General features: G+C 68.8%; 35 protein-coding genes and 1 riboswitch. Of the genes, 12 read left to right on the plus strand and 23 right to left on the minus strand.

What is annotated here, in order from left to right; genetic code table 11:
• The coding region (locus BMW54_RS15640) for an amidohydrolase family protein (RefSeq protein ID WP_090057880.1) at window positions 1-350 on the plus strand (350 nt) is incomplete at its 5' end.
• Window positions 351-547: 197 nt separating this feature from the next.
• Here BMW54_RS15640 and BMW54_RS15645 read toward each other — a convergent pair.
• The gene (locus BMW54_RS15645; protein ID WP_090057882.1) at window positions 548-3550 is read right to left on the minus strand and encodes a TonB-dependent receptor; all 3003 of its coding nucleotides are present in this window, start codon (window positions 3548-3550) and stop codon (window positions 548-550) included.
• A gap of 346 nt (window positions 3551-3896) precedes the next feature.
• A riboswitch (cobalamin riboswitch) is annotated at window positions 3897-4137 on the plus strand.
• A gap of 148 nt (window positions 4138-4285) precedes the next feature.
• On the opposite strand from BMW54_RS15645, the gene BMW54_RS15650 reads away from it, so the two are divergent.
• Both BMW54_RS15650 and BMW54_RS15655 read left to right on the plus strand, forming a co-directional pair.
• The gene (locus BMW54_RS15650; RefSeq protein WP_090057884.1) at window positions 4286-6166 is read left to right on the plus strand and encodes a TonB-dependent receptor domain-containing protein; all 1881 of its coding nucleotides are present in this window, start codon (window positions 4286-4288) and stop codon (window positions 6164-6166) included.
• 127 nt (window positions 6167-6293) lie between these two features.
• Window positions 6294-9479 carry an efflux RND transporter permease subunit gene (locus BMW54_RS15655; protein ID WP_090057886.1) on the plus strand — a complete coding sequence of 1062 codons (3186 nt, stop codon included), beginning with the start codon at window positions 6294-6296 and terminating at the stop codon, window positions 9477-9479.
• A 221-nt stretch (window positions 9480-9700) separates the two neighbouring features.
• Here the strand turns inward: BMW54_RS15655 and BMW54_RS15660 are convergent, their stop codons facing one another.
• The 3 genes from BMW54_RS15660 to BMW54_RS15670 form a co-directional block, all read right to left on the minus strand.
• On the minus strand, window positions 9701-10258 hold the full coding sequence (locus BMW54_RS15660) for a DUF2239 family protein (protein WP_090057888.1): 558 nt from the start codon (window positions 10256-10258) through the stop codon (window positions 9701-9703).
• Window positions 10259-10320: 62 nt separating this feature from the next.
• A complete protein-coding gene (locus tag BMW54_RS15665; protein WP_090057891.1) occupies window positions 10321-11097 on the minus strand; it encodes a dioxygenase family protein in 777 nt (258 codons plus the stop codon).
• Window positions 11098-11218: 121 nt separating this feature from the next.
• Window positions 11219-14179, minus strand: a complete 2961-nt coding sequence (locus BMW54_RS15670) for a bifunctional diguanylate cyclase/phosphodiesterase (protein WP_090057893.1) — start codon at window positions 14177-14179, stop codon at window positions 11219-11221.
• A 234-nt stretch (window positions 14180-14413) separates the two neighbouring features.
• Here BMW54_RS15670 and BMW54_RS15675 point away from each other — a divergent pair, with 234 nt between their 5' ends.
• On the plus strand, window positions 14414-14947 hold the full coding sequence (locus tag BMW54_RS15675; RefSeq protein ID WP_090057896.1) for an acyloxyacyl hydrolase: 534 nt from the start codon (window positions 14414-14416) through the stop codon (window positions 14945-14947).
• Window positions 14948-15169: 222 nt separating this feature from the next.
• On the opposite strand, the gene BMW54_RS15680 is transcribed toward BMW54_RS15675, so the two are convergent.
• The 7 genes from BMW54_RS15680 to BMW54_RS15710 all read right to left on the minus strand — a co-directional run bounded on the left by BMW54_RS15680 (window position 15170) and on the right by BMW54_RS15710 (window position 24184).
• A complete protein-coding gene (locus tag BMW54_RS15680; protein ID WP_090057899.1) occupies window positions 15170-16504 on the minus strand; it encodes a hypothetical protein in 1335 nt (444 codons plus the stop codon).
• Entirely contained in the window at window positions 16501-18888 is a 2388-nt protein-coding gene (locus BMW54_RS15685) for a hypothetical protein (protein WP_139206126.1), read from the minus strand. The genes BMW54_RS15680 and BMW54_RS15685 overlap by 4 nt, the downstream gene beginning before the upstream one ends.
• A 191-nt stretch (window positions 18889-19079) precedes the next feature.
• Window positions 19080-20612 (minus strand): DHA2 family efflux MFS transporter permease subunit, encoded by a 1533-nt coding sequence (locus BMW54_RS15690; protein WP_090057904.1) that lies wholly within the window; start codon window positions 20610-20612, stop codon window positions 19080-19082.
• A 73-nt stretch (window positions 20613-20685) separates the two neighbouring features.
• A complete protein-coding gene (locus tag BMW54_RS15695) occupies window positions 20686-21897 on the minus strand; it encodes an HlyD/EmrA/EmrK family protein (protein WP_090057906.1) in 1212 nt (403 codons plus the stop codon).
• A 22-nt stretch (window positions 21898-21919) separates the two neighbouring features.
• Window positions 21920-23380, minus strand: coding sequence for an efflux transporter outer membrane subunit (locus BMW54_RS15700; RefSeq protein ID WP_090057909.1), 1461 nt, complete (start codon window positions 23378-23380; stop codon window positions 21920-21922).
• Between the two features lie 23 nt (window positions 23381-23403).
• A complete protein-coding gene (locus BMW54_RS15705) occupies window positions 23404-23865 on the minus strand; it encodes a MarR family winged helix-turn-helix transcriptional regulator (protein ID WP_090057911.1) in 462 nt (153 codons plus the stop codon).
• Window positions 23866-23926: 61 nt separating this feature from the next.
• A complete protein-coding gene (locus tag BMW54_RS15710; protein ID WP_090057914.1) occupies window positions 23927-24184 on the minus strand; it encodes a hypothetical protein in 258 nt (85 codons plus the stop codon).
• 141 nt (window positions 24185-24325) lie between these two features.
• Here BMW54_RS15710 and BMW54_RS15715 point away from each other — a divergent pair, with 141 nt between their 5' ends.
• Entirely contained in the window at window positions 24326-25114 is a 789-nt protein-coding gene (locus BMW54_RS15715) for an AraC family transcriptional regulator (RefSeq protein WP_090057915.1), read from the plus strand.
• Window positions 25115-25259: 145 nt separating this feature from the next.
• Here BMW54_RS15715 and BMW54_RS15720 read toward each other — a convergent pair whose 3' ends face one another.
• The 10 genes from BMW54_RS15720 to BMW54_RS15765 form a co-directional block, all read right to left on the minus strand.
• Window positions 25260-25598 (minus strand): hypothetical protein, encoded by a 339-nt coding sequence (locus BMW54_RS15720; RefSeq protein WP_090057918.1) that lies wholly within the window; start codon window positions 25596-25598, stop codon window positions 25260-25262.
• A 148-nt stretch (window positions 25599-25746) separates the two neighbouring features.
• Window positions 25747-26445, minus strand: coding sequence for a response regulator (locus tag BMW54_RS15725; RefSeq protein ID WP_090057920.1), 699 nt, complete (start codon window positions 26443-26445; stop codon window positions 25747-25749).
• Window positions 26442-29102 carry a sensor histidine kinase gene (locus BMW54_RS15730; RefSeq protein ID WP_090057922.1) on the minus strand — a complete coding sequence of 887 codons (2661 nt, stop codon included), beginning with the start codon at window positions 29100-29102 and terminating at the stop codon, window positions 26442-26444. Before BMW54_RS15730 ends, BMW54_RS15725 begins: the two co-directional genes overlap by 4 nt.
• Window positions 29103-29180: 78 nt before the next feature.
• Entirely contained in the window at window positions 29181-29756 is a 576-nt protein-coding gene (kdpC, locus tag BMW54_RS15735) for a potassium-transporting ATPase subunit KdpC (RefSeq protein WP_090057925.1), read from the minus strand.
• A 14-nt stretch (window positions 29757-29770) separates the two neighbouring features.
• On the minus strand, window positions 29771-31189 hold the full coding sequence (locus BMW54_RS15740) for an outer membrane beta-barrel protein (protein WP_090057927.1): 1419 nt from the start codon (window positions 31187-31189) through the stop codon (window positions 29771-29773).
• A 52-nt stretch (window positions 31190-31241) separates the two neighbouring features.
• Window positions 31242-31436, minus strand: a complete 195-nt coding sequence (locus tag BMW54_RS15745; RefSeq protein ID WP_090057931.1) for a hypothetical protein — start codon at window positions 31434-31436, stop codon at window positions 31242-31244.
• 14 nt (window positions 31437-31450) lie between these two features.
• Window positions 31451-33523 (minus strand): potassium-transporting ATPase subunit KdpB, encoded by a 2073-nt coding sequence (gene kdpB / locus BMW54_RS15750; protein ID WP_090057933.1) that lies wholly within the window; start codon window positions 33521-33523, stop codon window positions 31451-31453.
• A 3-nt stretch (window positions 33524-33526) separates the two neighbouring features.
• Complete coding sequence (gene kdpA / locus BMW54_RS15755) at window positions 33527-35248, minus strand: potassium-transporting ATPase subunit KdpA (protein ID WP_090057936.1); 1722 nt, start codon at window positions 35246-35248, stop codon at window positions 33527-33529.
• Window positions 35245-35337: a K(+)-transporting ATPase subunit F gene (gene kdpF, locus BMW54_RS15760; protein ID WP_090057938.1), complete on the minus strand. Its 93-nt coding sequence runs from the start codon at window positions 35335-35337 to the stop codon at window positions 35245-35247. The genes kdpA and kdpF overlap by 4 nt, the downstream gene beginning before the upstream one ends.
• 263 nt (window positions 35338-35600) lie before the next feature.
• On the minus strand, window positions 35601-38015 hold the full coding sequence (locus tag BMW54_RS15765; protein ID WP_090057941.1) for a S9 family peptidase: 2415 nt from the start codon (window positions 38013-38015) through the stop codon (window positions 35601-35603).
• A 146-nt stretch (window positions 38016-38161) separates the two neighbouring features.
• On the opposite strand from BMW54_RS15765, the gene BMW54_RS15770 reads away from it, so the two are divergent.
• The 5 genes from BMW54_RS15770 (at window position 38162) to hemC (ending at window position 43885) form a co-directional block, all read left to right on the plus strand.
• Window positions 38162-40264, plus strand: a complete 2103-nt coding sequence (locus BMW54_RS15770; protein ID WP_090057944.1) for a prolyl oligopeptidase family serine peptidase — start codon at window positions 38162-38164, stop codon at window positions 40262-40264.
• A gap of 127 nt (window positions 40265-40391) precedes the next feature.
• Complete coding sequence (locus tag BMW54_RS15775; protein ID WP_090057946.1) at window positions 40392-41060, plus strand: alpha/beta hydrolase; 669 nt, start codon at window positions 40392-40394, stop codon at window positions 41058-41060.
• 44 nt (window positions 41061-41104) lie between these two features.
• On the plus strand, window positions 41105-42166 hold the full coding sequence (locus tag BMW54_RS15780; protein WP_090058467.1) for a sensor histidine kinase: 1062 nt from the start codon (window positions 41105-41107) through the stop codon (window positions 42164-42166).
• Window positions 42144-42857: a LytR/AlgR family response regulator transcription factor gene (locus BMW54_RS15785; RefSeq protein ID WP_090058471.1), complete on the plus strand. Its 714-nt coding sequence runs from the start codon at window positions 42144-42146 to the stop codon at window positions 42855-42857. Before BMW54_RS15780 ends, BMW54_RS15785 begins: the two co-directional genes overlap by 23 nt.
• 107 nt (window positions 42858-42964) lie before the next feature.
• Window positions 42965-43885 carry a hydroxymethylbilane synthase gene (hemC, locus tag BMW54_RS15790; protein WP_090057949.1) on the plus strand — a complete coding sequence of 307 codons (921 nt, stop codon included), beginning with the start codon at window positions 42965-42967 and terminating at the stop codon, window positions 43883-43885.
• Between the two features lie 39 nt (window positions 43886-43924).
• Here the strand turns inward: hemC and BMW54_RS15795 are convergent, their stop codons facing one another.
• A complete protein-coding gene (locus BMW54_RS15795; RefSeq protein ID WP_090057953.1) occupies window positions 43925-44782 on the minus strand; it encodes a DUF481 domain-containing protein in 858 nt (285 codons plus the stop codon).
• 73 nt (window positions 44783-44855) lie between these two features.
• Window positions 44856-45791 carry a hypothetical protein gene (locus BMW54_RS15800; protein WP_090057955.1) on the minus strand — a complete coding sequence of 312 codons (936 nt, stop codon included), beginning with the start codon at window positions 45789-45791 and terminating at the stop codon, window positions 44856-44858.
• A 217-nt stretch (window positions 45792-46008) separates the two neighbouring features.
• Between BMW54_RS15800 and BMW54_RS15805 the strand changes: the two genes are divergently transcribed.
• Window positions 46009-46998, plus strand: a complete 990-nt coding sequence (locus tag BMW54_RS15805) for a helix-turn-helix transcriptional regulator (RefSeq protein ID WP_090057958.1) — start codon at window positions 46009-46011, stop codon at window positions 46996-46998.
• 10 nt (window positions 46999-47008) lie between these two features.
• On the plus strand, window positions 47009-47950 hold the full coding sequence (locus BMW54_RS15810; RefSeq protein WP_090057962.1) for a patatin-like phospholipase family protein: 942 nt from the start codon (window positions 47009-47011) through the stop codon (window positions 47948-47950).
• The last annotated feature ends 218 nt before the right edge of the window (window positions 47951-48168 follow it).

Genomic DNA, 48168 nt, shown 5'->3' on the forward strand with positions numbered 1-48168 from the left:
AGATGATGCTGGTGACGGACGCGATGCCGCCGGTCGGTTCGGACAACCCGAGCTTCGTGCTCAAGGGCGAGACGATCACGGTACGCGACGGCGTCTGCCAGACGGCCGACGGCACGCTCGCGGGCTCCGCGCTCGACATGGCCACTGCCGTGCGCAACACGGTGAACATGGTCGGCGTGCCGTACGACGAAGCCGCCCGCATGGCCTCGACCTATCCCGCCGCCTTCCTGGGTCTCGGCGCCACGCACGGCCACATCGCCGCCGGCTTCCGCGCCGACTTCGTCGTGCTCGACGAAACGCAGCACGTGGCGGAAACCTGGATCGGCGGCGTACGCGTCCATACCGCCTGACGCCAGCACCCATCGCCGATACGATCGGTTCCCACTCCTCCGGTCGTCGGCCGACCGAAGGGTGGGAGCCGATCGTATCGGCGATGCTTTCGTCGGCCCATAAAAAAGCCGGCGCTCCGCGCCGGCCAATCTGGGGAATCATCCTTCGTAAACGCGCCCGAATACGTCGTCCGGGCGCGCGTTGGCACGTCGTTTGATCAGAAGTCGTAACGGACGCCCACGCGAACGTAGCGCGGGTTCTGGAACGCGATCGGACGCTCGTAGTTGATGCTCTGCACCGGCACGCCGTTGCGGATCGCACCCGTCTCGCCGACGTCCACCTGCGCCACCGGACGCTGGCTGCCGACCACGTTGAAGACGGTCGCCGTGAAGGCCAGCGGCTGCTTCTCGCCGGCCCACATCGGACGGTATTCGGCGTTGAGGTCGAGGTTCCAGGTGTACGGCAGGCGGCCCTTCGAACCGCGCGGCGACGGCTGGAGCCCGCACTCGAAGTACGAGGCGCCGTAGTCGATCGCGTCGACCGGATCGACACCGATGCAGTTCTTCGGACGACCCGTCGCGACCGCGAGGTTCGCACCGAGCAGCCATTCCGGCGTCGCCTGCCAGTAACCGTACGCCTTCAGCTGGTGCGTGCGATCGTTGGGCAGCGGGCCGTTCGTGTACTGCATGATCTCCGGCGCGTCCCAGTCCTGCGTGACGGACGGATCGAGCTGGCCGATATCCGACTTCAGCTGGCCTTCCGAGTTACCGTAGCTACGGGAGAACGTGTAATCGACGCGGCCGTACCAGTCGTTGGCGAAGTGGTGCTCGAGGTAGAGGTCCAGCGAGTAGTAGCTACGCTTGAGATCCGGGAACTTCACGCCAGCCGGCGAGGTGAAGTCGTCCTTGCGCAGATCGAACGGCACGTAGTTGCCACCGCCGACATCGACGAGGAACGTGTTCGACTTGCCCGGATTGAACAGGTAGCAGCCCGGCAGCGACGCGTTGCTGATGTCGATACCGTTGCGCGCGGCATACGCTTCGAACGGACGCGAGTCGCAGAAGTCGTCGATCGAGCTCTTCAGCTTGCGATACGTGGCCTTGGCGCCGAAGCTCCAGTCCTCGTTGATCGCCTTGTCGAAGCCGAGGATGTACTCGTCCTGGTAGTACGCGTCGATGTCCTTGGCCGCGACCGTCTTCGGGTCGAGCGGCGTGCCGTCCTCGCCGTTGAGGTAGCGGCGGCCACCGAGCTGCGTGGTGCCGGTCGGCTCGCCGTTCGCGGCGACGCCCGTGTACGAGTAGTACTCGCTGTAATAGGTGGACGCCGAGGCGCCGCGGATCGCCACGTTCGACGGGATGGCGAGGTGGTAACGACCGGCGTTCGCGTACACCTTGAAGGTCGAGTCGCCGAACACGTCCCAGGTCGCGCCGATGCGCGGTGCGAGCTGGTGGCGCTGCTTGACGTACGTCGCGCCTTCGCCGTTGATGTTCTTGAACTGTTCGTTACGCAGACCGAGGTACAGCATGAAGCGATCGGTCATCTGCCAGTGGTCTTCGATGTACTGCGCTTCCTGCTCGGTCTTCACGCCCGCGCCGGTCTGGAACAGGCGCTTCTCGACGAAGTAGTCGTCGCCGGGCGGCGGCACGATGTCCGGACGGTTCGGCACTTCGCCGGCGTCCTGGTAGACCCAGCGATAGCCGCCTTCGTAGATGTTGCCGGCGTACGATTCGAGGGTCTGGTTGTCGACACCGACGCGGACGTCGTGGTCGCCGATCCGGTACTCGACGTCGAGGCGGTAGCCGTGCGTCTTGTCCTCGGCGCCTTCGCCGAGCACGGTGCCGTTCACCAGGCCGCAGCCGACGATGGGCACGTTCACCGAGCGGCTGTCGGTGATCCACGGGCAGTTCGCATTCGCAGCGTAGCCGAGGTTGCGCTCGTGGCGGGTCTTCGTGTGACCGTACAGCGCCGTGACCGTCAGGTCGTCGGTGAGGTAGCCGGTGTACTTGCCGATGTAGACGTCGCCGCCGGGCGCGGAACCCGGGCCGGCGTCGAAGTTCTTGAGGTTGTCGGTACCGAGGTACGCCGCGCGGTGGCCCGTCGCGTAGTCGTACTTGTAGATGCTGCGCTCGGTGTTCGTCTTGTCGCCGAGACCCGTCACCTCGAGGAGGTGGTTGTCGGTGATGTTCCAGTCGATCTTGGCCATCCACTTCGTGGCCTTGTTCTCCTGGTAGGTCTTCTGCGGCGCGGTGATGACGCTGGTCGACTTGCTGTTCGAACGGGTGAAGTCACCCGCCGCGAACAGGAACAGCTTGTCCTTGATGAGCGGACCGCTGATGTAGCCGGTGTACTGCGTATCGGTGCTCTTGTTGCCGGAACGCGTCTGGTAGAGCGTGCCGTTCTTGCGATAGATGTTGCGCGGGCTCTGGCGCAGGCCGGCCGGCTGGAAATACATGCCGACGCCGCCCTTCCATTCGTTGCCGCCGCGCTTCGTCACGATGTTGATCACGCCGCCGGTCGAACGGCCGTATTCGGCGCCGTAACCACCCGTGAAGATCTGCTGCTGGTCGATCGCGTCGTACGGCAGGCTGGTGAAGCCGAGGCCCGTCAGCGCGTTCGTGACCGCGTAGCCGTTGATGTAGTACTGGTTCTCGGATGCCGACGAACCACCGAACGAAGCGACGTTGCCGTAGCGGCTGTCGCCGGAGATCACGCCGGGCGCGAGCAGCGCCGCGGCGGTCACGTCGCGGGCGAGCGGCAGCTTCTGCAGCTGCTCGGACGTCAGCACCGTGCGCGAGTCGACCTGCGAGACGTCGATGGCGGGCAGTGCGTTGCCGGTGACCTGGACGCCTTCGAGCGTCTGGGCTTCGCCACTGCTGGCGACCGCGCCACCGAACGATACGTCGACGCCGCCCAAGCTCACCTGCACGTTGTCGCGCGTCTCGGCGGTCTGGCCATTGCGTTCGACGGACACGCGGTAGCGGCCGACCGGAAGCGAGCTGGCGCGATAGCGACCGTCGGCGTCGACGCCGACGTCGCGCGTGAGGCCGGTATCGAGGTTCTGCAGGTGCACGACGGCACCTTCCGGCTGCGCGACGCGACCGAAGACATTACCCGACGCATTGGACTGGGCCAGGACGGCACCGCTCGCGAAGCAGAGCGCGAGGGCTGAACAGAGGGCGGAGCGGCGGATCGCTACGGCGCGATAGTCGGAACGTTGCATGTTTGTCTCCCCAGGAAACCGCAAGAAAAGCCGGTCACAAAGCGCGGACCGGACGTTGTTCTCGATTGCCGTAAACCACGTCTCGCCAGCCTGTTCCCCTCCCGGGAAATCCAGCCGCCGGGACGCGTTCTCCCCGTGGCGTAATAAATCGCCCCCTTACGGCAATCTGTTACGGTTGTAATCGAATCATTTTGCGATGGTCAAGTGCATGTTAAGCCTCATTACAACAAATTGCGCTTTTTCAAGGGTTTGCTTGTTATCTGCCATCGTGCGGTAAACGTTTACGTGAATCGCGGCCAGGTCCGCTCCTACCGATCGGCGCAGTGACTTTCGGGGCCCTGCGCGGTAGCATCCGCGCCGTTCGGGTGTCCCGCTGGCGTCGGCCAGGGGATGAAACGGGAAGCCGGTGCGCCACGTCGTTCGTGGCAAGGCCGGCACTGCCCCCGCAACGGTAAGCGTCGACGGATGGCCCCGGTCAGGGGCCCCGTGGAACCGGTCACGCGCCACTGCGAAAGCGGGAAGGCACCGGTTCCGGCCAGTCCTGGCACGCGCGAGTCCGGAGACCGGCCCGATGAAGCGACCCGCCCCTTGCCTGGCGGGCGCTCCTGTTTCGGTCGATTCGCGGAGGGCGGATCCGGACAGCCGCCGGGTCTCGCTTCCCGTTCGCCGTTCGTGCCCGTCCTCCTCGCGCGACCTTTCGTATGGCCGCGTCACGCGGCGGAGGAAGACGGTTCCATGAAGAAGACCCTGCTCGCGACGGCCTTGCTGTCGTCCATCGCCATGGCGCACGCCGCGGACACCCCCGATCAGCTCGATGCCGTGGTGGTGACCGCCAACCGCGCGCCGACGCCGGTGGACGACGTGCTCGCACCGGTCACCGTGATCACGCGCGAGGACATCGAGCGCCTGCAGCCGGTCGAGCTGCGCGATCTGCTCACGGGCCTGCCGGGGGTCAACGTGGCCAACACCGGCGGCATCGGCCAGCAGACCTCGTTGTTCATGCGCGGCACGAACTCCGCGCACACGCTGGTGCTCGTCGACGGCGTCCGCGTCGGTACCGTGGGTGCGGGCCTGCCCGCCTACGAGCAGCTGCCCGTCGACCAGATCGACCGCATCGAGGTCGTCCGCGGGCCGCGTTCGTCGCTCTATGGCTCCGACGCCATCGGCGGCGTCATCCAGATATTCACCCGTCACGGGCAGGCCGGCGAGGCGCCGACACCGTCGCTCTCCGTCACCGGCGGCAGCCACGGTTACACGGCAGGACAGATCGGGATCTCCGGCGGCACGCGACACGCCTGGTACAACGCCAGCCTCGGCGGCCAGTACACCTCGGGCATCAATGCCTGCCGCATCGGCGCGGGCACGGCGTTCCAGGGCTGCTTCACCGACGAGCCCGATCACGACGCGTACCGCACGTACAACGGCGCGCTCTCGGGCGGCTACCGCTGGGACGACGGCACCGAGTTGACGGGCAGCTGGCTGCGCAGCAAGGGCGACATCGAATACGACGGCGACTTCCAGAACTTCACCCGCCGCTCGCAGCAGGTGGCCGGCGCGAAGCTCGCCTTCGATGCGATGGCCGACTGGCGCATGTCGCTGAGCCTCGGCCAGAACCAGGATCGCGCGGACAATTACCTCGACGGCGCGGACAAGACGCTCGACTTCGTCGATTACGGTGTCGACAAGGCGCGCGTGGGTTATCTGTATTCGAAGCGCAACCAGGCCACCTGGCAGAACGACTTCACGCTGGCGAAGGACCAGACGCTCTCGGTCGGCGTCGACTACCAGCAGGAAAAGCTCAAGAGCGATACGGATTACCTCAAGGACACCCGTAACAACACCGGCGTGTTCGCCCTCTACCAGGGCGTGTTCGGGCCTCACGAGATCCAGCTCTCGGCGCGCCACGACCACAACACGCAGTTCGGCAATCACACCACCGGCTCGGCGGCTTACGGCTTCCGCTTCGACAACGGCATGAAGATCACGGCCTCGTACGGCACGGCCTTCCATGCGCCGACCTTCAACGACGAGTTCTACCCGTACGGCGCGCCGGTCGACCTGAAGCCGGAGAAGTCGCGGACCGCGGAGATCGGCCTGTCCGCCCGTCCCGGCGTGTGGAACTGGGCGGTCAACGCGTACCAGACCACGGTGGACGACCTGATCGGCTTCGACGCGAACTTCCTCCCGATCAACGTGAGCAAGGCGCGCATCCGCGGCCTCGAGGGCCAGGTCGGCGCCGATGTCGACGGCTGGCACGTGCGCGGCTACCTGACGTTCCAGCAGCCGGAGAACCGCGACGACGGCGTCCAGAAGGACAACCTGCTCGCCCGCCGCCCGCGCCGCATCGCGCGCGCCGACCTCGACAAGGACCTCGGTCCCGTCACCGTCGGCGGTTCGGTGTACTCGGCCGGCTACAGCTACGACGACGCGGCCAACACCCGCCGTCTCGGCGGCTACGCGACGGCCGACCTGCGCGCGACCTGGCACCTGGACACGGCGTGGAGCGTGCAGGGTCGGGTCGCCAACGTGGCCGACAAGCGCTATGAGACCGCGTCGTACTACAACCAGCTCGGGCGGACGTATTACCTGACGGTCCGCTATTCGCCGGTGCGCTGAGACCGATCCGGAACGGGGCACCCCTGCCTTCCGGCAGGGGCCCCACTAAAGGCACACGCGACGAAACGCGCATGAAGTCATAAAGTTCGCGGGCGCGGGGTGTCTTCCCGCGATCACAGGAAGTGTCGTGAACTTTTTCGCACCATTCATCCGCCGGCCCATCGGCACCTCGCTGCTCGCGGCGGGCCTGACGCTGGCCGGCGCCATCGCATACATGCTCCTCGGCGTGGCGGCCCTGCCGTCGATCGAGGTGCCGGCGGTGTTCGTCAGCGTCCAGATGCCGGGCGCCAACGCGCAGACGATGGCCTCGACGGTCATCGCGCCCCTCGAGCGCCATCTGGGGCAGATCCCCGGCGTCGACCAGATGTACTCGAACAGCTCGGAGAACGCCGGGTTCGTGCGGGTGCGCTTCAACCTCGATCGCTCGACGGATGCCGCGGCCCGCGACGTCCAGGCCGCGATCAACGCCGCCGCGGCCGACCTGCCGGCGGGCATGCCGACGCCGCCGCAGTACTTCAAGTTCGACACCGGCCAGATCCCTGTGCTGCTCGTGGCGATGACGTCGAAGACGATGCCGCCCGACAAGCTCTACGATGTCGTCGATACGCTGATCGCGCCGTCCGTGGCGCAGATCGAGGGCGTTTCGCGCGTGCAGGTGTTCGGCGGCACGCCGCATGCGGTGCGCATCGAGCTGGACACGAACGCGCTGTCGGCGAAGGGGCTGACGACCAACGACGTGTCCAACGCGCTGCACGCCGCGAACGTCACCTCGCCCCAGGGCGTGCTCTCCGACGGCAACAGCCAGATGACCGTCGTGGCGAACGACGGCCTGCGCAACCCGTCGGACTTCGGCAACATCCTGATCTCCGTGCGCAACGGCATCCCCGTGCGCCTGTCCGACATCGCGAAGGTCTACAGCGGGCAGCAGGACCAGTACCAGAAGGCCTGGTTCCAGGGCGAGCGCTCCGTGACCATGCAGATCAGCAAGCGGCCGGAAGCCAATTCCATCGCCACGGCCGAGGCCATCCGCGCGGCGCTGCCGCGTTTCCGCTCGCTGCTGCCCGCCGATGCGCAGGTCACGCCGATCTTCGACCTGACGCAGACGACGCAGTCGGCGTTGCACGAGGTCAAGGTGGCCCTGCTGATCAGCATCGTGATGGTGGTGCTTGTGATGATGGTGTTCCTGCGTCGCGTGGGACCGACGCTGATCGCGACGCTGAGCGTGCCGCTCTCGCTCGCCGGTGCCTTCGTCATCATGTGGTCGCTGGGCTATACGCTGAACACGATGTCGCTGATGGCGCTGGTGCTCTGCATCGGCTTCGTGGTCGACGACGCCATCGTGGTCATCGAGAACATCGTCCGCCACATGGAGAACGGGGCGAAGCCGATGGATGCCGCGCTCGAAGGCGTGCGCGAGATCGGTTTCACCGTGGTGTCGATCACGCTGTCCCTCGTGGCGGTGTTCGCGCCGCTGCTGTTCGGCAACAACATGATCACCAAGCTGCTGCGCGAGTTCTCCGTGACGCTCGCCGCGGCGGTGCTGATCTCGGCCGTGGTGTCGCTGACGCTGACGCCCGCGCTCTGCGCGCATTACCTCAAGCACGACCGACCCGACCGCCAGCCCGGGCGCTGGGAACTCGCGCTGGAGCGCTTCGATCGCGGATTCCTCGCGTTCTATCAGCGCGGACTCGACTGGGCGATGCGCCATCGGCGCCTGATGCGCTGGCAGCCGTTGTTCCTGCTCATCGCCACCGTCCTGCTCGCCATCGCGGTGGTGAAGACCGCCGGCGGCAACTTCATGCCCGAGGAAGACACGGGCATGTTGCAGGCGGAGATCAACGCGGATGCGAACATTTCGCCGGACGAGATGGCGCGGCGCCTCAAGCGCGTCGGCGACATGATGCAAGCCGATGCCACCGTCGCGGACGTCACCACCATCCTCGGCGGCGACAACGGCGGCGCGGTCGGCAGCAACGGCATGATGTTCGTCGACCTGAAGCCCAAGGGCAGCGGGCCGGGCGAACGGCGCGAATCGATGAAGGAGATCATCGAGCGGATGGGCAAGGAGTACGCGAAGATCTCCGATGTGCAGGTCTTCATGAATCCGGTGCAGTTCCTCGGCGGCGGCGGAGGCAACAGCAATCGCGGCCAGTACTCGTTCCAGCTGATCAGCACCAGCGGCGAGAACCTGCAGCCGTGGGCGCTGAAGCTCGTGCGGCAGATGCGCACGATGAAGGAGTTCCGCGACGTCGGCAGCGATTTCGACACCGTCGGCAAGCAGCAGATGGTGAAGGTCGATCGCGACGCGGCCTCGCGCCTGCTCGTCGGCATGGGCGACATCGATTCGGCGCTGTTCAACGCGTTCGGTCAGCGCCAGGTGTCCATCATCTATTCGGACATCAACCAGTACTGGGTGGTGCTCACGGCCGCCGCCGCGCAGACGATCAGCCCCGAGGCGCTGCTCAACACCTACGTGAAGAACCAGGCGGGCAAGATGATCCCGCTGTCCGCCGTGGCGAAGATCGCCCCGGTGGCGGTGCCGAACTCCGTGACGCACCAGAACCAGCTGGAATCGGCGGACATCACGTACAACCTCGCGCCCAAGGTCACGCCGGATCGCGGCAACGCGCTGGTGGAGCAGGCGGTGCACATGATCCAGCTGCCCCCGGGCATCCGCATGGACTTCACGGGCGCCAACCAGCGTATTCGCGACGCGCAATCGAACGGCATGGTGCTGCTGATCGGCGCGATCGTCGCCGTGTACATCGTGCTGGGCATCCTCTACGAGAGCCTCGGACATCCCCTGACGATCATTTCCACGCTGCCGGCGGCGGGCGCCGGCGCGTTCCTCGCGATGCTGGTGACGCAGACGCAGCTGACGCTGATGGCGATCATCTCCGTGCTCCTCCTGATCGGCATCGTGAAGAAGAACGCGATCCTGATGGTCGACTTCGCGCTCGTCGCGCAACGCGAGCAGGGCATGTCGCCGGTGGAGGCCATCCGCCAGGCGGCGCTGGTGCGCTTCCGCCCGATCACGATGACCACGCTGGTCGCGATGGGCGCGGCGTTGCCGCTGGCCATCGGCTTCGGCGTGGGCTCCGAGATGCGCCGGCCGCTGGGCATCGCGATCGTCGGCGGCCTGCTGGTCTCGCAGCTGCTCACGCTGCTGAGCACCCCGGCGATCTACCTCTGGAACCACGACCGGAAGGAGCGCAAGTACCGTCGCATGCTGAAGCGTCGGTACAAGCGGTGGCAGAAGATCCGCAAGGCGCGCGACAAGGGCATCGGAAAGCTGGTGCCGAGCGAGGCCTGATCGCGGCGTTCTCGCGGACCCATCGCCGATACGATCGGCTCCCACCCTCCGGTAGCAGGCTAGAAGGGTGGGAGCGGATCGCATCGGCGATCCCGCGACAGCGGGCCGACGGCGGGTCCGGGACCAGGCCGGAGAGTCTCCCTACCGAAGGGTGGGAGCCGATCGCATCGGCGATTCCGCGACAGCGGGCCGACGGCGAGTGACGCCGAACCGCCGACTTCCTACGCCGCCACCCGGGCCGCCATGCTCCGCACGTAATCCCGCACGTCGACCGGCCACGCCTCCGTCAGTTCGTCGAAGCGGCCGACCTCGCCACGATGGAACGCGCGCGACGCCTCCTCGTATCCCGGCAGGTCGCCGGCGAGCGCGAGCATCACACGGTCCACCGCCTCGCTCGCCTGACGGACCTCGTCCGCGGCGCCGGTCTCGCGACGCGCGGCCTCGACGAGCTTGCGCAGCGCCACCGAGGCGCCGCCGGGCTGCGTCGCGAGCCAGTCCCAGTGCCTCGGCAGCAGGGTGACCTCGCGCGCCACGACGCCCAGCTTCGGCCGTCCCGGTCCGCGTCTGGCTGCCGCCGGCTCGGCGGTCGCCAGGCGCGCCAGCACGTCATGGGTGCTGCCGCGGTAATCGATGTCGACGGGTCGACCGGTGGCGTCGTCGTAGACGATGGGCATCCCGTTCGGATCGGCGTCGAGGAACGCCTTGCAGCGCTCGGCGACGGCGATCAGGGAGCCCGCGGCGATGCGGGTGTGGTGATGAAAAGCGGTGTAAGTAGCCATGCCTCACATATTACCCGGGTTAAATATCGGACGCAATAAGTTCCGGGTAAATTTATGACGAGCTACGAGACGCCCCACGCATACGAATCCATCGACAGGACGCCGTACGTGATGCCGCCATCGATCGCCATGGGGGTGTCGTCGCCCGCCGCGCCGCGGGCGACCAGCAGCGGCAGGTAGTGTTCCTCGGTGGGATGGGCGCGGATCGCGCTCGGCGCCACGCTGCGGTAATCGCGCAGCGCATCGACGTCGTCTTCCAGCACCGCCTTGCGGCTCCACGCGGCGAAGGCGCGCGCGTAATCGGCGACGTCGCCGTCGCGGCGCACTTCATGCAGGTTGTGCGTGAGGCTGCCCGAGCCCACGATCGCCACGCCGCGATCGCGCAAGGGCGCCAGCGTCCGGCCCAGGCGCAACGCGGTGGCCGCGTCGAGGTTGTGCGGCATGGACACCTGGATGACCGGCGTGTCCGCGTCGGGCCGCAGGTAGCGCAGGGGCACCCAGGCGCCATGGTCGTAGCCGCGCTCGGCGTCGACCATCGCCACGAAGCCACCGTCGATCAGCAGCGAGGCCGTTTCCGCCGCGAGCCCGGGGGCGCCGGGCGAGGGGTAGGTCAGCGAATACAGCGGAGGGGGAAAGCCGCCGAAATCGTGGATGGTCGGCGGGCGCTCGGCCCCGGTCACACGCACGCCGCAGGTCTGCCAATGCGGCGACACGACGACGATGGCCGACGCGGCCGCGATGCGCTCGCCGAGGTCGGTGAGGCGGGAGCCGAGCAGTCCGGGCTCCAGCGCGAAGGTCGGGGCACCGTGGGAGACGAAGATCGCGGGGGCGCGGAACATGGGGAAATCACCGGGGGACGAGGCCTGATGCCACCTGTTCAATGTAGGCGCGCGACGGTCGGCGATAAATCGCCGTGCGGAGAACGGATTGGCGCATCAGGCGAACGACGCGCCAGCTCGCCTAGGTCACCCGATCGACCTGCCTGTCGCGCCCGAGCTGCTCGACCGGCACAGGCCGGGAAAAGAAATAGCCCTGCATCGCGACGCAGGCCTCGTCGAGCAGCCAGCGCCGCTGCCTTTCGGTTTCGACACCCTCGGCCACCACGTGCAGGTCGAGGTTGCGCGCGAGGAAGACGATGGAGCGGCAGATCGCGGTGTCGAAGTGGTCTTCTTCGATGCGCGCCGTGAAGTGCCGGTCGATCTTGATCTTGTCCAGCGGGAGGCGCGACAGATACGTGAGGTTGGAGTAGCCGGTGCCGAAGTCGTCGAGCGCGATGGTCACGCCCATCGCGCGTAGCTCGTGCAAGGTGCGGATGGCGCGCTCGGGCTCGTGCATGAAGGCACTTTCGGTGAGCTCCAGCTCGAGCGCCGAGGCGCGCGCGCCCGTCTCGTCCAGGATGCGCCGGACTTCGGCCGCGAGGTCGGTATGCACCAGCTGCTGCGCGGAGACGTTCACCGCGATGCGGCAGTGCTGGCCGAGCGTTTCGAGCACCAGCCGCTGCTGCCGGCAGGCCTCGCGCAGCACCCACTGGCCGATCGGCACGATCGCGCCCGTTTCCTCGAGCAGCGGCACGAGGCGTTCGTTGCCGAGCAGGTCGCCCGGCGCCGAGGGCCAGCGCAGGAGCACCTCGACGCCGGTGACCGTGCCGTCGGCGCCGTCGTGCTGCGTCTGCCACGCGAGCGCGAGTTCATTGTCGAGGTTGGCTTCCGAGAGCCGCGTCAGCACGCTCAGGCGCGCCATCGCCGTCGCATGCATCTCCGCGGAATAGCAGCGCCAGGCGTGCCGGCCCGAGCGCTTCGCGTCGTACATCGCGGTGTCGGCGTTGCGGATGAGCGTATCCGCGTCGGCGCCGTCGCGCGTCGCGAACGCGACGCCGATGCTGCACTTCAGGCGCTGCAGCGTGCCGTCGACCGCGAGCGGCTCCTCGATCGCGCGCTGCAGCCGGGGGAGGAGCTCGGCGGCTTTCACCGGGGACTCGTCGAAGGGCACCATCGCGACGAACTCGTCGCCACCGAAGCGGCCCACGTGGCCCTGCGCGCCGAGCACGTCGCCAAGGCGCAGGCTGATGTCGCGCAGCACCTGGTCGCCCAGCACGTGACCGAGCGCGTCGTTGATCACCTTGAAGTGGTCGAGGTCGATGAACATCACCATGAGGCCCGTGCCCTCGGCGACCGACTGCACGAGAAGCGCGTCGAGACGCTCGCGAAGCGCGCGCCGGTTGGGCAGGCCGGTCAGTTCGTCGTGTGTCGCCTGGTGATTCAGGCGATCCTCGTAACGCCGCTGCTCCGTGACGTCGCGAATGATCGCCAGCGTGCCGCGGCCGCGCGGGTCGCGGTAATCGGACAGCGCGAGTTCCGCTTCGAAGGGCATGCCGTATTCGGGCTCGATCCACGCCGTCACATTGGTGCCTTCCGGCGCGCCGCGATGGATCGCTTCGAGCGCCTCGGCATCGAGGAAATCCGCCGCCCGGCGCCCGACCAGCGGCGCGGCCAGGCTGCCGAGGCGTTCTTCCGCGAGATGGTTCGCGTATTCGATGCAGCCTTCGCGAACGATCAGCAGCGGCAGCGGCATCCGCGCCAGCAGCTGGCGGTAGGCGGCCTCGCTGGCCGCGAGGTCGCGGTCGATGTTCTCGAGCCGCTGCCGGGTCTCGTGCAGCACCGTGATTTCGCTGATCGTGCCCGAGAGGATGGAATGACCTTCCTCGTTCGTGATGCGTGCCGCGCGCAGGTTCACGCGCACCTCGCGTCCGTCCGGCCGGCACAGGCGATGCTCGCACTCGTAAGGGCCGTCGCCATGCGAGAACAGCCGGAGCCACTCGACGATGTCGGGCTGATCGGCGGGATGCACCAGCTTGTAATAGGTGCCGATGCGCCCGCCCACGCGCTCGGGCGGGAGACCGGTGATCTCGTGGACGAGGCCCGACCACGCGATGGTCTGGGTGACCAGATCGGCTTCCCAGAGGCCGATGTGACCGGTGCGCTGCACGTCGCCGAGATGTCGGGCGCTGCGCGACAGCGCGTCGACGAGGCGCGTCTGGCGGCGGTAGGCGCGGTCGAACAGCGCGGCGAAGCCGTTGAGCAGCAGGACGAGCGCCAGCGTCGCCAGCATCGACGGTCGCGCCTGGCGCATCCAGTCGGCGACGATGCCGTTGCGGTCGAGGCTGACCAGCGCGACGAACGGATAGCGCGCGGACGCCTGCCAGGCGTAGAGACGGTCGTCGTCGTCGTAGTGGCCGACCTGTCCCGACGCCGGCGAGGCGCGCGTCCAGCGCGCGTCGATGTCGTCGCGATTCGTGGCGAACGGACGGCCGTCGAGCGAGAAGACGGTCATCGACGCGTTGAGCCCGAGCAGCGAATGGCGCATCCCGTCGCGCACGCGCGCGGCGTCGATCAGCGTGCCGAACGCGGCCGGCTGCGGAACGCGCGCATCGACGAGGACCCGGATCGCCGGTGGCTCCGCGCCCTGGCGGTCGGCGATGCTCACGCGCACGCTGGCGCCGAGCGCCATGCGCCGAGGGGCGGCGAGGCTCCTGCGCCAGTCCAGGAGCGGCACGCTGGTGGAGGCGATGAGGCGGCCGTCGGCGTCGAGCGCCACGAAGGCGGGCAGTTCCGGGTGGCGGGCCTGCACCTCCGCGAGGCGCGCGTGCAGGGCGCCGGGTTCGGGACCGTCCACCGCGTTACGCAACGCGAGCAGCGGTCCCAGGCTGGCGTCGATGTCCTGGTCGATCATCCGGACGGTGCCGGAGGCCGACCCGGAGAGCTGGCGGCGGGCGTTGCCGAGCATGCTCCGGTACCCGTCGAGCTGCAGCAGCGTGACCAGGGCGACCACGCCGACGGACAGCGCCACGGCCACGGCCCAGACGGCCAGTCGCGCGTGGCGCACGCGCTTCCGACTCGCCAGCTTGAGCGCCGTGCCATCCATCCTCTGCGTTTCCTCGTGCCGTGACGGCCGTCCTGCCCGAACGGAATCCGTGGGGTCTGTAACGGCATGGGGGCCGCCGCCTTGAACGGCGGTGCGTGAAGGAGCGCATGTCCGGCCAAGCCTCGCTCGGTCGCCGTTGCGAATAATTGGCCGCCCCCCCTTTATTCACGCCGACTGAACACTATTTACCGAACGATTCAGTTCACAAACGTCCCAACACAAGGCCCCCGTCCCATGCGCTCGTCCCGCCTCGCCCTCGGCGTCCTCGCCGCCCTGTCGCTCGCCGCCGTTTCCGTTCCCGCCGCCGCCCAGACGCACCTGGAAGTGCAGGGTGGTCGCAGTTACATGAACAGCTACGGCACCAACGCGTTCTTCGTCGAGGCCGTGTTCGACCCGCAGACCATGGGCCACAGCCGCTTCACGTGGTCGCCGGACGTCTCCATCGGCTACATCAAGGGTCGCGACATCAATCGTTACCGCAACTCGAATCCGGGCGTCGACGACGACATCTGGGTCGGCGCCCTGGGCGCGCGCTTCCACTACGGCAGCGCCGGCGACTGGTACCAGCCGTTCTTCTTCAGCTTCCAGGTCGCGGGCACGGCCGGCGGCCGCACGCAGGCGCTGTCCAGCGGCTACGAGTTCGTCAGCACCCTCGGCTGGCAGTACAAGAACGTCAGCTTCCAGGTCCGCCACATCTCCAACGGCGGCTTCCAGGAGCCGAACCGCGGCGAGACCATGGCGCTGGTGGGTATCGGCTTCGACATCTGATTCAAGCGAGGCGCGCTTGCCGCGCGCGGGGCGGGGAGGTGGGAATCGGGGGCGGCACGGCCGGCGTGCGCATGAGGGCGCCGACCGTTTGCGCTGGCGGTACGGTAACCGCAGCGCAAACGGTCCTCCTGGCCTTACGCCGGGAATCGCGCCCCCATTTCCCACCCCCCATCCCCCTGCGCTGGAATCCAGCCCCGGGGCGATCACGCGCGCCGGGTCGGCTCAAAAGTCCAGCACCGGCCCGCGCATCCGATGCGACGGCGCCTGGCGTGCCGTCATCGCCAGTTCCATCTGCCGCTCCTGCTCCCGCTCGACGGCCTGCTCGTCGAGCGTCGCCGCCTGGGCGAGGCTCGCCTCGCGCGGCGGGGCCGGCGTGGTCGCGTCCACCGCGAAGCCGGGCCGCCAGAGCGTGGACCCGAACACCATCATGTCCCGCGCATCCAGATCGACCGGCGGCAGCTCGCTTTCGCGATGGATGCCCGCCTGTCGCGCGGCGAGCGCCGCCTCGGCGACCTTGTCGTCGGTGACCTCGATCGGCATCTGCAGGCGGATGGCCGCATAGATCGGATCGTCGCCGGCCTGGGGCAGCGTCGATAACGGCCTCACGTCGGCAAGCGGATGCGGCGAGGCGATGTGCTTGCCCGGGTCGTCCGGATGCATCGCGTCCCGCGCCGCTTCCCGCTCGTGGCGCAGGCGATGGGTGTCCTCCAGTTCGCGCCGCAGCGGCCCGTCCTCGACGGGATGCACCCTGTCGATGAAATCGAGCGCCAGCGGCGGCGGCATGCGTTGTTCGAGCCAGCGTCCGTCCTCGTCGCGGGTGTAGTGGCGATCGCCCTTTCCGATAAGGTGCGGATCGAGGTGCGGCCGGTCGTGCATGGCACCGGCATAGGCCTCGGCCATGTCGCGCGCATAGACGAGGCGGTCGACCACCGGCATATCCTGCGCGGCGGCGAGACTGGCCAGCGTGTCGGCACCGCGGTAGAGGCCCAGCGCGTCGTTGTCGAGCATGCTCGACCAGACCTTCTCCATGCGCTGGTCGACGATGCGCGCGGCGTACGCGGCTTCGTCCGGCACCGGCTCGCCGCGTTCGCGGTGCGCCGCGATCTGCCGCGCAGCTTCGGCCTCGCCGGCGCGGCGCGCCGCGGTCAGCAGCTTGTTGGGGGTCCAGGCGTCGGCGTCGACTTTGATGTTCTGGAAGGAGGCGGCGTGAACATCCTGCACATCCTTGACAGGAAGATTCAGCGCGAGCGCTGGCTCCTGTTTGGCCAGGTGGATCTGTCTCAGGACCAGATCGCGCTGCATCAGATCGACGCCGAAGCGATCCCATTCCCGTTCGCTGAGGGCGATGCGATGGTGACGCCAGGCGTAGTTCTGCGCGTAGAGGTTCGCGGTGGCACCCGGCATGTTGTCGTTGCGGACCACGCCCAGTGCCAGTCGTCCGTAGCCGTCGTTGCCGGAGAGCTGGGCGAGGTAGTTCCAGTAGAGTTCGCGGTTGCCTTTCGCTGCGTAATACGAGAGCACCACCATGTCACGGCGGGAGAGCACGGGCGCGGTCATCGCATTTCTCCGCTAGCGAGGATCGCGCGGACGCGCGTCTCGATGCGTTTCCAGTCCGGCGCGATGATCCGCTGGTAGGTGATGTAGACGTCCGCTTTGTACTCGGGAAGAAGGAAGGAGTGGGCGCAGGTAGCTCGCCGAAAGACGCTGGGATCGTGCACCAGACGACCGTTCACCAGCCGTACGCCATCGGGCACCGCAGCAACCGAACACTTCAGCACCGTGCGCGGCACGCCGTGTTCGTCCATGTCGATGAACCAATCCTCCTGCGCGTCGGGCAGGCCCGCCGTAGTATCGGGTCCGTCGATATCCTCGTAGAAGCGCCGGATCGCGGGGAGGTCGGCGTAATACGGCGTCAGGCCATGGACTGGGTGGCCCTTGATCCGCAGGCCGAGGTTGTATTCCGGTCGTCTAAGCTCCTGGGGATCGCTCGGATCGATGGGTTCAATCCATCGGCGAGGGAGCAAGCGGGCTTGCTCGTCCGTCAGATTGGCGATGTAGTTGATCCGGATCGAGAGCGTCGAGAGAAACGTCTCCTGAGTCGCCAGCCGGTCGACGTCCGGCGAAAGGGGTTCGAGGGTCGGCCAGTCCAGTGCGATACCGACACTGCCGGGTGAGGGCCTGAGGTAATCGTGGAACAGCCGCTGCTGCACGCAGAAGCGGTGCGGGCCGAGGTGGAAGCTGCTCGTCGCCTCCGGTGCCATCGAATCGGGTGGCCAGAACGGACAGGGGTCGGCTGCCGTCGCGACGGGCGGTGTCGCGGTCGGCGGCGGTGACGAGCAGGCGGCGAGCAGCGTGGCCGCGAGCGCGGCGAGCGGGCGGGGCAGCGACATGGGGGCTCCTTCGAGGATGGGCGGTGCGGGCACGTTGCGCACCGGGCGAGGCAGACGACAGCGCAGCGGACGCATGAGGTCCGGCGCGACGATCAGCTGCTCGCCGCCGCGCGGGCGCAGCAGGTCGTCGACGCTCACGGCTTTCGGGTAGTGCGCGGCGTGGTATCGGCCGCGATGCGCGAGATGCGCCGCGAGCGCCGGCGCCTCGCGCGTGGCGCGGTCGGTGTCGCGCCAGCCGTGCCAGGCCACCACGCCGAAGAGATCGCCCATGAGCGCGGCGCCGCCCGTGTCGCCGAGGCAGGGCGCGAGGCGCCGCACCGATGCGAACACGCGCAGCGACTGCGGCGACGCCATGTGCGCCAGCAGGCCGGCCGGGCGCGGCCAGTGATCGAGTGCGTGGATCGCCAGCGTGCCCTCCGCATGGCGCATGGCGTCGCGCCATTGCGCGAGCAGCGCGTCGAGCAGCGGCCCGGCCGCATCGCAGCGGCCCGCCGGCACGTGCACGTAGACCGTGCGCGGGTCGCTCGCGTCGAAGCGCAGGGCCATGCCGCGCGTGCCGGCGTCGATGTCCTCGCCCGCGAAGGCGCGCAGCGGTTCGGCGAGGCGCTCCGCCACCGCGTCGAGCAAGACGGCATCGCACGCCGCGCAGCGGCGCAAGCTGTCGCCCGTCGTCGCGCGCAGCCCGGGCGCCTCCGCCAGCGCATGCAGCCAGGCCGGTTCGAGCCGCCCGTCGCCCGTGGCGAGTAGCCGCCAGAGGTCGCCGGGCGCGGGTGGCACGCTTTCGCCGCCCGCGCGCAGCACGTCGTCGACCGCGTGCACCAGGGCGACGAACACCGCATGCACCTGACTGACGAGCGCGCGCTCCATGCGGCGCCGCTCGGGAAACCATCGCTGAGCCAACGCCTGCAGCGCCGTGTCGTCGATGGCTTCCGGCCGCCAGGCGACGGCGAGCGGATTCCATGGCACGCCGCCGCCGAACGGCGCCAGCCGCACGACGCCGCCCTCGGCCGCGCGCCGGCCGGCGGTGTCGCGATAGAGCAGGCCGTCGACGTCCAGCACCAGCAACGGTCCCGTGGCCGTGACGACGGCGTCGGCCAGGTGCCTTAGCGCCGGCCCGTAGTCGGGCGCCACGATCAGCAGCGATTCGCCCTGCGGCAACCGCAGCCGGCGCACGAGACCGCGCCCGAGGCTCGGCTGGTGCGGACGCGTCCATCGGGGACGATCCGGCAGTTCACGCGGCGACAGGAACGGCCGTACGCGCGCGGGCCGCGGAAAGGCGAGCCACGTGTCGCGTCGGTGCCGGATCCACGCCACGCATGCCGCCAGCGGCAGCAGAGCCCCGAGGGTGCCGCCCCAGCGGATCCGCGTGGCGAAGGGGCGCACCGCCGGCATGTCGAGCGTGCCGACGTAGTCGAAGGCGAGACCGAAGCGCAGGTGCTCGAAGGGAAGCCCGAGCGCGAGCAGGATGCCCGCGCCGGAAAACAACGGAGCCAACATCAACGCGCCGAGGCCTGCCAGGCCTGCTCCACGGCGCCACCACCAAGGCTTCATGCCTTTTCCTTTCCTCACGTCCGGCCGCGGATGCTGCCATCGCCGCGCGGCGCGTGCACCGGCACATCGCCGTAGACCGCCTGAAATGGGCAGTCACGGCAACCGTGACGTGCGTGGCCGTGCGATGGGGCGTGAGGAAATTCGGACGGCGCTCCGCCGGGGAAGCGAAGCGCCGTCCGTCGACCGCGGCGTCAGTGCCCGCCGGCGGTCGCCGCCGATCCGGCCTTGGCCGTGAACGGAGGCTTGGCGAGCCAGACCACCAGCACCAGTCCGATGAACACGTAGCCCAGCATGTGGAACACCTCGTTGAACGAGATCTGGTAACCCTGCTGCGTGATCATCTGGTTCACCGCGGCGGCCGCGTACTGCGGATCGCCGTGGCCGATCTGGGCCAGCGCCTGCTGCGACGTGGGATCGAACGGCGTGATGTGCTCGGCGAGACGCTCGTGATGCACGATCGCGCGGTGATCCCAGAGGAACGTCGTCAGCGAGGCGGCGAAACTGCCGCCCAGCGTGCGCAGGAACGTCGCGAGGCCCGAGCCCGACGCGATTTCCCGCGGCTGCAGGTCCGACAGCAGGATCGTGAGCACCGGGGTGAAGAACAGCGCCACGCCGAGACCCTGGATCAGCTGCACCATCGCGACGCTGTAGAAGTCGATGTCCAGGTAGAAATCGGAGCGCATGAAACACGTGGCGCCCATGACGAGGAACGCGCCGGAAGCCAGGATGCGCAGGTCGAACCGGTGCGAGTACTTTCCGACGAAGGGCGTCAGGATCACGGGCAGGATGCCGAGCGGTGCCGCCGCGAGACCCGCCCAGGTGGACGTGTAACCCACGTTGCGCTGGAGCCACTGCGGCACGAGCAGGCCGATGGCGAAGAACGCCGCGTACGCCAGCACGAGGCACAACGTGCCCATCGCGAAATTGCGATGCCGGAAGAGCTTCAGGTTGACGATCGGATCCTTGTCCGTCAGCTCCCAGATCAGGAACACGGCGAGACCGATGACCGCGATGATCGCGGTGATGACGATGAACGTCGACGAGAACCAGTCCTCGTCGTTGCCCTTGTCGAGCACGATCTGCAGCGCGCCCACGCCGATGATGAGCGTGATCAGGCCCACGTAGTCCACCTTCGGCCGCTCGGTGGTCTCCGGGCGTCCCTTCATCTGGTTACCCACCACGAAGCTGGCGAAGATGCCGATCGGCACGTTGATGAAGAAGATCCACGGCCAGGTGTAGTTGTCCGTGATCCAGCCGCCGAGGATCGGACCCGCGATCGGCGCGACGACCGTGACCATGGCGAGCAGCGCGAGCGCCATGCCGCGTTTGGCGGGTGGATAGATCGAGATCAGCAGGCTCTGCGTGATGGGATACATCGGGCCAGCGACCGCGCCCTGGATGGCGCGGAACAGGATCAGCATGCTCATGCTCTGCGCGATGCCGCACAGGAACGACGCCAGCGAGAAGAGCAGCGTCGCCCAGACGAACAGCTTGGTCTCGCCGAACCGACGGGTGAGGAAGCCGGTGAGCGGAAGCGCGATGGCGTTGCTCACCGCGAACGAGGTGATGACCCACGTGCTCTGGTTGGAACTGACGCCCAGGTTGCCCGCGATGGTGGGCAGCGAGACGTTCGCGATCGTGGTGTCGAGCACCTGCATGAACGTCGCGAGCGAGAGGCCGACCGTGGACAGCGCCAGATTGGGCGGTCGAAATTCGGTGCTCATGGAAAAGCCTGGGTTAGGAAGGAAATGACGGGACGGCGCCGGCGCGAGGGCCGGCACCGTCCGCTAAGGCGCCTCACTTCGGCGCCTTCTCCTGCTCGCCTTCGCCGGCGGCCGCGTTCTCGTGGATCACCTTCGCGATCTCGGCATCCACGCCATCGAGGCGGTGGTCGTACACGTCCGTGGCGAACTCCGGCTTCGCCGGCGGCTGCTGCGCCAGCAACGCGCCGTTCTGGTCGTGCAGCGACACGGTCACCTTGGTGGAGAGGCCGAGGCGCAGCGGCTTGGCGTCGAGCTGCTTGGGATCGGTGAAGACCACGCGCACCGGGACGCGCTGCACGATCTTGATCCAGTTACCCGTCGCGTTCTGCGCGGGCAGCAGGGAGAACGCGCTGCCGCTGCCGATGCCGAGGCTGCGGATCTTCGCCTTGTAGACGACGTCGCTGCCGTACACGTCGGCCGTGACGTCGACCGGCTGGCCGATGCGCATGTGCGTGAGCTGCGTTTCCTTGAAGTTCGCGTCGATCCACACCTCGTGGAGCGGCACGACGGCCATCAGGGCCGCACCCGGCTGGACGCGCTGGCCGAGCTGCACCGAGCGCTTGGCGACGTAGCCATCGACCGGCGCGACGATCGTGGTGCGCGCTTCGTCGAGGTAGGCCGAGCGGAGCTTCGCGGCCGCGGCGCGCACGTCGGGATGCGACGCGACCACCGTGTCGTCGACCAGCACCTTGCTCGTGCTGTACGACTGCTTCGCCGAGGCGAGGCTGCTTTCCGCCGACGTCAGCGTGTCGAGGGCGTGCGAGAGTTCCTCGGCCGAGATCGCACCCGACTTCGCCAGGTCGCGGCGGCGATTGTAATCGGCGCGGGCACGGTCGACGGCCGTCTGGCGGACGGCGACGTCGGCCTGGGCGGAGGTCACGTTGTTGTACAGACCGCGCACGCGACGGACGGTGTTCGCGAGGTCGGCGCGCGCGCTGAGCAGGGCGATCTGCGCATCGGCGTTGTCGAGCTTCACCAGCACGTCGCCCTTGTGCACGAGGTCGCCGTCGTCCGCCGTGATCGACAGGACGGTGGCCGCGATCTGCGGCGTGATCTGCACGACGTTGCCGTTGACGTAGGCGTCGTCGGTGTCCTCGTACCAGCGACCGTCGACGAAGTACCACACGGTCCAGCCGATGCCGGCCAGCACGATGACGGCAACGAGGAGCTTGAGGAAGAACCCGCGACGGCTCTTCGGTGGCGGCGCGACGACGGCGCCGGCGGGGGCGGTGTTTTCTTGGGACATCGTAATGGCCTCGGGACGAGTCTTAGTTGTTGGCCGGCGTGGCGGCGGCGACCGGTTGGTCGCCCGCCTCGGGGCGGAAGCCGCCGCCGAGCGCCTGGATCAGTTGGACGGAGGTGTCGACCTGCTGCGCGCGAAGTGCGGCCATGCGCTGCTCGGCCTGGAGCAGCTGCTGGCGCACGATCAGCGATTCGAGGTAGCTGCCGACACCGGCCTTGTAGCGCTGCTGCGAGAGGTCGTACGCCTGCTGCGCGGCGTCCTGCGCGCGCTGCTGCGCCGCGATCTGCGTGCCGGTCGAATCGAGCGCCGACAGATCGTCGGACACTTCGTTGAGCGCGCCGACGAGGATCTTGTTGTACTGCGCGACGGCGAGGTCGTAGTCCGCGTCCTTACCCGCGAGGTTCGCGCGCAGGCGGCCGCCGTCGAAGATCGGCAGGCTGAAGGCGGGCAGGATCTGCGCGAAGCGGGCACGGGCGGAGAACAGGTTTTCCGAACCCGGCGCGACCTGCGCGGCGAGGATGCCGAGGCTCACGTTGGGGAGGAACTCCGTCTTCGCCGCGGCGATGTTCTTCGACGCCGCTTCGACGCGCCAGCGCGCGGCGACGAGGTCGGCACGATGGCCCAGCAGATCGGCCGGCAGGTTCGCGGGCACGGCGACGGCCGACGGCGCGAGCGCGGCCGGGCGAGCGATGTCGAGGCCGCGGTCCGGACCCTTGCCGAGCAGCACGCTCAGCGCGCTGCGCGAGCTGTCGATCGCGCGCTCCGCGACGGCGACTTCGCGTTCCGCCGTGGCGATTTCGCTGTCGGCCTGCTTGACCTGGATCTGGTTGTCGACCCCGGCCGCGACGCGCTGGCGCGTCAGCGTGCCCGACGCCTGGCTGCGCTCGAGCTCGGCCTTCGCGACGTCGAGCTGCGTGAACGCGTAGCCGAGCTGCACGTACGCCCGCGCGACGTTGGTCGAGATCTCGATGCGCGCCGCGCGCGCGTCGATCTCGCTGGCGCGCTGCGCGCCTACCGCGGCTTCCCACGCGTCGCGCTTCCCGCCCCAGAGGTCGAGGTCCCAGCTGAAATTGCCGTAGCCGTATTTCGTCCAGCCGAAGTGGTTGCCGGTGGGCGGCGGCAGCAGCGTGCCCGGAAGGCGCGCGCCGGCGATGCCGCCACCGACGCCGAAGGTCGGATCGCGCGCGGCGTCCGCGGCGCCGGACTGGGCCTGCGCCTGGCGCACACGCGCCTCGGCCACGGCGAGATCCGGGTTGCCCTTCAGCGCTTCGGCGATCAGCGCGTCGAGCTGGCTGTCACCCAGGCCCGTCCACCAGTCGGCGGCCGGCCAGTTCGCTGGAGAGACCTGCGCCTTCGCCAGGCTGCGGTCGGCGTGGAGGGTGGAGGGATCGCTGAGCTGGCCCTGCGGCTCCAGTCCGCGGCTGGTCACGCAGCCGGAAAGGATGAGCGCGGCGCCGACGGCCGCCACGAGAGTGTGCAGACGCATGAGTTGTAGCCTCGACGGTTGAATCAGTCTTTGTCGCGGAGCGCGTTGAGCACGCGCCCCAGGTAATCGTGCAGCCGTACCCGTTCTTCCGGAGAAAGGTCGCGCTGCGCACGCTCGAGCGTGCCTGCGCTCGATTCGTGCAGATGCCGCCACAAGGCCACGCCGGCCTCGGTCAGTTCGATGCGAAGCGCGCGGCGATCCTGTTCGTGCGGCTGGCGGCGCAGGTAGCCCTTGGCCTCGAGCTGGTCGAGCTGGCGGGTCATGGCGCCGGCGTCGAGGTTCACACCCCGCGCGAGCTCCGAGGCCGACGTCGATCCGTGGAGCGCCAGGTACTTCAGCATGTGGAACTGGGTGAACTTCAGCCCGACGCCGAGTTGCGCCAGATCGGACTCGATCGCGCGGACGATTTCGCCGCGGACCGAGCCGATGAGGGACCCGAGGCTGTCACGGCCATCGGGCGAAGTGGGGCATGCGGCCTTGTTCATGACGCATATTCTATTGCCCGGAATATAGTTGTCAAGGCAAATATGCGTAGGGCAGATATTGTCAGGTCGGCATCAGTTCATCCTCGTCCGCCAGCAGCGTGGCCAGGGCCGGATCGCGGATGTCGAAGAGGTCGAAGACGCCGAGCGCGCGCAAGGTCGGCAGCTGGGCCAGGAGGCGGGTTTCGAGGCGCCGCACCTGCTCTTCCGGCGTCGCCGGGTCGAGCATGGCGTGGGCGCAGGCCACGAAGGTCACCAGCGCGTCGCCGGCTTCCCGGCCTTCGCCGAGCTGGTCGTGGTCATGGGTAACGAGACGGATCATGGGGACGATCTCCGTGTCGAGGTCCCTTCCGGGTGCCTGGGGCGCGCCATACGGGACAGATAGTTGGGACTGCAAATGTTAGCGAGGAAGCTTTAGGCCTGTTATCGTCATCGGGCCAACTTATATCGAGGATCGGCCAACATGCTCCGCGACGCCGTGCACGACCTGCTGGAATCGGCCGACGGGCCGCCCCTCGTCGCCTACGAGGCACGCGGGGAGATTCCGTTGAAGGAGATCGACTGGCACAGCCATGTGCGTGGCCAGTTTTTCTACGTGGAACAGGGGCTTGTCATCACCCGGACGGATCACGGGTCGTGGCTCCTGCCGCCGCACCGTGCCGGCTGGATGCCGCCGGGTACCCGCCACACCGTGAGCATCGCGGGCCCGAGCCATGCGTGGGCGGTGTTCATCGCGCCGTCCGTCGCCGCCACGCTGCCGGACCGGCCCTGCGTGTTCGGCGTCAACGACCTCTTCCGCGCCATCGTCAAACGGGCTGCCAGCTGGCCGCTCGACGCGCCGCCGGATCCCGCCCGGGACCGCCTGTTCGAAGTGCTGCTCGACGAGATGCGCCGCGCGCCCGTCGAGGAGCTGCACCTGCCGTGGCCCGAGGACCGGCGCCTGCGCCGCATCGCCATGGCGATGTACGAGCGTCCCGACGACACCCGCGGCATCGACGAGTGGGCGAGCTGGGCCGGGATGTCGGTGCGTACGCTGACGCGGCTCTTCCGCCAGGAAACGCAGGTCAGCGTCGCGCAGTGGCGACAGCAGGCACGCCTGGCGTGCGCGCTGGAGCGGCTGGCGAACGGCGATCCGGTGTCGCTCGTGTCGGACGCGCTCGGCTATGCCACGCCGAGCGCGTTCGTGGCGATGTTCCGCAAGGCCTTCGGCGATTCGCCCGGCCGGTACCTGGCGCGGCAGGCGCTGGGCTGAGCCGCTGTAGGAGCGGACCTGGCCGCGATTGGCTTTTCGCGAGGTGCGACAGGGCCTGTGGCGCTCGGCGAAAAGCCAATCGCGGCCAGGTCCGCTCCAACACGAAGGTCGCGGCCAGGTCCGCTCCCACCAGGGCAGTGGTTCGTCAGTTCAGCGGCTTGCACATCCAGAGTGCCTCGAAGGTGTATGCGTCGCCCGACTCGCGCTCCACGACGTCGACGGCGATGCGTCCGTGTTGCCACTCGCCGTGCATGCCCGGCGACGTGACGTCGTAGCAGGATCGCTGCGCTTCGTAGTTACCGCGGTCCGGGTCCGTCATCGCCAGTTCTTCGGCGCGGCATTGCGCCATCGCCTCGCCGTGGGTAGGCAGCGTGCGCTGTCCGGCGACGAAGTGATCGGCGGCGCAATCGACCGCGAGCGCGTGGCCCGGCAGGGCGAAGACGGCAAGTGGCAGAAGCAGGTGGACGAGGGTGGTTCGGTGCATGGGACGCTCCTCTCTTGATGGAGGCGCGAGCGTCGTTCGATGCCGTGGGAAAGCACATCAGACCAGTCTGAAAATGCGGGCCGATCTCCCGGCGTGTGACGCGTATCACGCGCGACTCGTCCGCGATGAAAGCCTCGTGACCGGCGCGTCAATGCGCGGGGAAGCGATACCCGACACCCGGCTCGGTCTTCAGCCATCGCGGCGTCGACGGATCGTCGCCGAGCTTCTGGCGCAGCTTGCCCATCACGATCCGCAGGTAATGCGTGTCCTGCGTATGCGTCGCGCCCCACACGTCGCGCAGGATCTGTTGCTGCCCGACCACGCGGCCCGGATGGCGCACGAGCAGCGACAGCACCGCGAATTCCTTGCGCGTGAGCGCGACAGGCGCGCCGTCGAGGAACACCTCGCGCCGGGCGAGGTCGACGCTCAGCGTGCCGTCGTCGTAGCGCACGGGGGCATCGGCCTGACCGCCCTTCGCACCCTGGCGCAACAGCACGCGCAGACGCGCCATCAGTTCCTGGATGCCGAACGGCTTGGTCACGTAGTCGTTCGCGCCGAGATCGAGCGCCTTGACCTTCTCGCTTTCCGCGTCGCGCACCGAGAGCATGAGCACCGGCACGTCGCTCCACTGGCGGATCTCACGCAGCACGTCGTGGCCCTCGCGATCGGGCAGGCCGATGTCGAGGATCACCACGTCGGGCGACTGCGTCGCCGCGAGCCCGAGGCCCTGCTCGCCCGTTTCGGCGAGGAACACGTGGTAGCCCTCGGCGCGGAGCCCGATGTCGAGGAAGCGGCGGATCTGCGCTTCGTCGTCGATCACCAGCACTCGGGGGGCGGTAGGGCTCATCGGTTCTCGTCGGGCGGATCGGACAGGGGCAGCGATATACGCATGGTCGTGCCACCGCCCGGCTGGGGCAAGGCCTCCACGTTGCCGCCATGGGCGCCGATCATGCCACGGCAGATCGCGAGGCCGAGGCCCGTGCCCTGCCCGCCCCGGTCGCCGCGGGAGACGGAATAGAACATGTCGAAGATCATCGCGCGCTCTTCCTCGGGAATGCCGGGCCCGCGGTCGTTGACGTCGACCAGCAGGCGTCCGGCCTCGCGTCGCACGACGACGCGCACCGCCTCGCCCGGCGGCGAGAAGCGCGCGGCGTTCTCGAGGATGTTGAACAACGCCTGCTCGACGAGCGCGGGATGCACGTGCAGCAGCACGGTCTCCTTCGGCAACGTCACGTCGATGCGCGTGTCGGGAAAGAGCTGGCGCATGCGCGCGACCGCGGACGCGACGACCTCGCCCGCGTCGATCCAGTCGCGGTGCAGGGTAAGGTTGCCGTGGCCCAGGCGCGTCATGTCGAGCAGGTTCTGGATGTAGCGATCGAGCCGCTGGCCCTCGCCGAGGATCGCCTGCAACAGCGCGTGCCGTTCGTCGGCGGGCAGCTTCTCGTCGTAGCTGAGCAGCGTGCCGGCCGACCCGATCATCGACGCGAGCGGCGAGCGGAGATCGTGCGACACCGACGAGAGCAGGGCGTTGCGCAGGCCCTCGGTCTCCGCCTTCACGCGGGCGCCTTCGAGTTCCGCGGCCAGCCTCGCGCGCTCGAGCGCCTGGCCGATGTCCTGCACCATGGCCATCGCGAGTCCGCGCCGGTCGACATCGGGCTCCCGCGTCCCGGCGGGATAACGCAGGGCGGCGACGCCGGAGGCCTGCGTCTCACCGCCGAGGGGCAGCATCCAGCAGTTCGCTGCGCGCAGCGTATCGGTGAAGCGACCGGCGGGCTCGCCATGCTGCTCGCACCAGTCCGCCGCCGCACGATCCTGCGGCGTCAGCTCGAAGGGCAACGGTGCCGCCGTCTCGGCCACCAGGGTCATGGAGGCATCGCGCACGAGCATCGCGGCATCGACGTCCAGGGCGCGCGCGAGCGCGCGCGCGCCGACGAGCCGCACGGCCGCCGCGTCGCTCGCCGTGGCCAGCTGCTGCCCGAGCGACACGAGCGTGCGAGCCCGCGCCTGCGCCGCGCGCAGCGACTGCACCTGACCCGCGAGCCGCGTCGCGAGCCGGCTGCACACGAGTGCCGCGACGAGGAACAGGACCACCGCGAGCACGTCGTCGGCGTTGGCGATCGCCAGCGTGTAGCGGGGTGGCGCGAAGAAGAAGTTGTAACCGACGAAACACAGCAGGGCCATGTACACGGCGACCGCCATGCGCGTACGGGCGGCGACGAACAGCACGGCGGTCAGGAACACGAGCGAGAGATTCGCGACGGAGAGGAACCGGTCGGCGATGAACGAGAACGCCATCGCGATGACCGTCGCCACCGTGGCGAGTCCGTATTCGCGCCGCGAGCCAAGGTCGTTGCCGACGCGCAGCCGGTGGCGTGCGCGCGCCCGTTCCGCGGGCGTCGCGACGATCGTGAGTTCCAGGTGCGCCGCGCGGCGGAGCAGCCGTTGCGTCAGCGAGTAGCCGAGGCGACGCGCGATCGGACGCTCGCGGGTGCGTCCGACGATGATCTGGCCGACGCCTTCGCGATCGGCCCATGCGAGGAGTTCGTCGGCGATCGCATGACCGCGCAGCACCACCTCCTCGCCGCCCAGGCGACGCGCGAGGCGCATCGCCGCGTCGACGCGCTCGCGTCGTTCGGGATCGACACGGCCGCGGTCGACGAAGACCACGCTCCACGGCGCGCCGCGTCGTTCCGCGATGCGCCGCGCCACGCGCACGAGGTAGTCGCTCTGCGCCGCGCCGTCGATGGCCACCATCACCCGCCGCCGTACCGGCATGACGCCGCCACGCGCGAGCATGTGGTCGCGCAGGTCGCTGTCGACGTGCGCGGCCACGGTCTCCACCGCGAGTTCGCGCAGCGCGGCGAGGTTCGTGGGCGAGAAGAACGCTTCCAGCGCGACCGCCGCCGTTTCGGGCACGTAGACCTTGCCCTGCCGCAACCGCGCGATGAGCTCGCGCGGCGGCAGGTCGACCAGCACGATGTCGCGTGCCCGGTCGAGGAACGCGTCGGGCACCGTTTCGCGCACCGCCACGCCGGTGATCCGCCGCACCTGGTCGTTGAGGCTTTCCACGTGCTGCACGTTCAGCGCGGTGTAGACCTCGATGCCGGCATCCAGCAGTTCGGCGATGTCCTGCCAGCGACGCGAATGACGACCGCCCGGCAGGTTGGTATGGGCCAGCTCGTCCACCAGGATCACGGCCGGGCGGCGGACCAGCGCCGCCTCGAGGTCGAACTCGCGGAAGTCGCGGCCGGCATGCCGTACCTTGCGCGTCGGCAGGATCTCCATGCCCTCGAGCAACGCCGAGGTCTCGGCCCTGCCATGCGTTTCCACCAGGCCGACCACGACATCGACACCCTGGCGACGCATGTCGCGCGCCGCCGCGAGCATCGCGTAAGTCTTGCCGACGCCGGGAGCGGCCCCGAGGAAGACCTTCAGATGCTGGCCATCCTCGGCATTGACCGCGTTGAGCAAGGCATCGGCGCGGGCGTCGCGGGTATCGGTCATGGAGAAGGCCGGTGGGAGAACGTGCGGTTCGAAGGTTAGCCGTAGCGCAACGGGAGCGCACGCACCGTATGGCGGCCGTCAGCGGGCGACGGAATCCAGCGCCATGTTCAGCGCGAGCACGTTCACCCGCGGCTCGCCGAGCACGCCGAGCTGACGCTGCTGCGTGTGTTCGTCGACCAGCGCCTGCACCTTTGCGACATCCAGCCCGCGGGCACGCGCCACGCGCGCGACCTGGTACCGGGCGGCCGCCGGAGAGATCTCCGGGTCCAGACCGCTGGCCGACGCCGCGACCAGTTCGACGGGCACGGGTGCCGCGTTGCCGGGATCGGCGGCCCGGAGTGCCGCGATTCGTTGCTTCGCGGCCTCCGCCAGCGTCGGGTTGGTCGGGCCGAGATTCGAGCCGGTCGACGCGGCCGCGTTGTCCGGGCCAGGTGTGGTCGCGGACGGACGCCCCCAGAAGTAACCGGGCGTGGTGAAGGACTGGCCGATGAGCGACGAGCCGACCGGTTTCCCGTCGCGCTCGACGACGCTGCCGTTCGCCTGCCCCGGGAACAGCACCGCGGCGACGGCCGTCACGGCGAGCGGATAGGCCACGCCGGTCACCGCGGTGAGCAGCAGGAGGAGGACGATACCGTTGCGCAGGATCTTTGCCATGGCGGCTGCTCTCCTCAGTAGTGCCAGATCGCGTCGACGATCAGGCTCGCCTGGTAGTCCTTGCGACCACGGTCATAGGCGGGCATGTCGTACGACTTCTCGACGCGCACCTCGGGCCGGATCTCGAGATCGGGGCTGACCCAGTGCGTGAGTCCGACCGTGTGGGTCGTGTAGCGCGTGGCGTAGCCGGTGCGCTGGCCCTTCTGGTCGTTGTACCACTCGTTGCGGATCGAGATCATGTTCAGCGGATTCAGCGCGATGTTGAGGTAGTTCACGATGCCGTATTCGCCGGCCTTGCCGGGCAGCGGCGACGAGGCGACCACGCCGGGTTCGCCACCCGGGCCGAAGCCGGGGATGTTGCGGCCATACATGTAATAGGCCTCCGTGAGGATGTGCACGTTGTCGGTGAAGCGATGGCCCCACGTCGTCACGTACATCTGCACGTTGTTGTAGTTGTAGTCGGAGGTGTTGAAGCTGTTGACGCAGGGGTACAGCATGTCGTTGTTGTCTTTCGACACCCAGCGGACGCAGGCCTGCAGCGTCGGGCGCGACGAGTGGTTCCACACCGCCGTGTCGTTACCGCCGTTGATGCCCACCTGCAGGGTCCACTGCGCGTTGAGCCGCGTCGTCGTCATCACGCCCATCTGCGTGTACGGGTCGACGGTGTAGAGCACCGAATGCGTCACGAGGTAGTTGTTCGGCGAGAACTGCGCCTCGATGTCGGGCAGCGACAGGTAGCGACCGACGCGGACCACCATGCCCTCGGCCACGTGCGGCAGGTAGATCTCGCCGTAGAAGAGCATCGGGTCGTAGCCGTACGTCTTGCCGTTGAGCGCCTGCCCGGCGCGCGGATGGTTCAGCAGCTGGTTGCTGAAGACGCCCTTCATCGTGGTGTAGTGGTAGTCGTAGCCGTAGAGGTTGTCGAGGTGGAAGCCCCAGTCGATGTGATCGGTCTGCACCGTGTCCGGGAGACGTTCGATGCGCAGCAGCGCCTGGTTGAACTCGACGCGGTTCGGCCGCGTCGCGTAGGACAGGGGATAGTTCGAACGCGACGACGTGCTGGCGTTCGCCGAGGCGTTGAGCCAGCCGTAGATCTCGATGCGGTTGTCCGTCATCCACTTGCCGAAGCGGTTGCACGCGAGCGCCTTCTCGAGCGGGTAGCGCGTGTTCAGATTGGGCACGCCGATCGGATAGGCGACGCCGCCGAGCTGCCATTCCGCCGAGGGGAACGGCGGCGACGGGAGCGGCGAGGGCATGGCGCGGCGTGCCGGCGCCGCTGCGTCGGGATCGGCCGGACGGGCGTCCTCGCGGTAGGCCGCGGCGAAGCGCGACGCGAAACCCTGGGAGCAGTCGTCGCTGTCGGCGGCCATCGCGCGGGTGAAGGGAGCGAGTGCCAGCAGGGCGGCGGCGAAGACATAACGTGTGGTGCGCATAGTGTGTACCGATCCCTCGCGGGACCCCTCTCGGTAAGTCGGTGGGTGGATGTCAGATGCCGGCGTAGCCGCCGAGCGTGTATTCGTCGTCGACCGTGTCGCGGGCGACGGGCACGACGTGCGGCCGGCGCAACGTCGTGGGCGCGTTCGTTACCGCCGTCGCCGCCGCCTCGGGCGCGACGACGCGGACTTCCATGTCGAGATCGGCGCGATCGTCGATGACGACGGTGAGCTTCACGGATTGCATGGGATGACCTCGGTTCAGGCCAGTCCGACGAGGACCAGCAGCATGTCGATGAGCTTGATGCCGATGAACGGCACGATCGCGCCGCCCAGGCCGTAGACGAGCAGGTTGCGGCGAAGCAGCGCGGCGGCGCCCAGGGCGCGGTACGCGACGCCCTTGAGCGCGAGCGGGATCAGGAAGACGATGATGAGCGCGTTGAAGATCACCGCGGACAGGATCGCGCTCTGCGGTGTCGCGAGGTGCATGACGTTGAGCCGGTCGAGCGCCGGATAGGTCGTCGCGAACGCCGCCGGGATGATCGCGAAGTACTTGGCGATGTCGTTCGCGATCGAGAACGTGGTCAGCGCGCCTCGCGTGATCAGCATCTGCTTGCCGATGCCCACCACCTCGATCAGCTTGGTCGGGTTCGAGTCGAGGTCGACCATGTTGCCGGCCTCCTTGGCGGCCTGCGTGCCGCTGTTCATCGCGACCGCCACGTCGGCCTGCGCAAGCGCGGGTGCGTCGTTGGTGCCGTCGCCGCACATCGCGACGAGGCGGTTTTCCGCCTGCATGTCGCGGATCAGCTTCAGCTTCGCTTCCGGCGTGGCCTCGGCGAGGAAATCGTCCACCCCCGCCTCGGCGGCGATGGCGGCGGCGGTGAGCGGGTTGTCGCCGGTGATCATCACCGTGCGGATGCCCATGCGCCGCAGTTGCGCGAAGCGCTCCTTGATGCCGTCCTTGACGATGTCCTTCAGCTCGACGACGCCAAGGGTGAGCGAGCCGTCGACGACGACGAGCGGCGTGGCGCCACGGCGGGCGACGTCCTCGGCCATGCGGCGCACCAGCGGCGGCAGGTGCGAGTCCTGCGTGTCGAGGTAGCGCTCGACCGCGTCCATCGCACCCTTGCGGATGTGGCGCGTGCCGGCGTCGACGCCGCTCATGCGCGTCTGCGCCGAGAACGGCACGAACACGGCGCGGCGGTCTTCGCTACGGCGCTCGGTCCAGCCGAAGGCCTTCTGCGCCAGCACGACGATGCTGCGGCCCTCCGGCGTCTCGTCGGCGCGCGACGCCAGTTCGGCGGCTTCCGCCAGCTCGCGTTCCTCGATGCCGGGCGCCGGATGGAAGGCCACCGCCTGGCGGTTGCCCAGCGTGATCGTGCCGGTCTTGTCGAGCAGCAGCACGTCGACGTCGCCCGCGGCTTCCACCGCGCGGCCGGACGTGGCGATGACGTTGGCGCGGATCATGCGGTCCATGCCGGCGATGCCGATCGCCGAGAGCAGCGCGCCGATCGTCGTCGGAATCAGGCAGACGAGCAGTGCGACGAGCACCGTCAGTGTGATCGGGTGGCCGCTGCCGGCCGCCCGCACGCTGTAGATCGAGTACGGCAGCAGGGTGGCGCAGGCGAGCAGGAAGATCAGCGTGAACTTCGCCAGCAGGATGGTCAGCGCGATCTCGTTCGGCGTCTTGCGGCGCGACGCGCCTTCCACCATCGCGATCATGCGGTCGAGGAAGCTCTCGCCGGGGTTGCTGGCGATGCGCACGACCAGCCAGTCGGAGAGCACGCGTGTTCCGCCTGTGACCGCGCTGCGGTCGCCGCCGGATTCGCGGATCACGGGGGCGGACTCGCCGGTGATCGCGCTCTCGTCCACGCTGGCCGCGCCTTCGACGATTTCACCGTCGCCCGGCACGATGTCGCCGGCTTCGACCAGCACATGGTGTCCGCTGCGCAGCTCGCTCGACGGCGTGAAGACGACCGCCGCCTCGCGGTTCGCCGACGCGAGCTTCTTCGCCATCACGTCGCGGCGCGAGCCGCGCAGCGAGTCCGCCTGCGCCTTGCCGCGACCCTCGGCGAGGGCCTCCGCGAAGTTCGCGAAGAGCAGGGTGAACCACAGCCACAGGCTGACCCAGAAGATGAAGCCGGCGGGCGCCTCGCCATGACCGGCCAGGGCCTGCACCCAGAGCAGCGTGGTCAGCACGCTGCAGACGAACACGACGAACATCACCGGATTGCGGAACTGCAGGCGCGGCGAGAGCTTGAGGAACGCGTCCTTCAGGGCGCGGGTGACCAGCGCGCGGTCGAAGCCGCGCGCGACGGGGGCATGCGTAGTCATGGATCAGTGGCCCGTGGCGGACATCAGTTGTTCGGCGATCGGCCCGAGGGCCAGCGCCGGGAGGAAGGTCAGGGCGCCGACGACGATGACGACGCACGCCAGCAGGGCGACGAACAGCGGCGTGTGCGTGGGCAGCGTGCCCGCGGACACCGGAACGGCACGCTTCGCGGCGAGGGAGCCGGCCATCGCGAGCATGGCGATCGCGAGCGGGAAGCGCGCCAGGAACATGCAGATGCCGAGCAGGACGTTCCAGAACGGCGTGTTGGCCGACAGACCCGCGAACGCGCTGCCGTTGTTGTTCGACGCCGACGTCACGGCGTAAAGCATTTCGCTGAAGCCATGGGCGCCCGGGTTGGCCACGCCGGCGACACCGGCCGGCGCCATCACCGCGATCGCGGTGCAGATCACCACCAGCGCGCAGGGAATGAGGACGGCGAGGCTCGCCATCTTCATCTCGTGCGCCTCGATCTTCTTGCCGAGGTATTCCGGGGTGCGGCCGACCATCAGGCCCGCGATGAACACCGCGACGACCGCGAAGGCGAGCATGCCGTACAGCCCGGAACCGACGCCGCCGAAGACGACCTCGCCCAGCTGCATGAGCCACATCGGCACGAGGCCGCCCAACGGAGTCAGCGAGTCGTGCATCGCGTTCACCGCGCCGCACGAGGCCGCGGTGGTGATCGCCGCGAAGAGGCCCGACGAGGCGATGCCGAAACGCGTCTCCTTGCCTTCCATGTTGCCGCCGGCCTGCAGCGCGCTGGCCTGCGCGTCGACGGCCAGGCCGTGGAACGCCGGGTTGCCGGCCTGTTCGGCCGCGACGAGGCCGAGGGTCAGCGGCACGAAAAGGAGCAGCATGGTGGCGAGGATCGCCCAGCCCTGGCGGCGGTCGCCGACCATGCTGCCGAACGTGTAGCAAAGTGCCGCCGGAATGATGAAGATCGCCAGCATCTGGACGAAATTGGAGAACGGCGTCGGGTTCTCGAACGGATGCGCGGAGTTGGCGTTGAAGAAGCCGCCGCCGTTGGTGCCGAGCATCTTGATGGCTTCCTGCGAAGCGACCGGGCCCATCGGCAGCGTCTGCCGGGCGTGCTCGAGCGTCGTGACGTCGAGGTACGGCGCGATGTTCTGCACGACGCCCTGCGATACGAACAGCAGCGCGATCACGACGGACAGCGGCAGCAGGACGTAGAGCGTCGCGCGGGTCATGTCCACCCAGAAGTTGCCCAGCGTGCTGGCGCCGCGGCGCACGAAGCCGCGCACGATCGCGATCAGCACGGCGATGCCGGTGGCGGCCGAGAGGAAGTTCTGCACGGTCAGGCCCAGTGCCTGCGTGAGATAGCTCATGGTCGACTCGCCCGCGTAGCCCTGCCAGTTGGTGTTGCTGGCGAAGCTGATGGCGGTGTTCATGGCGGAATCGGGCGCGACGGCGGCGAGGTGCTGCGGGTTCAGCGGCAGCCACTGCTGCGTCCGCTGGAGCAGGTAGACGACCGCGAGACCGGCGACGTTGAAGACGAGCATGGCGACGGCGTAACGCTTCCAGCCCATGTCCTCGTCGGCGCGGATGCCCGCGAGGCGGTAGAGCAGGCGTTCGACACCGGCGCCGACGCGGGTGACGCGGTTGGGCTCGTCGGCGAAGACGAGTGCCATGTACTGGCCGACCGGTTTGACCAGCGCGAGCAGCACGGCCAGGAACAGGCCGATCTGGAAGACGTCGTTCGCGGTCATTCGAACCACTCCGGCTTGAGCAGTGCGACGCAGAGGTAACCGGTCAGCGCCACCGCGACGAGGGCGGCCACCGTGTAGGAAATGGACATGGCGAGTTCCTCAGCGGCGACCGAGGCGGTCGCAGATCATGAGGAAGCCGATCGTCAGTGCCGTGAGGACGACGACGAGCAGGACGTACAGGAGTTCCACGGGAGCGTTCCGTCGGGGATAACGGCGCGCATTGTTCGACTTACGCGATATTTACGGTGTATCGCGGCGGCGGCGGGGCGTAACGTTTGCGTAAATTTCGTTGGGGGGCGCGGTCGCGAAGCCCGTGCGTGGTCGCCGTGGGTCCCGGCGACCACGCGACATGTCACCTCGTGGCCGCCGGCTCCAGCTTCTCGCGGAACAGCTCGTCGATGCGCCGGTACTCGTCGTACCAGGAGTCCGCGTGCACGAATCCGTGCCGTTCCAGCGGATACAGCGACATCCAGAAGTTCTTCTTGTGCAGCTCGATGAAGCGCTGGTACAGCCGGATCGAATCGCTCGCCAGGACGTTGTCGTCGATCAGCCCATGTTCGATGAGCAGGGGATCGGACAGGGCGTCGGCGTACTGGATCGGCGAGCTCGCCTTGTAAGCTTCCGGGTCGATCTGCGGATCGTTGAGGATGTTCGACGTGTATTCGTGGTTGTAGCTGGTCCAGTCCGTGACCGGGCGCAGCGCGGCGCCCGCGGCGAATTCGCCCGGCGTGCGGAGCAGGGCCATCAACGTCATGAAGCCACCGTAGCTGCCGCCGTAGATACCGACGCGCTTCGGGTCCACCCCGTGCTCCCTGACCAGCCACGCCTTGCCGTCGAGCAGGTCGTCGAGTTCCGGGTGACCCATCTGGCGGTAGATCGCCGTGCGCCAGTCGCGGCCGTAGCCCTTCGACGCGCGGTAATCCATGTCGAGCACCACGTAGCCACGCTGCACGAGCAGGTTGTGGAACATCTGCTCACGGAAGTACGCCGGATACGACAGGTGCACGTTCTGCAGGTAACCGGCGCCGTGCACGAAGATCACGGCGGGACGCGACGCCGCGGCGGCCGCATCGGCGGGACCGTAGAACTTCGCCCAGACGGTGCCCGCGCCATGCGTCGACGGCACGCCCACGATGGTCGGCGCGACCCACTCGCGCGCCTTGAACGCAGGCTTGCGGGTGTCGGTCAGGTCGCGCGGCGAGGCGCCGTCGACGCCGACGGTGGCCAGTTGCGAGGGGATGTACGGCGACGAGTGCAGCACGGCCAGCTGACGGCCGTCCGGCGAGAGCGCGAAGTCGTCGAGGCCCTGGTACGAGGTGACACGCGCGAGCTCGCCACCCTGCACCGGCACGCTGTAGATGTCGTAGCTGTAGGGAGCGACCTTGTTGCTGCGCACGTAGAAGCGCGTACCGTCCGGACTCAGCACCGGATGGTCGACCTCGAAGCGGCCGGCGGTCAGCGCCGTGGCCTTGCCACCGGGCGCACGCACATAGAGGTGGGCATAGCCGGATTCCTCGCTCAGGTACCAGAGCGTGCGGCCGTCGCGCAGCCAGCCGAAGTCGTTGCCGTCCCAGTTGATCCACGCCTTGTCCGTCAGGCGGTGCTGGCTGACGAGCGCGTGCCGTTCGAAGTCGACGGTGGCGATCCAGCGGTCCTTGTTGTCGATGGCGCGCAGTTGCACCGCGACGCGCTGGCCGTCGTCGCTCCACACGATGCCCGGGCTGTACTCGCCGTTGACGATGACCGGGCGCGTCTTCGGCGCGGCGAGCGCATCGGCACGATCGGCCTTGCCCTCCTTGCGCAGGCTGGCGATGGCCTTCGCACGAAGGTCCGCGAGCGGATCCTCGCCGATGCCCGGGAGCTTGCCGGTGTCGAGGTCGTAGCTCGCGTGCGTCTTCAGGTCGAGCAGGCGCAGCGACTGCGGGGCCGGATCGTTACGGCCCACGTACGGGCGCGTGGCCTCGGGCTCGGCGTAGCCGGAGTCGGTCACGTAGTGGGTGAGGTCGGCCACCTTGCCCGTGTCGGCATCCTTCGCCTGCGTGACGACGAGCAGCCAGCGGCCGTCGGGCGACAGCGAGGTATCGGCGACGCTCGTGTTCTTGCCGAGCCAGAAGGCCTTGGGCGCGCGGTTCGGATCGGCCGCCGCGAGGACGTCCGCGTCGGCGCTCATGGCCGCCTCGTCCGCGCGCAGGCCGCGCAGCGTCGTGAACAGCGACTGCTGCTCGTCGGCGAGGGCATCGGGCTTCTTCGCCTTCGGATCGTCCTTCTCTTCGAGTTCGGCGGCCCGGGCGACGGGCCCACCCGTCACCGCATAGGTGAACCAGTCCTTGTCGGCGCGGAAGGTGAGCAGGCGGCCATCGGCGGAGAAGCGCGGGTCGCTCTCCTTCGCCGACGAGCGCGTCACCTGCACGGTCGCGCCGCTGGCGAGGTCGCGCAGGAAGACGTCGCCATGCCGGATGAAGGCCGCGCGGCGGTGCTCGCGGTCGAACACGGCCTTGCCACCGTCGGCCTGCGCGACGGCGGCGGGATCGAGCCGCTCCGGCGCGCCGCCGCGCGCGGGGACACGCCAGAGATCGCGCACCGGGTTGCCGTCGCGCTTCTGCGAGTAATAGACCTGGCCGCCGTCGACGCTCCAGTAGATGTCTTCGACCGCGGGGCCGATCCAGTCCGGGTCGGCCATGATCGTTTCCATGTCCAGCGGCGGCGGCGCGGCGAGCGCGGGCGCGGCGGCGAGCACGGTCAGCAGGGCGGTGGCGAGTACGCGCATCGGGCGGTCCGTCGTGAAAACGAGCGAGCTTACCCGGTAGGCGCGCGCGACGCATGGTGGGAGCGGGCCGTGGGTTCGTCGCGAAAAGCGGTCGCGCGCAGGGCGCGGTCCTACTACCCTCGGGAATCCTCCCCGGGAGTCTGCCCATGCGTGTCATCGTTCCTCGCCTTCTCGCCACCAGCCTGTTCCTCGCCTTCGGCGCCCACGCTGCCTCGACGACCCCGCCGGCGACGCCGAAGCGCGTGGTGTCGGAAACGCTCGCCGGCCAGGCCGTGAACGACCCCTACCGCTGGCTGGAGAACCCGAACGCGCCGGAAGTCACGACGTGGATCGAGGCGCAGAACGCGTACACGGAGGCGACCATCGGCGCGATGCCGCTGGGCAAGGCACTGAGCGCGCGCATCCGCGAACTCGCGATCACCTCCACCACGCGATCGTCGCCGACGCTCGCGGGCGGCACGCTCTTCTATTTCGAGAACACGCCGCCGCAGCCACAGCCGGTGCTGGTCGCGCAGTCCTGGCCGGACGGCCCGAAGCGCACGCTGGTCGACCTCAACCAGGGCGACGGCAGCACCGCGATCACGGCGTACTGGCCCTCGCCGAGCGGCCGTTATCTCGCCTACGGCACCGCCGAGGGCGGTAGCGAGCTGACCACCATCCACATCCTCGACACCACCACGGGCAAGGCGCTCGCCGATGAGCTGCCCTATGCCGGCGGAGGTACGACGCCACAGGCGCTCGCCTGGGATGCCGACGAGAAAGGCGTGACGTACGCGCGTTTCGACGCGCCGACGAAGGGCAAGCCGCTGCGCGAGTTCGACGCGTACCTCGCCCACCACGTCATCGGCCAGCCGGCGGCGAAGGACACGACGGTGTTCGGCAAGGGGTACTCGCACGTCGCCGAGTACATCCTGCTCGAAGGCAACGGCGGCAGGTCGACCGCGTTGCTCGCCAACGAAGGCGATGGCGGCCCCGCCGAGGTCTTCGTCCGCGACGGCGGCGGCAGCTTCAGGAAGGTGCTCGGTCGCGAGGCGGACGCGCGTTCGGCGAGCTGGGTCGGCGACCGCCTCTACGTGGTCACCTTCGCCGGCGCGCCGCGGGGCAAGGTCGTGGGCATCGGCGCCGATGGCAAGGCCGTCGACGTCCTGCCGGAAGGCAAGGGTGCGATCCAGCACGTCACCGCGCTCGGCGGCGGCTTCCTCGTGGTCCGCAGCGCGGGTCCCGACTGGTGGGCCGACCAGTACGACGCGAAGGCCGCCTTCGTCCGCCGCGTGCCGCTTCCCGCCACCGGCATCGCGATCGGCGGCGTGGCCGCGGAGAAGGGCCAGGACAAGGCGCTGATCACGTACGCCGGCTGGACGCAGCCCACGCACTGGGCCGAATACGACGGTGCGACGGGCGCCATCAAGACGATCTTCGAGGTGAAGCCGGCGGCCGATTATTCGAAGCTGCGCGTCACCCGCGTCGAAGGCACCTCGAAGGACGGCAGCAAGATCCCGGTCACCGTGATCGCGATGGACGGGACGACGCCCAACGGCAAGCGCCCGACCATCCTGTACAGCTATGGCGGCTTCGGCATTCCGGTCACCCCGGGCTTCGTGGGCGCGAACCTCGCCTGGCTGGAGCGCGGCGGCGTGCTGGCCTACGCCAACATCCGCGGTGGCAACGAGTTCGGCGAGGCGTGGCACGAACAGGGCCAGAAGCTGCGCAAGCAGAACGTGTTCGACGATTTCTACGCCGCGTCGCAGGCCCTGATCGACACGAAGTGGACCGACACGGGACACCTCGGCATCCTCGGCGGCAGCAACGGCGGCCTGCTCATGGGCGCCGCGCTCACGCAGCATCCGCAGCAGTTCCGCGCCGTCGTCGGTTCGGTCGGTATCTACGACGTCCCGCGCCACGAGACCGCGTTCGCCAACGGCCCGTACAACGTCAGCGAGTACGGCACCGTGGTCGATCCGGAACAGGCGAAGGCCACGCTCGCGTATTCGCCGCTGCACAACGTGAAGAAGGGCACGAAATACCCGGCCGTGCTGCTGACCACGGGCGCGAACGATCCGCGCGTCGCGCCCTGGCAGTCGCGCAAGTTCGCCGCGGCGTTGCAGGACGCCACCACGTCCGGCCAGCCGGTCCTGCTCCTCACCCGCATGAACGCGGGCCACGGCATCGGCGCGCCCTTCAGCCAGCGCGTGGGCAACCAGGCCCTGTCGATGACGTTCTTCGCGACCGAGCTGGGCCTGGGCGAATAAGGACGAAAAACATCGCCGATACGATCGGCTCCCACTCCCTCGGTAGGGTGGGAGCCGATCGTATCGGCGATCAGCGTCCGGTATTTCCGTGCCTGCTAGGATGCCCGCCACGTCGAGAGGAACCGCCATGCCCCTACCCACCGTCGAACACGAAACCAAGCCTTCGCCGACCTGGTCCGTCATCTGGCTGCACGGCCTCGGCGCGGACGGCAACGATTTCGCGCCGATCGTGCCGGAGCTCGTCGACCCGTCGTGGCCGGGCATCCGCTTCGTCTTCCCGCATGCGCCCGTGCGCCCGGTGACCGTGAACAACGGCGTGCCGATGCGCGCGTGGTACGACATCAAGGGCCTCGCCATCGCCGACCGGCAGGACGCCGAGGGGATCCGCGCCTCCATCGGCGAAGTGGAGACCCTGATCGCGCGCGAGGTCGAACGCGGCGTGCCCGCGTCGCGCATCGTGCTCGCCGGGTTCTCGCAAGGCGGCGCGATGGCGCTTTCCGCGGGCCTGCGCCACCGCGAGTCGCTGGCGGGCATCGTGGTGCTCTCCGCTTACCTGCCGCTGCACGACACCATCGAGGCCGAGCGGAGCGGTGCGAACCATGCGACGCCGATCTTCTGGGGCCATGGCAGCGCGGATCCGATCGTCCCGATCGCGCTGGGCGAGCAGTCGCGGCAGGCGCTGGAAACCCTCGGTCACCGGATCGACTGGCACAGCTACCCGATGGCCCACCAGGTCAGCCTGCCCGAGATCGTCGACATCCGCGGCTGGATGACGGAGCGTTTCGCGGCCGCGTGATGCATCGCGCGGCGACGCCGCCGGGCATCCGGCATACTCGCCGCATGTCCGCCATCGAGCAGCCCGCACCTACCCGTCCGGCATCGGCACCGCTGCCCGATTTCTGCAGCTTGCCGGTGCTTTTCGCGCTGGTGGTGGTCGGTGCCCTGACGGTCACGCTCATGTGGCTCGCACCGGGCAACGACGGCGACCTGCGCGACTTCTGCATCGCCGTCCTGTTCACCAGCTGGCTGTCGATCCTGCTCACCGTGGCGCTGTGCAAGCTGCGGCCGTGGATGCAGCGTCTCTCGTGGATGTGGCCGTACGCGGCGGTGTGGCTGCTGCTGGTGCTGACCGTCGGAGTGAGCGCCGCGGCGCTGAGCTGGGTGGATCACAACCTCGAGCTCGGCCTGAGTCCGCCGTCGCGCTTCCGCTTCGTGCGCGACTGCACGCTCGCGACCGGCCTGCTCGGCGCGGGACTGCTTCGCTATTTCTACGTCGTCGCGCAGTGGCAGGGACGTGTCGCGGCCACTGCGCGAGCGCAGGTCGACGCCTTGCAGGCGCGCATTCGTCCGCACTTCCTCTTCAACAGCATGAACGCGGTGGCGACGCTCATCCGTGTCGATCCGGACGCGGCCGAACGCACCGTCGAGAACCTCGCCGAGCTCTTCCGCGCCGCGCTCGGCAGCGACACCTCGACGCCGGGCACGCTCGGCGAGGAACTCGCGCTGGTGGATCGCTATCTCGAGATCGAAACGCTGCGACTCGGCGATCGGCTGCGCGTCGAACGCGACATCGACGTGCCGAGCGACCTGCCGCTGCCCCGCCTGCTCCTGCAACCGCTGGTCGAGAACGCCATCCGCCACGGCGTGCAGCCCAACCGCGGCGGCGGCACGATCCGCCTGGCGGCGCGCACGGTGAAGGGCGGCGTGACGTTCACCATCGACAACCCGCTCGCCGACACCCCGACGACGCCGGGAACCGGGCATGGCCTGCGCAACGTGCGCGAGCGCGTACGCCTGCACTTCGGCGAGCGCGCCACGGCGGACGCCACCGCGCGCGATGGCCGTTTCGTCGTCACCCTGTTCCTGCCGGAGACCGCGCATGCGCGTCCTGATCGCCGATGACGAGCCACTCGCGCGCGTCCGCCTGCGCGGCCTGCTGGCGCGCCGGCCGGACGTGGTCGTGGTGGGCGAGGTCGGCGATGGCGACGCCGTGATCGAAGCCTGCGCGAGCCTCACGCCCGATGTCGTGCTGCTCGACGTCGAGATGCCCGGACTGACCGGCACGGCGGCGGCACGCCGCCTCGCGACGCTCCCCGCGCCGCCGCAGGTCGTGTTCTGCACCGCCTACGAACAGCACGCGCTGAGCGCGTTCGATCTCGGCGCCACGGATTACCTCCTGAAACCCGTGCGCGCGGAGCGGCTGGACGAGGCGCTCGACCGCGCGAACGCGAGGCGTCCGGCATCGCGGCCCGATCGCGGCGCATGGCTGCGGGCGCGCAGCGGCGCGGACGAGGTCCGCGTCGCGCTCGACGACGTGCACTACCTGCTGGCGGACGAGAAATACGTCGCCGTGCATCACGGCGGCGGGATGTGGCTGATCGACGAGTCGCTTCGCCAGCTGGAGACCGCGCACGGCGAGCGGCTCGTGCGCCTGCATCGCAACTGCCTGGTGCCGCGCAAGCGCCTGCTCGGCCTGAAGACCCTGGCCGATGGCCGCGTCCTTGCGCGTCTCTCGGGAACGGACGTCACGCCGGAGGTCAGCCGCCGCAATCTCCCGGCGGTTCGCCAGCTGCTGCGCATGCCCGGCGCCTGACGCGGCGCGGGCCCCTCGTTGGCGTCCCGCCGACGTCCCGCGACGTGACAGGCACCCGTGCGGACGGGACAATAGGGGACTTCGTCGATCGCTCCGCCGGGAATGTCATGACCGCACCGCTTCGCATCGCCACCCGCAAGAGTGCCCTCGCCCTCTGGCAGGCGGAACACGTCGCCTCCCAGCTGCGCCAGGCGCACCCCGGCCTCGTGGTGGAGCTGGTGCCGCTGTCCACGCGTGGCGACGAGATCCTCGACCGCTCGCTCGCCACGATCGGCGGCAAGGGCCTGTTCCTCAAGGAACTCGAGATCGCGATGCAGGACGGCCGCGCGGACATCGCCGTGCACGCGCTGAAGGATGTTCCGGCCGAACTCGAGCCCGGCTTCATCCTTTCGGCGATCCTGCCGCGCGCCGATGCGGCCGATGCGTTCATCAGCAACGCGCACGCGAGCATCGCCGACCTGCCCAACGGTGCCCGCGTCGGCACCTCGTCGCTACGCCGGCAAGCCCTGCTGCGCGCACTGCGTCCAGACCTCCAGCTGCTCGACCTGCGCGGCAACATCAACACGCGCATCGCGAAGCTCGACGAAGGCCATTACGACGCGATCATCCTCGCCTGCGCAGGCGTGGACCGCCTCGGCATGTCGCACCGGATCACGCAGCGGCTGGCCAGCCCCGAGTGGCTGCCGGCGCCCGGGCAGGGCGCGATCGCGGTCGAGTCGCGGGCGCAGGATGCCCGCGTCGCCGAGCTTCTTGCCGTGATCAACGACGAGGAAACGCTCGTCGCGGTGAACGCCGAGCGCGCGATGAACGCCCGGCTCGGCGGCAGCTGCGCCGTGGCGATCGGCGCCTGGTGCGTGGTCGCCGAACACGGCCTCACGCTGCATGGCATGGTCGGCAACGCGGCCACGGGCGAGCTGATCGTCGCCCAGGCCGACTACGCGGCCGACGACCCGGTGGAACTGGGCCACGAAGTCGCCGCGATGCTGCTGGCGCAGGGCGCGGACGCGTTCCTCAAACCCCAGCGCTGACGCGGGACGCGCCATCGCCAGGGCGCACCTTCCGGCGGATCAGAAGTTGTAGACGAGGTTCGTCGTCGTCAGCTTGTCGGTCTTGACCGTGCCCGGCTGCGTGTCGCTGTTGTAGCGGATCTGGTAGCCGACCTTGAGCGCCATCTTCTTCGTCATGCTGACGGAGAGGCCGACGTCGTTCTGGTAGTACTGGTTCTTCGAGCCCGCTTCGACCAGCAGCGTGTCTTCCAACGCCGTGTTGTCGGTGAGGCGGTACTTCGCGTTGACGAGGCCACGGCCGACGACTTCCTTCTCGGCGTCCGGCTTGTAGGTTTCGTTCAGGGCGTTACCCTGCGCGTCGGTCGCCGGCGTGCCGTCCGGGTTGAGCACCGGGCGGGTCGAATTGGCGGGCTGGTAGCGCTTGAAACCGGGACCGATTTCGAAGGACAGCTCGGCGCGCTCGTTCTTCAGCGCGATGTAGCCGTAGCCGACCGAGATGATGCCCTGCCAGATGTTGGCGCCGAAGTCGTCGTGTTCGTAACGCGCGGCCGTCACGATGTAGCTGCGCGGATCGAACTTGTAGCCCACCGAAGCGCCGGTGTCGTAGCGGTTCGCCGTGGTGCTGAACTTGTCGACCGGGTTGCCGTCCTGGTCCTCGACCGTGACCTCGCCCTTCGAGCGCAGGCCGTTGAGGTAGAAGTTGTTCTTCCACACCTCGTTTTCCTGGCTCAGGCCCAGCTTGGCGTTGGCGTTCTCGGAGCGCGAGTTGCCGCGCGACGACGCGAAACCGAATTCGCCCGAGCCTGTCCAGCCGCCGTTCTGCGCGGCGTTGGAGTTCGTATTGGCGTTGGCGTCCTGGGCCGATGCCGCGAACGGCATGGCGGCGAGGACGAGCGTGGCGATCAGCAGTTTTTTCATCGTCTACCCGGATGTGGAATGGAATCTGTTGGTTGCCCGGCGGCGAGTCGGCGCCCCCGCGCCATATCTGTATTCAACGCCGGCCTGAAAGGAGCCGGACGTACGCGCGCCCGAAGAGGCGTTGCTCGAGACATTGACCGATAACGCAGCTTAACGCCCCCAGACCGGCCGCCAGCGCATGCGCCTGGCCGGCCGGATGGGAGAGCAGGAGCATCGACGGAAGGCCGACGGAGAGAATCGCGACGGCCACCCGCCAGCCCAGCAGGCCCATCGCGCCGCGGCCCGTGGCGATTTCCGCGCCGCTGCCATGTTCCTCGGCCACCTGGCCCAGGGCGCGCCAGCGCACGCCTTCGACGAGTCCCAGCGCCAGCGCCACGGCCAGCAGCGCGAACTGCCAGGGATCGGCCGGATGCGCCGGCGTCTCGGCTTGCGAGGCGACGCAGGCCCAGAACCAGAGGCCGCCCGAGAACAGCGCGGAAACGGTGCGGCCCAGTGGCCAGACGTTGGCGATCGTCGCCACCGCCGGCGGAAGCTCCCGCGCCGCCGCCCGCGCCGTATAGACGAGGGTGGCGAGGCTGCCCGCCGCCAGGGCGCCGCCCGCCACGCGGGTGGCCCAGAAGTCGTTCTCGCCCCGCGCCAGGCCGGCCAGCGCCAGCATCGGCAGGAACGACATCATCGCGATCATGCCTTCGAGCGTGGGCATCATGCGCTGCGCCGGGTTCCAGCCGTGCCAGTCGCGGGCGAAGGGAAGGCGCAGGCACGTCGCCAGCAGCCCGCTCCCGGTGAGGACCAGCCCGATCGCCAGGGGCGCCAGCACCTCGCCGCGACCGTCCGCGTACAGGCCCAGGGCCAGCGCGGCGCCAAGCACGATCCACAGGCCGTAACCGGTCGCCGTGGCCGTCTGGACGACCACGATCGGGGTGGAGAACAGGTTGCGGGCAGGCCCCCCCGCGTCCGGCCGGCCCATCGGGCCCAGCACCGCGGAGCGAGCCTCGTTCGGTTCCACCATGGTCGGGGATGGCCTTGGGGAGAATCGCAAAGCAGCATTTTTGCGCCTTATGGCCCCCGGCGCAAACCGCGCGAGCCAGGGCAGCGGGTTCCTACCCGTCGCGGCTGCGCTTTCTCTTGCGGAGCGCCGCGGCCGACCTCATGCTTGAGACGCGTAGATATGGGCATCACGTCCACGCGGACACACTTTCCGAAGCTCCACCTGCCGGCGACACCTCATGGACCGCTACGAGCGCATTCTGACCCTGCACCGGCTGCTGAAGTCGGCCCATTACCCGGTGCCCCTCTCGCGACTGATGGACGAGCTGGAGTGCTCGCGCGCCACGCTGTACCGCGACGTCGCCTTCCTCCGCGACGCACTGGGCGCACCCGTGCAGAGCGTGGCGGGCGAGCAGGCCTCCTTCCGCTACGAGGCGGGCGAAGGCGACAGTTTCGAATTGCCCGGCCTGTGGCTGACCAGCGACGAGCTCGCGGCGCTGATGGCGCTGAACGAACTCATCGGACGATCCGACCCGGGCGTCCTCGCCGGCGCGCTCGCGCCGTTCAAGGCTCGCATCGAGCGCCTGCTCTCCGACCACGGCAGTGGCAAGGCGCTGCCTGTCGATCGCATCCGCGTGATCTCCTGGGGCGCGCGCCGGATGGACCAGCAGGTGTTCCGCATCGTCGCCGGCGCGGTGCTCGAACGGCGCCAGCTGACGTTCCGCTACAAGGCCCGCACCACCAATTCCGACACCAAGCGCACCGTCTCGCCGCAACGCCTGACGCATTACCGCGACAACTGGTACCTCGATGTGTGGGACCACGATCGCGAAGCGCTGCGCAGCTTCGCCGTCGACCGGATCGCCGATCCGCAGGCGCTCGACGCGAAGGCGAAGGACGTCGAGGACGCGGAGCTCAACGAACTGCTCGCCTCCAGCTACGGCATCTTCGCCGGCAAGCCGAAGGCCTGGGCCACGATCCGCTTCTCTTCGCACGCGGCGCGCTGGGTCGCCGACGAGCACTGGCACTCGCAGCAGAAGGGCGAGTGGTTGCCCGACGGCCGTTACGAGCTGAAGGTGCCGTACTCGAATTCCCGCGAGCTGCTGATGGACGTGCTCAAGTACGGGCCCGACGCCGAGATCGTCTCGCCGCTGCCGCTGCGCGAGGAAATGAAGATCCTGCTGCAGCTGGCGCTGTCCGGCTACCAGGCCAACGGCAACCATCACTGACAGGACGCGCATGAGCGAGCTCGATATCGCCGATCCCGGCGCGGTGCCGGCTTCCGGCGGCGATCCACGGAAGCCGCGCGTCGCTCTCGCGCTAGGCGCCGGCGCGGCGAAGGGCCTCGCGCACATCGGTGCGATCGAGGTGCTCGAGGAGCGCGGGTTCGAGATCGTCGCGATCGCGGGCACGTCGATGGGCGCGCTCATCGGCGGCATCTACGCGATGGGCAAGCTCGACATCTATCGCGACTGGGTGTCGACCCTCGCGCGCTTCGACGTGCTGCGCCTTGTGGACTGGAGCTTTTCCGGCGGCGGCTTCATCAAGGGCGACCGGATCATGGCCGCGCTGCGCGAGCTGATCGGCGAGGTGAACATCGAGGAGCTCGACATCGCCTACACCGCGGTGGCCACCGACATCGATCGCGAGCGCGAGGTGTGGCTGACCCGGGGGCCGCTGTTCGACGCGATCCGCGCGTCCATCGCGATCCCCACGCTGTTCCGTCCCTACGCGCACGAGGGCCGCCGCCTCGTCGACGGCGCGCTGCTCAACCCGTTGCCCGTCCTTCCGCTGATGCGCGAAGACGCGGATTACGTGATAGCCGTGAGCGTCGACGGCGCCGCCGAACTACGCAAATCGCCGGAGAAGGACGTCGCCGCGGTCGCCGATGCCGGGTACGTGCGGAGGATCAGCCGTCTCATCGGCAAGGTGCTGCCGCATGGCGAAGGGAAGATCCGCGACCCCGGCGCCTTCGACCTGATGACGCAGTCGATGGACCTGATGCAGGCCAACCTCTCGCGCCTGCGCCTCGCCGCGTATCCGCCGGACCTGCTGGTGGAGATTCCGCGCAACGTCTCGGCGGTGTACGAGTTCTACCGCGCGCGCGAGCTCATCGAACTGGGCCGCGAGCGCACCGCGCAGATGCTGGACACCTGGTCGCCGCGCACCCTGGCGCGGTAATCCCACGGCCTGGCTCGCTGTAGGAGCGCGCCCTGCGCGCGACATCTTCTGAGGCCGTGCCCGGGAGCTGGCGCGCCACCTTGGGAACCGCGGCGAAAAGCTGTCGCGGCCAGGTCCGCTCCCACGACAGCCTCGGCACCCCCACCTGTGGGAGCGCACCTGGGCGCGACATCTTTTGAGGCCGTGCCTGGGAGCTGGCGCGCCACCTTGGAGACCGC

The organism is Luteibacter sp. 329MFSha (assembly GCF_900111665.1).
Classification (GTDB): Bacteria; Pseudomonadota; Gammaproteobacteria; order Xanthomonadales; family Rhodanobacteraceae; genus Luteibacter.

Coding starts and splice junctions, on each gene's coding strand:
- BMW54_RS15765 (WP_090057941.1), bottom strand. CDS start 38,015: ATGCGCGTACTCGCCACCGCCCTGCTGACCGTGCTCGCCGCCGCGCCC.
- BMW54_RS15785 (WP_090058471.1), top strand. CDS start 42,144: ATGCGCGTCCTGATCGCCGATGACGAGCCACTCGCGCGCGTCCGCCTG.
- kdpF (WP_090057938.1), bottom strand. CDS start 35,337: ATGTCCATTTCCTACACGGTGGCCGCCCTCGTCGCGGTGGCGCTGACC.
- BMW54_RS15795 (WP_090057953.1), bottom strand. CDS start 44,782: ATGAAAAAACTGCTGATCGCCACGCTCGTCCTCGCCGCCATGCCGTTC.
- BMW54_RS15745 (WP_090057931.1), bottom strand. CDS start 31,436: ATGCAATCCGTGAAGCTCACCGTCGTCATCGACGATCGCGCCGATCTC.
- BMW54_RS15805 (WP_090057958.1), top strand. CDS start 46,009: ATGGACCGCTACGAGCGCATTCTGACCCTGCACCGGCTGCTGAAGTCG.
- BMW54_RS15725 (WP_090057920.1), bottom strand. CDS start 26,445: ATGAGCCCTACCGCCCCCCGAGTGCTGGTGATCGACGACGAAGCGCAG.
- BMW54_RS15730 (WP_090057922.1), bottom strand. CDS start 29,102: ATGACCGATACCCGCGACGCCCGCGCCGATGCCTTGCTCAACGCGGTC.
- BMW54_RS15660 (WP_090057888.1), bottom strand. CDS start 10,258: ATGGCTACTTACACCGCTTTTCATCACCACACCCGCATCGCCGCGGGC.
- BMW54_RS15715 (WP_090057915.1), top strand. CDS start 24,326: ATGCTCCGCGACGCCGTGCACGACCTGCTGGAATCGGCCGACGGGCCG.
- BMW54_RS15675 (WP_090057896.1), top strand. CDS start 14,414: ATGCGCTCGTCCCGCCTCGCCCTCGGCGTCCTCGCCGCCCTGTCGCTC.
- BMW54_RS15650 (WP_090057884.1), top strand. CDS start 4,286: ATGAAGAAGACCCTGCTCGCGACGGCCTTGCTGTCGTCCATCGCCATG.
- BMW54_RS15710 (WP_090057914.1), bottom strand. CDS start 24,184: ATGATCCGTCTCGTTACCCATGACCACGACCAGCTCGGCGAAGGCCGG.
- hemC (WP_090057949.1), top strand. CDS start 42,965: ATGACCGCACCGCTTCGCATCGCCACCCGCAAGAGTGCCCTCGCCCTC.
- BMW54_RS15645 (WP_090057882.1), bottom strand. CDS start 3,550: ATGCAACGTTCCGACTATCGCGCCGTAGCGATCCGCCGCTCCGCCCTC.
- BMW54_RS15780 (WP_090058467.1), top strand. CDS start 41,105: ATGTCCGCCATCGAGCAGCCCGCACCTACCCGTCCGGCATCGGCACCG.
- BMW54_RS15680 (WP_090057899.1), bottom strand. CDS start 16,504: ATGACCGCGCCCGTGCTCTCCCGCCGTGACATGGTGGTGCTCTCGTAT.
- BMW54_RS15685 (WP_139206126.1), bottom strand. CDS start 18,888: ATGAAGCCTTGGTGGTGGCGCCGTGGAGCAGGCCTGGCAGGCCTCGGC.
- BMW54_RS15700 (WP_090057909.1), bottom strand. CDS start 23,380: ATGCGTCTGCACACTCTCGTGGCGGCCGTCGGCGCCGCGCTCATCCTT.
- BMW54_RS15695 (WP_090057906.1), bottom strand. CDS start 21,897: ATGTCCCAAGAAAACACCGCCCCCGCCGGCGCCGTCGTCGCGCCGCCA.
- BMW54_RS15665 (WP_090057891.1), bottom strand. CDS start 11,097: ATGTTCCGCGCCCCCGCGATCTTCGTCTCCCACGGTGCCCCGACCTTC.
- BMW54_RS15800 (WP_090057955.1), bottom strand. CDS start 45,791: ATGGTGGAACCGAACGAGGCTCGCTCCGCGGTGCTGGGCCCGATGGGC.
- kdpA (WP_090057936.1), bottom strand. CDS start 35,248: ATGACCGCGAACGACGTCTTCCAGATCGGCCTGTTCCTGGCCGTGCTG.
- BMW54_RS15705 (WP_090057911.1), bottom strand. CDS start 23,865: ATGAACAAGGCCGCATGCCCCACTTCGCCCGATGGCCGTGACAGCCTC.
- BMW54_RS15670 (WP_090057893.1), bottom strand. CDS start 14,179: ATGGATGGCACGGCGCTCAAGCTGGCGAGTCGGAAGCGCGTGCGCCAC.
- kdpC (WP_090057925.1), bottom strand. CDS start 29,756: ATGGCAAAGATCCTGCGCAACGGTATCGTCCTCCTCCTGCTGCTCACC.
- BMW54_RS15770 (WP_090057944.1), top strand. CDS start 38,162: ATGCGTGTCATCGTTCCTCGCCTTCTCGCCACCAGCCTGTTCCTCGCC.
- BMW54_RS15810 (WP_090057962.1), top strand. CDS start 47,009: ATGAGCGAGCTCGATATCGCCGATCCCGGCGCGGTGCCGGCTTCCGGC.
- BMW54_RS15720 (WP_090057918.1), bottom strand. CDS start 25,598: ATGCACCGAACCACCCTCGTCCACCTGCTTCTGCCACTTGCCGTCTTC.
- BMW54_RS15740 (WP_090057927.1), bottom strand. CDS start 31,189: ATGCGCACCACACGTTATGTCTTCGCCGCCGCCCTGCTGGCACTCGCT.
- BMW54_RS15775 (WP_090057946.1), top strand. CDS start 40,392: ATGCCCCTACCCACCGTCGAACACGAAACCAAGCCTTCGCCGACCTGG.
- BMW54_RS15690 (WP_090057904.1), bottom strand. CDS start 20,612: ATGAGCACCGAATTTCGACCGCCCAATCTGGCGCTGTCCACGGTCGGC.
- kdpB (WP_090057933.1), bottom strand. CDS start 33,523: ATGACTACGCATGCCCCCGTCGCGCGCGGCTTCGACCGCGCGCTGGTC.